The organism is Paenibacillus sp. J31R34, from assembly GCF_059383715.1.
This window is the reverse complement of sequence record NZ_JBXENU010000004.1, coordinates 461,372-519,042: the sequence shown is the minus strand read 5'-3', so window position 1 is coordinate 519,042 and position 57,671 is coordinate 461,372. Positions and strand designations below refer to the sequence as shown.

The 57,671-nt window shown below is 46.1% G+C and carries 43 protein-coding genes; 9 read left to right on the top strand and 34 right to left on the bottom strand.

The window, feature by feature from the left end:
- Nucleotides 1–194 precede the first annotated feature (194 nt).
- Complete coding sequence (locus AC50YG_RS14960; protein WP_494827754.1) at nt 195–1,679, top strand: Lsa family ABC-F type ribosomal protection protein; 1,485 nt, start codon at nt 195–197, stop codon at nt 1,677–1,679.
- A 115-nt stretch (nt 1,680–1,794) separates the two neighbouring features.
- On the opposite strand, the gene AC50YG_RS14955 is transcribed toward AC50YG_RS14960, so the two are convergent.
- The 4 genes from AC50YG_RS14955 to AC50YG_RS14940 form a co-directional block, all read right to left on the bottom strand.
- On the bottom strand, nt 1,795–2,328 hold the full coding sequence (locus tag AC50YG_RS14955; RefSeq protein WP_473757715.1) for a MarR family winged helix-turn-helix transcriptional regulator: 534 nt from the start codon (nt 2,326–2,328) through the stop codon (nt 1,795–1,797).
- 32 nt (nt 2,329–2,360) lie between these two features.
- The gene (locus tag AC50YG_RS14950; RefSeq protein ID WP_494827749.1) at nt 2,361–3,170 is read right to left on the bottom strand and encodes an alpha/beta hydrolase; all 810 of its coding nucleotides are present in this window, start codon (nt 3,168–3,170) and stop codon (nt 2,361–2,363) included.
- 293 nt (nt 3,171–3,463) lie between these two features.
- Entirely contained in the window at nt 3,464–4,186 is a 723-nt protein-coding gene (locus AC50YG_RS14945; protein ID WP_494827748.1) for a metallophosphoesterase, read from the bottom strand.
- A gap of 211 nt (nt 4,187–4,397) precedes the next feature.
- Nucleotides 4,398–5,756, bottom strand: coding sequence for an FAD-binding oxidoreductase (locus tag AC50YG_RS14940; protein WP_494827746.1), 1,359 nt, complete (start codon nt 5,754–5,756; stop codon nt 4,398–4,400).
- 413 nt (nt 5,757–6,169) lie between these two features.
- Between AC50YG_RS14940 and AC50YG_RS14935 the strand changes: the two genes are divergently transcribed.
- Nucleotides 6,170–6,910: a hypothetical protein gene (locus tag AC50YG_RS14935; RefSeq protein ID WP_494827745.1), complete on the top strand. Its 741-nt coding sequence runs from the start codon at nt 6,170–6,172 to the stop codon at nt 6,908–6,910.
- A 155-nt stretch (nt 6,911–7,065) separates the two neighbouring features.
- Here the strand turns inward: AC50YG_RS14935 and AC50YG_RS14930 are convergent, their stop codons facing one another.
- The 9 genes from AC50YG_RS14930 to AC50YG_RS14890 all read right to left on the bottom strand — a co-directional run bounded on the left by AC50YG_RS14930 (nt 7,066) and on the right by AC50YG_RS14890 (nt 19,863).
- Nucleotides 7,066–8,007 carry a carbohydrate ABC transporter permease gene (locus AC50YG_RS14930; RefSeq protein ID WP_494827800.1) on the bottom strand — a complete coding sequence of 314 codons (942 nt, stop codon included), beginning with the start codon at nt 8,005–8,007 and terminating at the stop codon, nt 7,066–7,068.
- A gap of 22 nt (nt 8,008–8,029) precedes the next feature.
- Nucleotides 8,030–8,941 (bottom strand): carbohydrate ABC transporter permease, encoded by a 912-nt coding sequence (locus tag AC50YG_RS14925; RefSeq protein WP_494827744.1) that lies wholly within the window; start codon nt 8,939–8,941, stop codon nt 8,030–8,032.
- The gene (locus AC50YG_RS14920; RefSeq protein ID WP_494827742.1) at nt 8,938–11,490 is read right to left on the bottom strand and encodes a DUF5696 domain-containing protein; all 2,553 of its coding nucleotides are present in this window, start codon (nt 11,488–11,490) and stop codon (nt 8,938–8,940) included. Before AC50YG_RS14920 ends, AC50YG_RS14925 begins: the two co-directional genes overlap by 4 nt.
- Before the next feature lie 16 nt (nt 11,491–11,506).
- Entirely contained in the window at nt 11,507–12,133 is a 627-nt protein-coding gene (locus AC50YG_RS14915; protein WP_494827797.1) for a YIP1 family protein, read from the bottom strand.
- Nucleotides 12,123–13,586, bottom strand: coding sequence for a hypothetical protein (locus AC50YG_RS14910; RefSeq protein ID WP_494827740.1), 1,464 nt, complete (start codon nt 13,584–13,586; stop codon nt 12,123–12,125). Before AC50YG_RS14910 ends, AC50YG_RS14915 begins: the two co-directional genes overlap by 11 nt.
- A 16-nt stretch (nt 13,587–13,602) precedes the next feature.
- Entirely contained in the window at nt 13,603–14,472 is an 870-nt protein-coding gene (locus AC50YG_RS14905; RefSeq protein WP_494827738.1) for a carbohydrate ABC transporter permease, read from the bottom strand.
- Nucleotides 14,473–14,480: 8 nt separating this feature from the next.
- Nucleotides 14,481–15,440, bottom strand: a complete 960-nt coding sequence (locus tag AC50YG_RS14900; RefSeq protein WP_494827736.1) for a carbohydrate ABC transporter permease — start codon at nt 15,438–15,440, stop codon at nt 14,481–14,483.
- A 16-nt stretch (nt 15,441–15,456) separates the two neighbouring features.
- Nucleotides 15,457–18,354, bottom strand: a complete 2,898-nt coding sequence (locus tag AC50YG_RS14895; RefSeq protein WP_494827734.1) for an extracellular solute-binding protein — start codon at nt 18,352–18,354, stop codon at nt 15,457–15,459.
- 96 nt (nt 18,355–18,450) lie between these two features.
- Nucleotides 18,451–19,863, bottom strand: coding sequence for an extracellular solute-binding protein (locus AC50YG_RS14890; RefSeq protein ID WP_494827732.1), 1,413 nt, complete (start codon nt 19,861–19,863; stop codon nt 18,451–18,453).
- 283 nt (nt 19,864–20,146) lie between these two features.
- Between AC50YG_RS14890 and AC50YG_RS14885 the strand changes: the two genes are divergently transcribed.
- Nucleotides 20,147–20,899: a response regulator transcription factor gene (locus tag AC50YG_RS14885; RefSeq protein ID WP_494827730.1), complete on the top strand. Its 753-nt coding sequence runs from the start codon at nt 20,147–20,149 to the stop codon at nt 20,897–20,899.
- 121 nt (nt 20,900–21,020) lie between these two features.
- Here the strand turns inward: AC50YG_RS14885 and AC50YG_RS14880 are convergent, their stop codons facing one another.
- The 8 genes from AC50YG_RS14880 to AC50YG_RS14845 all read right to left on the bottom strand — a co-directional run bounded on the left by AC50YG_RS14880 (nt 21,021) and on the right by AC50YG_RS14845 (nt 38,882).
- A complete protein-coding gene (locus AC50YG_RS14880; protein ID WP_494827795.1) occupies nt 21,021–22,037 on the bottom strand; it encodes an endo-1,4-beta-xylanase in 1,017 nt (338 codons plus the stop codon).
- A 52-nt stretch (nt 22,038–22,089) separates the two neighbouring features.
- On the bottom strand, nt 22,090–24,789 hold the full coding sequence (locus AC50YG_RS14875) for an endo-1,4-beta-xylanase (RefSeq protein ID WP_494827728.1): 2,700 nt from the start codon (nt 24,787–24,789) through the stop codon (nt 22,090–22,092).
- A 527-nt stretch (nt 24,790–25,316) separates the two neighbouring features.
- Nucleotides 25,317–26,306 (bottom strand): glycoside hydrolase family 43 protein, encoded by a 990-nt coding sequence (locus AC50YG_RS14870; protein ID WP_494827725.1) that lies wholly within the window; start codon nt 26,304–26,306, stop codon nt 25,317–25,319.
- A 117-nt stretch (nt 26,307–26,423) separates the two neighbouring features.
- A complete protein-coding gene (locus tag AC50YG_RS14865; RefSeq protein ID WP_494827723.1) occupies nt 26,424–28,085 on the bottom strand; it encodes a response regulator in 1,662 nt (553 codons plus the stop codon).
- A complete protein-coding gene (locus tag AC50YG_RS14860) occupies nt 28,078–29,820 on the bottom strand; it encodes a sensor histidine kinase (protein ID WP_494827720.1) in 1,743 nt (580 codons plus the stop codon). Before AC50YG_RS14860 ends, AC50YG_RS14865 begins: the two co-directional genes overlap by 8 nt.
- Before the next feature lie 81 nt (nt 29,821–29,901).
- Entirely contained in the window at nt 29,902–31,575 is a 1,674-nt protein-coding gene (locus AC50YG_RS14855; RefSeq protein ID WP_473757732.1) for an extracellular solute-binding protein, read from the bottom strand.
- Nucleotides 31,576–31,763: 188 nt separating this feature from the next.
- Nucleotides 31,764–38,021, bottom strand: coding sequence for a family 43 glycosylhydrolase (locus AC50YG_RS14850; RefSeq protein ID WP_494827718.1), 6,258 nt, complete (start codon nt 38,019–38,021; stop codon nt 31,764–31,766).
- A 426-nt stretch (nt 38,022–38,447) separates the two neighbouring features.
- Complete coding sequence (locus AC50YG_RS14845) at nt 38,448–38,882, bottom strand: Hsp20/alpha crystallin family protein (RefSeq protein ID WP_338551915.1); 435 nt, start codon at nt 38,880–38,882, stop codon at nt 38,448–38,450.
- A 210-nt stretch (nt 38,883–39,092) separates the two neighbouring features.
- Here AC50YG_RS14845 and AC50YG_RS14840 point away from each other — a divergent pair, with 210 nt between their 5' ends.
- The 6 genes from AC50YG_RS14840 to AC50YG_RS14815 all read left to right on the top strand — a co-directional run bounded on the left by AC50YG_RS14840 (nt 39,093) and on the right by AC50YG_RS14815 (nt 41,210).
- Nucleotides 39,093–39,332: a spore germination protein gene (locus tag AC50YG_RS14840; protein WP_046229873.1), complete on the top strand. Its 240-nt coding sequence runs from the start codon at nt 39,093–39,095 to the stop codon at nt 39,330–39,332.
- Nucleotides 39,329–39,532, top strand: coding sequence for a spore germination protein GerPB (locus tag AC50YG_RS14835; protein ID WP_046229874.1), 204 nt, complete (start codon nt 39,329–39,331; stop codon nt 39,530–39,532). Before AC50YG_RS14840 ends, AC50YG_RS14835 begins: the two co-directional genes overlap by 4 nt.
- A gap of 17 nt (nt 39,533–39,549) precedes the next feature.
- Complete coding sequence (gene gerPC, locus AC50YG_RS14830; protein ID WP_494827716.1) at nt 39,550–40,209, top strand: spore germination protein GerPC; 660 nt, start codon at nt 39,550–39,552, stop codon at nt 40,207–40,209.
- Nucleotides 40,202–40,417 (top strand): spore germination protein GerPD, encoded by a 216-nt coding sequence (locus AC50YG_RS14825; protein WP_473757735.1) that lies wholly within the window; start codon nt 40,202–40,204, stop codon nt 40,415–40,417. The genes gerPC and AC50YG_RS14825 overlap by 8 nt, the downstream gene beginning before the upstream one ends.
- Nucleotides 40,414–40,872: a spore germination protein GerPE gene (locus tag AC50YG_RS14820; RefSeq protein WP_494827714.1), complete on the top strand. Its 459-nt coding sequence runs from the start codon at nt 40,414–40,416 to the stop codon at nt 40,870–40,872. The genes AC50YG_RS14825 and AC50YG_RS14820 overlap by 4 nt, the downstream gene beginning before the upstream one ends.
- 245 nt (nt 40,873–41,117) lie before the next feature.
- Complete coding sequence (locus tag AC50YG_RS14815) at nt 41,118–41,210, top strand: dihydroorotate dehydrogenase (protein ID WP_099521728.1); 93 nt, start codon at nt 41,118–41,120, stop codon at nt 41,208–41,210.
- Nucleotides 41,211–41,370: 160 nt separating this feature from the next.
- On the opposite strand, the gene AC50YG_RS14810 is transcribed toward AC50YG_RS14815, so the two are convergent.
- From AC50YG_RS14810 to AC50YG_RS14750, 13 genes are all read right to left on the bottom strand, one after another.
- Nucleotides 41,371–43,047, bottom strand: a complete 1,677-nt coding sequence (locus AC50YG_RS14810) for an extracellular solute-binding protein (RefSeq protein ID WP_494827712.1) — start codon at nt 43,045–43,047, stop codon at nt 41,371–41,373.
- Between the two features lie 35 nt (nt 43,048–43,082).
- Complete coding sequence (locus tag AC50YG_RS14805; RefSeq protein ID WP_494827710.1) at nt 43,083–44,498, bottom strand: response regulator; 1,416 nt, start codon at nt 44,496–44,498, stop codon at nt 43,083–43,085.
- Nucleotides 44,491–46,245: a sensor histidine kinase gene (locus AC50YG_RS14800; RefSeq protein WP_473757739.1), complete on the bottom strand. Its 1,755-nt coding sequence runs from the start codon at nt 46,243–46,245 to the stop codon at nt 44,491–44,493. The genes AC50YG_RS14805 and AC50YG_RS14800 overlap by 8 nt, the downstream gene beginning before the upstream one ends.
- Before the next feature lie 261 nt (nt 46,246–46,506).
- A complete protein-coding gene (locus AC50YG_RS14795) occupies nt 46,507–48,294 on the bottom strand; it encodes a type 2 periplasmic-binding domain-containing protein (protein WP_494827708.1) in 1,788 nt (595 codons plus the stop codon).
- Nucleotides 48,295–48,408: 114 nt separating this feature from the next.
- A complete protein-coding gene (locus AC50YG_RS14790; RefSeq protein ID WP_341278376.1) occupies nt 48,409–49,308 on the bottom strand; it encodes a carbohydrate ABC transporter permease in 900 nt (299 codons plus the stop codon).
- Between the two features lie 27 nt (nt 49,309–49,335).
- Complete coding sequence (locus tag AC50YG_RS14785; RefSeq protein ID WP_341278377.1) at nt 49,336–50,289, bottom strand: ABC transporter permease; 954 nt, start codon at nt 50,287–50,289, stop codon at nt 49,336–49,338.
- A 283-nt stretch (nt 50,290–50,572) separates the two neighbouring features.
- Complete coding sequence (locus tag AC50YG_RS14780) at nt 50,573–51,367, bottom strand: Cof-type HAD-IIB family hydrolase (RefSeq protein ID WP_494827706.1); 795 nt, start codon at nt 51,365–51,367, stop codon at nt 50,573–50,575.
- A 132-nt stretch (nt 51,368–51,499) separates the two neighbouring features.
- On the bottom strand, nt 51,500–52,690 hold the full coding sequence (locus tag AC50YG_RS14775; RefSeq protein WP_494827705.1) for an MFS transporter: 1,191 nt from the start codon (nt 52,688–52,690) through the stop codon (nt 51,500–51,502).
- A 185-nt stretch (nt 52,691–52,875) separates the two neighbouring features.
- Nucleotides 52,876–53,532, bottom strand: coding sequence for an orotate phosphoribosyltransferase (gene pyrE, locus AC50YG_RS14770; protein WP_494827703.1), 657 nt, complete (start codon nt 53,530–53,532; stop codon nt 52,876–52,878).
- A gap of 19 nt (nt 53,533–53,551) precedes the next feature.
- Entirely contained in the window at nt 53,552–54,571 is a 1,020-nt protein-coding gene (locus tag AC50YG_RS14765; RefSeq protein ID WP_494827701.1) for a PLP-dependent cysteine synthase family protein, read from the bottom strand.
- A 4-nt stretch (nt 54,572–54,575) separates the two neighbouring features.
- Nucleotides 54,576–55,772, bottom strand: coding sequence for a M24 family metallopeptidase (locus AC50YG_RS14760; RefSeq protein WP_494827793.1), 1,197 nt, complete (start codon nt 55,770–55,772; stop codon nt 54,576–54,578).
- Between the two features lie 15 nt (nt 55,773–55,787).
- The gene (locus tag AC50YG_RS14755; protein ID WP_494827699.1) at nt 55,788–56,168 is read right to left on the bottom strand and encodes an NUDIX hydrolase; all 381 of its coding nucleotides are present in this window, start codon (nt 56,166–56,168) and stop codon (nt 55,788–55,790) included.
- On the bottom strand, nt 56,155–57,600 hold the full coding sequence (locus AC50YG_RS14750; RefSeq protein WP_494827698.1) for a 4-hydroxyphenylacetate 3-hydroxylase family protein: 1,446 nt from the start codon (nt 57,598–57,600) through the stop codon (nt 56,155–56,157). The genes AC50YG_RS14755 and AC50YG_RS14750 overlap by 14 nt, the downstream gene beginning before the upstream one ends.
- Between the last annotated feature and the right edge of the window lie 71 nt (nt 57,601–57,671).

The following is a 57,671-nucleotide window of genomic DNA, read 5'->3' as shown; positions in this document are numbered from 1 at the left end:
GACTTTCTTGTTGAACGTTTGAAGAATAAAACATCGTGTTTTGTTCTTTGCGTGCAAGAAAGTTACTTATTCTTTTCACTCAAATATATAGGCTTATTTGGCCCATGCTGGGCTGAATTTGCTGTATTTTTTGAGCTACAAGAAGGGTAACTTTCTTGTAGCTCTTTTTATTTTTTCAAAAGGGGGAATTTGTCATGTCCTTAATTAAAGTGACGAACCTTACATTTGCCTATGAAGGCAGCTACGACAACATCTTTGATCAGGTCAGCTTCCAAATCGATACCGACTGGAAACTGGGCTTTACGGGAAGGAATGGCCGGGGGAAAACGACGTTTCTTAATCTGCTGCTCGGCAACTATGAATACAATGGCACCATTTCTGCCGATGTCAGCTTTGAATATTTTCCTTTCCCTATCGAAAATAAGGAAAACAATACGCTGGATATCATCGACCATATATATCCGGACTATCAGCATTGGGAGCTTCTGCGTGAGCTTTCCATGCTGAAGGTGTCGGAGGATGTTTTATACAGGCCCTTCGATACTTTATCGAACGGAGAGCAAACGAAAGTGCAGCTTGCTGCCTTGTTTCTAAAAGAAAACAGCTTTCTGCTCATCGATGAGCCGACGAACCATCTGGACATCCATGCCAGGAAGCTGGTCAGCGATTATTTGAAAGCCAAGAGCGGATTTATTCTCGTATCCCATGATCGGGCATTTCTTGACAACTGCGTCGATCATATTCTGACGATTAACAAGGCTGGCATCGAAATTCAGAAAGGTAGCTTTTCCGATTGGTGGGAAAATAAACAACGGCAGGACCACTTCGAAATGGCCGAGAACGAAAAACTGCGCAAGGACGTCAAGCGGCTGAACGAAGCGGCAAAACGAACGAGTAGCTGGTCACATGAAGTAGAGAAAACGAAAAATGGCACCCGAAATTCTGGCTCCAAGGTGGATAAAGGGTACATCGGTCACAAGGCCGCGAAAATGATGAAGCGATCCAAGTCGCTCGAGCATAGACAGCAGTCGGCTATCGACGAAAGATCCCTGCTTCTGAAAAATGTCGAAAGCTCCGATAGCCTCAAAATTTCGCAATTGGCTTATCACAAGTCCCAGCTGATTGAGCTGGATCACGTCTCGATTCAGTATGGCGAGAAGCCGGTTTGCCGCGACGTCAGCTTCACGATCGAGCAAGGGGATCGCATTGCTCTTTCCGGCCCGAATGGCTCTGGAAAATCAAGTCTCCTCAAGCTGATTTATGGTGAGGAAATCCCCTTCTCTGGAACGTTCCGCAAAGGAAGCCAGCTGAAAATTTCCTATGTATCGCAGGACACCGCGCATTTGCGAGGCGATTTGTCAGCTTATGCCGAAAGCCATGGAATCGACGAAAGCTTGTTCAAAGCGATTTTAAGGAAGCTGGATTTTTCTCGTATTCAATTCGAAAAGGACATCGCCTCCTTCAGCGGCGGCCAGAAAAAGAAGGTGCTGATCGCTAAAAGCCTTTGCGAGCCCGCCCATCTGCATATTTGGGATGAGCCGCTCAATTTTATCGATGTCATCTCCCGGATGCAAATCGAAGAGCTGCTGCTGGAGCATGCGCCAACGATACTTTTTGTAGAGCATGACAGCGAGTTTTGCAAGCATGTGGCGACCAAGGTCGTGGAATTGAAAGGCTAGCATTGTTCATTTTTTCTATAAAAAAGGAATTTCCCTTCAAGCCATTTTACAGCCTGAGGGGAAATTCCATTTAAATAGGGCATGAGTAACTCGACTGTCACAGGTAGTAGCGAATTTACTCATTTATTTCATCCATTACTGCATCCATTTTTATTAGCTTGCGCGGCACTTGTTCTTTTTCACCATACCATAGCAGCACATCAGCAAATAAATCTAAAATACGAATGAAGTTATCCTTGTCCGCCTCTGATACTTTGTCAGCATACTGAAAAATATCATCAAAGCAAATTTGGCGGACAAATTCCGTGTATTTTGCATACACCTCGCGCCCTTCGGCAGAAGGCTTTACATATATATCTTTGCGATTGCCGCTTAAATGATATTTCTCCAATAGGCCTTTTTCCTCTAAATTTTTAACGTTTTTGGAAAAGGTGCTGCGACTAACCCCAAGACGTGCTGCCATTTCCGACATTTTCTCATCTTTGTCCTCAGCTTCCAGAATATATTCCAGCGTTTGAATTTGCGAGGCAGAGAACATCACATCTGTTCCATAGCTTCGCTGCAGCTTATAGGTGTTTGAGTAAGCATTCCCGTACTTAATGATCTTCTCAATAAGTGCTCGATGGTTGCCCATCCATTCTAATTTCATTGGCGATACCTTTCATCTTGCAGGTACAAAAATCAGATTCGTTGTTCCATCCAAGAAACGGCTTCTTCAATGACCTCGTCGCGACTTGGTTCGTTAAATATTTCATGCATGAGATGCGCATAAATTTTCAACGTTTTATCAGTAGAAGCAATATCTCCGTAAAAATCACGAGAATCCTGTTCGCTTACGAGCCCGTCATTCGCTCCGTGCAGCACTAAAACCGGATCAACAAATGTTTTCGCATGTTGTTTCAGCCACTCTACTCCATACCCTAGGCTATTGAATAGATCTACAGAAATTTGCTTTTCTACTAGCGGATCATTCGCGTAAGCGGATACAACCTCTGGATCACTGCAAACTCCGCTGCCAAGCTCATTTGGAAAATACGTGCCCAAAGGAAGCACTAGCGGCAGTTCTCCGGCAACCTTCGTATGATAACGCGTAAGCGCTCCAGATAAAACAATTCCTTTTACTTTGCCTGGGTATTTAGTTCCAAAAGAAGAGGATGCAAAGCCTCCCATACTATGTCCGATTACAAAAAGAGGGGTATCGCCGCTCTCTTGCAATGCCGCCTCAACAATGACATTCACATCGTCAATCATTTGATGAAAATCGTTGTAGAAGGTGCGCGGACCTTCTGACCTGGCATGGCCACGATGGTCAAAACGATATACATTAAAACCACGCTTGTTTAATTTTTCCGTTAAATAATCGTAGCGTCCAGCATGCTCGCATAAACCATGAACGATTACAACTGCAGCCTTTGCATCACTGACCACATTTTTACTGAAATAAAGCTTTGTACCGTCAAAGGAGGCAATAGTTGTTTCAATAATGCTCATAATAACTCCCATTCCTTTCGCTACGCTCAAGCACAAAACAGATTGAATTCCACCAGCCCTGAGCGTTTGTTAGTGTGCTTAATGTTTGATTGCCCAGAAAATTATATTCTTTTAAAATAATATTGTTTCTTGTAGAAACAATATTATCACCATCACAACTTTTTGTCCACGCAAAATTTAAGCGCTTTCAAAAAATGGCCGTCACATGATAAGTGACGATCGTCATAAATGTCGTTCATGCTTTATCCAACCAACCACTCACAATCCGCCCGCGATCAAGCACATGGATAACATTAGCATTTTGAAGCGTTTACGTAAAACCGACTTACTTTGCCATGGACCAGCTCTAGGCAATTGAGTTGTCCTCCTAAGGAACAACCACCGTCAATACCTATTTTGTCTCCGCCAAGCCAGATCTCACAGGAACCGTGAATATCCTTTGTAATCGTATGACCAAAGACAATAACCTTTTCCATACGAGTTTTGTTCCTGTAAAACTCCTCCTTGATATACAGCAAGTCATGAACATTCTGCTCAGATAATCGGGACACTAAAGGATTTAAACCTGCATGCACATAGATGTAATCGTTATCTTCGTAAAAGAAAGGAAGATTTTTCAAAAAGTCCATATGAGAAGAAAGCTCCCCCATAATCACATCTCGCACTTCCTTCAAATGATCTAAACCATTACTCTTGGTAGTCTTACAGTAACTATGTAAAGTTTCGCTGCCGCCATGCTCAAAAAATTTAATTATTTCTCGTTCACTCGCCCGATTCTCTATCACCCTAACAAAACGATGGTCATGGTTGCCTTGGATTGCAATTGCCCCCTGCTCTTGGACTAAATGCATGACTAAGTCAACGACCTCTTTGCTTTCCGGCCCTCTACTTACATAATCCCCCAGAAGAATCAGTCTATCTTGTACTGAACGATATTCGACTTTTTCCAAGAGTTCTATAAACTCGCGGTAACAGCCGTGAATATCGCTAATTACCAATGTTCGTTCCACATTCATAAGTTTTCTCCCTTTATATTTGGATATATTATCCCTGTATAGGATAACACGCAAAACCTTCCTTAAAAACATCACTAACTATAGTATTTACTTTGAAAATTCTATGTACCACATATATGGGGTCTCCTTCGTTACATGCATGCCTACATGCCTACAACGAAGGAGTTTTTAATCTTAGCAAAATCACAAAGCTAGTTACCTGGAAAAATGGTTACTTTGTCGTTGCTCTGCGAGCAGGAGTAATACTTTGGGGATTTCTAAACACATTTTGAGGGTCATATTTAGCTTTTATTCTCCGAAGCCTAGGATAGTTCGCTCCATAGTATACCGGTCCGGAATTTTTAATTCCTTGGTCTGGAACGTTTATATAGGACCCTACGATAAAGGGCTGCAGCTTCCGGCGTGTTTTGCGAACGATGGCGATATTTTTAGCGGCTTCGGATTTCTTAAGCCATGAGCTGTTCCACTCCACATAAAATTTCGCTTTACGCCAGTAAAATGCCGTTGATCGAGGAGCTTTACGGCTTACGGCCCCACCCCAGTTGAGGAAAAAGAATCCCGCGAACTCTCCTTCTACATTTTCTAAAAATTTGCGCATGGACTTTATCGCCTGATTGGGGAACGGCTTCCTTCCGAAACCGGAGGAGAACTGATTGCTGTATCTTTGAGTAAGCACCGGATCGGGAGGCAATAAAAATTTCACCGCTTCCGTGTACGGCAGCAACCGGATTATGGTGCTCGTTGGCGTTCCGACGCTCGTAACGGGCCTTAATAGGCGGATCGCCTCCGTTTTTGATCCGAGGAACAGCCCTTCCATGGTTACATTGCCGCCCTTTTTCGGACCGATGGATAATTCACTGCCTAGCCTGTTATTGACGAAAGGGGCCCATTTTTGCCAGGCTTTGAGTACCGCTTCGAATTGATTCCAGGGCCAAGTGATGCGATATACGGTAGCCTTGGCTGGAGCGCGATGTACTTTAAATTTGTATTTGGTATATACGCCAAAGTTGCCGCCGCCACCCCCACGGGAGGCCCATAGCAGATCAGAGTTGCACTTTTTGTTGGCACGAATCACCCTTCCCTTCGCATCAACCATTTCGACTTCAAGAAGATTATCGCTGATGAGGCCAATCGACCGTTGGAGCGGCCCGATTCCTCCACCAAGTGTGATACCGCCGATCCCTACAGTAGGACTGTCACCAAAAGGAGCTATAAAACCTTGCCGTGCAAGCGTGTTTGCAATTCTTCCCACTCTATTGCCCGTCTCGACAACAGCCGTTCCGCATCTTTTATTTAATTTGATTTTTTTCATATTACTTACATCGATGACAATTCCGCCATTGACCTGTGAAAGATTGACTTCGAGAGAATGTCTTCCACTTCGCGGTCGAATCGGCACCTTATGCTCACGGGCCCATTTTATAGCGTTGGCTACATCTCGTGTTCTTTGGGCAAAAACAAACACTTTAGGGAATTTGTCCGTATGGGGGTCCCAATTTTTACGTGCTGCTTCATAACCTGGATCGCCTTTGAAAATAACTCGCCCAGTAAGCTTCGTTTTTGATTTCAATAATCGCAACTCCCTTTGAGCAGATGATGACTCGGCAACTCAACATAAGGCACCGTATATCGTATGAAGGACATTCGTTTAGGGAATGGGCTAATGTATTGAAATAAATTTTGTCGAAGCTATGATCTATTTCTTCGGCATGTCTGATTGGATGGCTCGGCGAATTGCAGGCAGGAGGACACTTTTTCATTTCAAAAATTCCAAATTCATAATATGCTAGATATATCCATTTTAAACAGAGACAAGGAACATATTAAACATTCCTATACTAAAGCGAGGGAGTGATTGTTATAAACCCGTTTATTTCTGACGCAAGACCGCTCGCGCTACTATTCATAATGTTAGTCTGGCTAGCCGCTTGCAGCAACAGTTCCAACGATATTCTGCCTTTGGATGAGGATAATGCGGCAAGCATGGACAGCAATATCCAGACAATGGAGGACTGGACGAGTGCTGCCGATCACATTGTTATAGCTGCTAGAGTAGGAGAAAAGAGGCATGAAAATGGAGCACCCCACTATTCCTTGGAGGTGGAGCAAGAGCTTAAAGGGGTGCTCCCCAATAACATAATTGACGTGTATGCTTTACAGGGACTATCCGAGGACTATAAGCGCTACGTTTTGTTTCTCTATGCGAATGATTCGGAATATTACGATGAGGTTACGTACAGCGTGATTCATTCGGTTCATGCATTGGAGGGCGAAAGACTCCAAACCGGTCCTTATAAAGGAATGGAGTTGAATAAGCTCCTGAAAGATATTATTAACTCTCCCGGCTTGCAAAAGATAGACAACGACAAACATAGGGTCATTCAGCAGCCTGAAAGCATGGAAAAGCTTATTGAAGAGTCGGACTATATCATTCATATTGTTCCTCATGAGCTGCGGTTCGAGAACAGCGTCATTCGCGAGTATACGGTTGATTTCGTTCACGTCTATAAAGGCGATGAGCGGATTCAGAGAAAAGAAAGCTTAACGCTGCCAAGCGAGGTGGAAGCCGCGGAAGAGTATCTCGTATTTTATCAACTCCGAGACAAGGATGAGGAGAGCGAAAGTCCATCCATTACGCTAACAACTCGTAGAGGCAGCATCATTCCAAAGAGCGATGAACAAGCCTGGAAAGCGGTGATTGCCTTACTTGAGGGGATAAAATAGCGTCCATTATTTCGCACGCAAAGCGAAGCTATCCTAGTGGCCACCCGTTCTTCTCTGCAAACAATTGGCACTATTTTACAAAAAAAAGCACCTAGCGGGCTATCCAGCAATTAGCTGCTCCCACTAGATGCTTGCCTTTCATTTGGATGTATCTCTTATCCAACAAGTCCTGTCCGCTCGATACTTTCGACAAAGTAGCGCTGCACAAACAAATAAAGAATAATTAGCGGCAAAATCGCGAGCAGTATTCCCGTATCCTGTACCATGCTCAAGTAAAATGGGTCTGCTTTGGAGGACGCGCCGTCTGTGAGAAAGATGGATAAATTATAGGGCAAGGAAGCCAATTGGGTAGACATCACTTTGCTCGACGTTAGGTAGGTTGTCGTAAAGAAGCTGTCGTTCCACTGCCATACGAACGAGAACAGCAACACAGTTACGATTGCCGGCATCGCATTTGGCAGCATAATGCGTAAAAACGTCTGCCCGACACCCGCACCGTCCATATAAGCGGCCTCCTCAACCTCCTTGGGCACACCTCTAAAAAATTGGCGAAAAATAAAAATATACAGCCCTGCTCGCAAGGAATTGGCAGTTATGGAGGTTAAAATAAACGGCCAATACGTGTTCAGCAAATTGACAGATTTCCCAGTCAATAAAGGAATCAAGCCCATCAGGGTAAAGTCCTTCAGGTTTAAATACACGGGAATAAGTATAGTCGTAGGCGGAACCATGATCGTTAGAATAACGCCGCCAAAAAGCAGCTTGCTCCCTTTAAACTTAAGTCTTGCAAAAGCATAGCCCGCGAGCGCACAGGAGGCAGCCGTCAGCAGGGTCGTTGTCGACGACAGTGCAAACGTGTTCAGCAGCGTCTGCCAATAATCCATAATGGCTATCGCCTGCTTAATATTATCCAGCGAATAATTTTGTGGAATCCATATTACAATCGGTGAGTATAGATCTGTCTTGGACTTTATCGCTGTAGAAATCTTTTGCAGAATGGGATAAAGGATAACGAAGGATAATCCTGCGATTAAAGTTAAACGGACGAATGACCACAGCCACCGCTTCCAGCTTTCTAGCGATAATAATCGGTCCATTATCAAGGCATTCACGCTCCTTTTAGTCTTGGTAGAACACCCTTTTAGATACAAAATACGAGCTGATCAGCAAAATAATCATGATTGCCAGAAAATAGAGCCATGCCATCGCTGAGCTGAGGCCAAAGTTAAAGGTGGTAAAGCCCGTCTCCCGAATCAATTCCGTCATATTATTCCTTGAGAACGAATCGATAATCGTATAGATCATATTGACGAGAATGAGCGGGCTGACCATCGGAAACGTAATTTTCCAAAATGCTTCATAGCCAGTAGCTCCCTCCATCTTGGACGCCTCATACAGCTGAGGAGATATCGTCTGGATACCTGCTAGGAAGATCAAGAGCTGCACGCCCGACTGACTAACAATCTGATAAATACGGTCGACTGCCCCCGTAAGATATAAGACAATGTCTTCATTAACTCCCGCATCAAGCATTAATCCGGCCAACTCATAAGCGCCAAAAGCATTGATGATGCTGGAGCCCGCATTTTGGTCATTGACAGCTTGGATCAAGCTTGTGCTCTCAAGCGTCATAATAACCCCCGAGGCCAAAATGACAGGCAGAAAAAAGATCGACCTTGCAATAGCTCTGCCGAAAAATTTCTGATTCAGCAATACAGCTAAAAACAAACTGAATATAACGATCAACGGTACGTTTACGACCATGTCCACTATCGCTTCTGTCAATATGCGATTAAAGCTCGTATTGATCGTCAAAGCCTCCACAAAGTTTGAAAATCCGATAAATTGGATGCTCAGGCCCTCCGAGTTAGCCGAAATAGAACTAAAGCTGTAGCGTAAGGAGGAGAGCATCGGAATAAAAAAGAAAAAAACAAATCCAAGCAGCCAGGGCAGTACAAAAATAAAACCTAAAAAAGCCTTCTGCTGCGCATATGTCCGCTGCTTCAACCCGAGCTTCATTATAAGCTTCAAGAGCGTTCACCACCCGTAATATAGCTCTCGGCTTCTACCGTTCTGCCTTCAACCGTCACTTGAGTCTGGTTATAGTTCACAATCACATATATTCCATTCTCGTAAACCGTCTTAAATACGCCTTCATCCAGCTTTTCATGCGCGGTAATCCGCTCGTTTCGAACGCTCCTCAGAACGGCGTTCACTTCTTGATAGATCTCGGAGGCTTTATCGAGCCATAGCTTGTAATTGACAGCGTAGAGATGATTGTATTCACTATCCTTTACCTTATAGTTCGGCTCGTAAATCCATTCGAAGTAAACACCCGCTCCATATTCCAAATTTTTCAGCACATATTGCTTTTCATTCGTATAAGTAGAAAGATTATATGGTGCCCCCGCGTATTCAATAAACCCACGAATGACCATCTGATAGAAAGGAATTTCTTCATCCTCAAGTTTAAATCCGCTGCCGGACAACGGCGCATTCGTAATATGGGATAAATAAGGCAGCGCATAGGCATTTCCGCCGTTAGCCATCACCTTCAACTTTTCATCCCGAATTTTGTCCAATGCTTCACCCGATATGGATTCAGACATCGTTCGATCAATTTGCTTGTTTTTACGGAAATCGCTATTCAATTGATCAGCCAAATCCTGCAGCGAGAGGCCTCCAGGCTGAAAATCACGAATGCCTTGGAGCATGGAATCCGTATAGCCCACTACGAGCCGTGGGGATATGACATAGGACGGCGATTTGGTTATATCCCGTCGATTCAATGCCAGATCAAGCGGATAAAGCATGGCAGGAACCTCTCTTAGCGTTCTTGAAGCTTCATCGGACTCATCGAACCCTCCTCCTGTAAGCGCAGTCAAAACGGCAACCTCCGGGAACAGAGAAATCCCTTTGCTCTGGGCAAACGCAATAAATTCCTGCATGCCCTTGCTCCCCCCGATTTCCTTATCGACCCTAACATGGTTCGGGACTTTATGATCGAGACCTTCATTGAACCAGCCCGAATACTTGAGCTTAATATCGCTTATCTCACGCTGCTGCAGCTGCTCGACAATGGTCTGCGCTTGCTCGAATGTCGTAAGCGGTTCAAGTGCCTGATAGGGAATGCCCACGAAGTGCTTCTGCTTGGATATGCTTCCAACTAGCTGCAAATAGAAGGGCGTATCCACTCTCGTATCGTTTATTTCGTGCTTCAGCAATCCATTATTTTTCTCCAAATATTTCTGATAATAACGAGCCATTCCTTCGTAAGAAGCTTGCTTGCCACTTAGAAAAGCATAACGGATCGTATAGTCGCTTTTCATCGGGTTTTCTTGAAATCTTGGGAGTGAACGCTGCTGCCCATTCCCATCTAGGTATACTGTTCCCTTATTGATTACATAAAAATTCGGATAAACATAGTTGTAGCTGTTCAATCTGCCTCCAATGTCCGCATGGATGGTAGCAACAGATGCGCCCTCCTCAATGATTCCGAGAAAAGCTCCGCCCTCCCGAATAATCCCAAACACAGGGAGTCTCACCTTTTGTTCTCTAGCTGCATTCTCGGTTCTGTCTATCGCTTGATCCGCCCCATAGACAAGCTGCTGATAGGCCGGATATTTGGTTTTTCCGTTGTTAAAGTGGATAAGAGCACCTGAGCCATCCGGAACGAACATCGAACCGTCCTCATCCTTCCCTCCTGCACCAAAAAAACTGAGGAGCGAAATCGTGTTAACGGGATATTCATCGGGATAGCGGATGCTGGAAACGGGAATTTTGGCGACTAGGCTATCCGCATCCAGCGTATATTCAATCGATGCTTGAAAAATGCGCGCGGCGGGCTTCTCCTGCGTAAATTGAAGCTCGGCCATGTCCTCCTGCAGCTCCGCTTCTGTATAACCCGATTCCTCCAACGCAGCGAGCGCACGCTCCAATTGAAGCCCATTCAATGCGCTGTCATTTCTTGTATATACCGCTTTTTCCGTATCCTCTTTATAAGCGATGAGCAAGGCTCTTTTTCCTGCTTTCTCCAGCTTGCCTGACAATTCCTCGAAACGGGCCTTGCTTAGCATTTTAGGTAAATCTTCTGCTGTTTTTGCGCTCGTACCAAATTGATAAGACACGCTGATTCCACTCGGAATCTCTGTGACATTAATCTGTTTATGGACAACACTGTCTGTGTATGAATTAATAGAGTTGAGTTGGCCAAAGCTGTTATAAAAATCAATTTTTATTTGAGAGGACAATAAATCCTTGTTTACTCCCGTAGCAAGCGAATCCGAGCCTCGATCAAGCGGGTTGCTGTTCCATATTTCACCCGTTTGTTTGATAAGAACCGCTATCGCCCCATTCTGATCATCTACGAATAGCCGCAGTTGGTCATTTTCAGCTACTCCCTTCATACCGGCGACACGAGAATCCGTGAAAGCAGCGCTCAAGGACTTCCCTTGCGCAAATACCGACAAAGCCTGATTATCGTCCTTTCTATGATTACCAGATGGCGTATCGGAGCAGCCTGCAATGATAATCCCGACTAGGAAGCATGCGACCAACAGGGCATTTTTGGCTATATTCATCTCTATGCCTCCTCCCTTAGCTTCTCAAAACCAATTCTTGATAAATAACCGATATAAAAGCCAGCATCTGCTGGATTAAACTAAAGAACAATAAGCTTAAGAAGGCCATGAATCCCATAGCTGCAATCGTCAAAATGATAGTCCCGATCGTCTTGGACGGCGTATATTGATGAACCGTCATATTGCCGACAAAGAGCAGAAATACGCACCATATCATGGCGATGCTGCTGGAAAAATGATAAAACGCCGTCTCCTGCAGCGAAATGAAATTGCTCAACAAAATCCAAGGTAGATGAATAATAACGAACGGGATTAATGCAAAGCATGTAGAAGTAAAGATGTCGACAAACTTCCCTTCCCCATCCATTAAGGTCGTCAGCGACCAATTGGCCACACACCAAAACAATACGGGAACAACGACATACAAAATCTCCATCAAGCTGTTCATTCCATTTGGATTAACGAGATTGACCACAAACCCGCTGTACTGGCTCTGCATTATATTGGTCACGGCCAGCAAAAACAGAATCACAAAAGAAATGACGATGCTCGCCTTTTGATTGCGGTCATATTTCAGCTCCCAATAGCCATTAAAGGGATGCATAATGAGATAGAAAGGGTATTTATACAGCTCACTGTTCAATGGAGGCAATCTGACGTCCCCCTTTCTTTTTCCGATACTTTTTAATAAGCAAGGCAACGATCACAAGTCCAAGCATGCCCGTCATCATCGCAGTAAAATGTTCCCGCAGCACTTGCTTGCGATAAAGCAGGAACGCCTTCGAATAGCCTTTCTGATCCATGCTTTGTTTAAAATATTTCATCGCCTCGCCATAATCCCCTTGCCGGATCAGTGCTTTGCCAATGCCCGCATAGGCGAATTCTAGATTTGCATTCATGTTAATCGTCTGTTGAAACAACGTGTGGGCCTGCTCTTCATCGCCTTTATAATAACTCCTGACCGCTTCATTCAAGGTGCGGCCATATTCCGTCGATTGAAATACCGTGATTTCACCAAGCGCCTTATCCAATATGAGGTAATCATCACCAACGCGCTCAAGCGCCACCGGTGTATGGAATTCACCCAATTGATTGCCTAGCCCTCCGAAAACATACATGAAGTGTCCGTCACCATTGTAAGTGAAAATTCGGCCTCTATTGGCATCCAAAATGGCGTATATCTCACTGTCCGTGACATCGATATCAACCAATCGGGTTGGACCATCAGCCGTCATGAAACGAATATCTCCTTCCGGAGGAAAATAGCCTTCCTCCCTTAAAATATCGCCCCCCCGTGCATTCAATTTTCTGACGTTGTTTTGCATTTGACTATTTGTCGCGTAAAGGAAGCCTTCATCATTAATATCCAAATTCGAAAATTCCGTCGGCGTGAACATTACCATCTGGCTGCGCTGCGCTTGAGTGGACAGCATTTTCCAAAAATACTCGACTGGGCTGAAAAACACACGGTTTGCGCCGATAAACGATGTGAATTCGCCATTCGAATTAAATTCCATAAATCCGTCAAAAACCCCGGCTGCCATCACATAGATTCGCTGCGCCTTATCCACGACAACCCTTACCGGCTCAAATTTAAATGGGGCCTGCAGCAGCTCGGACTCGGGCGACTCGATAACCTTCACCAGCTTGTCGTCCTGATCGAGATGAACCACTCTTTGATTTCCTGTATCAGCAACGAACAACTGCTTCTCATCCGTTACGAATAAACCTTGAGGGTTCTGGAACGTTTCCTCTTTGCCCTCATGGACGTATGAAGTAATCATTCGCACCAGCTCAAATTGCTGATTCAGAATGACGACACGATTATTGCCTGTGTCGAGCAAATAAATCTGCTTATCAGCCGTAACGTGCAAATCGCTCGGTTCCTTTAATGGCCCAATTCCCATGCTCTCGCCGTTCCATAAGCTTGTTGCTTTGTAAGCTGCAGGAGCGGCTACCGTGTTCCCCCAAAATGAATAATTGTAAGAACCCGCATCCTCCGCCGCCTTGGCAATCGTTCCTCCCATGCCCATGCTTATCAGGCAACAAAGCGCAATGAAAAGGTATATCTTTGTCTGTAATCTGCCTTTCAACATCCTGCACGACTCCCTTCTACTCTTTCATTCCGGAAGTTGCCATCGTCTGAATGACGCTGCTCTGGGAAATGATAAAGAGTGTGATCGGAACCACCATCAAGATTAGCGCAACTGCCGCACCGACTCCTGCTCTGGCAATTCCCCCTTGCGTAATTTGACCCAAAGCATAATGCAGCGTCTTTAAATTCTCACTGTAGATAAAGCTGCCCCCATCGGTCCCCCATAACATAGGAAACTGTAAAATCATGAGCGTTAACCATGCTGGCTTCACATTCGGCATGACAATGCTCCAAAAAATCCGGTATTCATTAGCACCATCAATTTTTGCCGCCTCCAGCAAGGCATCCGGTATTTGCTCCATGAATTGCTTCATGAGGAACAGGCCTAACGGAAAAGCAAGTGACGGTACAATAATCGACGCATGCGTGTTAATCCATCCAAGCCAGGACATCACCATATAGTTGGGAATTGCCGTCACATGCCCAGAAAACATCAAGGATAGCACTACAATGGAGAACAGCGTTTTAGATCCCAAAAATCGGTATTTCGCTAGCGGATATGCTGCGGCCGAGGCAAGCAAAATATGGCCGGCCGTACCGATAATGGTAATGATCACCGTATTTGCAATATATCGCGTGAGCGGGACCCACGAATTGCCCATTATCGCCACCAGGTCAAAAAAGTTATCCAGCGTCGGGTTGTGCACAAATATGCGTGGCGGGAAAATAAACAGCTCATCAAGCGGCTTAAACGCATTGTTCACTGCATAAATCAAGGGCATTGCCATAAAAGCGCCAAATAAGGCCAGGAGCGCGAATAGCAAAAAGCTGACTAGAAAGGAACGATTGAGCCTTTTGGGCATCCGAAGGACCGCGAGCATTTTCATGGCCAACGTCACTCACCGACCTTTCGCAGCATTTTCTGTGTCAGCATATTCGTTCCAATCATAATGACAAAAAGAACTGTCGCAATGGCTGACGCGTAGCCCATCTCAAAGCGAATCGAGCCATAGTCCATCAGGTGCGTAACCACCGTATGCGCAGCATAGTTGACACTTGGAAAGCCAGCCAGCGCAATGGAGATGTCCGCAACCGCGAAGGCTCCAGTAATCTGCAGGACGGCCCCGAATAACAGCTGCGGCCTCATGGAAGGCAGCGTAATGAACCACAATTCCTGCCAACGATTGTTAATGCCATCAACGGCGCCCGCTTCAATCAACGTCTGATCAATCGTTTGCAGGCCCGCGATAAAGGCGAGAAAGCTCGTGCCCAGGCTAAGCCATAGCTGGACGAGAATCACGATCGGCAAAATATATTTCTCATTGGTCAGCCATAAAATCGGTTCCAGCATAAAACCATATTTGATCAGAAACCCATTTAAATAGCCGTAGCTATCTCCGGAAAATACGATCAGCCAGATAAAGAACACATTTCCAGAAATCGATGGCGCATAGAAAATCAAGGTCATGACCGCACGGATCTTCGGTGACAGCTCATTGATGATCCATGCAAATAGAAAACAAGCGATATAGCTGACCGGGCCAGTAATGACCGCAAACATAAAGGTGTTTTTTAAGGCAATCATGAATACATCGTCGTTAAGAAACAGCCTTGAATAGTTTTGCCAGCCAACAAAACGCGGAAATTCGAGCATATTAAAATAAAAGAAGCTTAGACATAAAGAAAATACGACTGGAATGACCGTAAATAAGAAGAAAATAAGCATATACGGACTCATCAAAATATAGTGATGCTTGTTTCTTTTCAACTCCTTTATCGTATGTGTCCATTTGGATGTCTTCGTTGGCTGGACAAGTTTACGAACGGTTTTACCTGTTGCTGTTTCAGCTTGCATCGGCTTTCACCCCAATCTAGTACGGTAAGTTGAATTCCTTTCGTTTGATCGCAATTTCATCATTAATGTACAAAATATAATCGGATAATGCCTCGCGAGGATTCTCATTTCCATTGACGACTTTTCGGAAAGCATTATCCAGATGCCTGCCCGTGAAATAGCCGCCTGGAACCTGCGGGATTCCTCGCACCCACTGCCACTGGCTCTCTAAATTTTGATAGTCCTTGATCGGCCAAGGCAATTGCCCAAGCGCCTCCATATTAGCTGTCGGATAACGTGCGGCTTCACCCATCAGCCCTTCCATCTCGCGTCCGTATGCCACTTGGGTTTCCTTGTCCGTCCACCATTTCATAAATTCCCATGCCGAGTCCTTGTCATTCGCATTCTCAAGCATCATCACTGCGGTTGTATGGCTGGCAACTTCATGATTGATCGAGCCGTTCTGCTGCTCCATGCCGGGCACGATTGTAAAGTCCCATAGGCCTTTAATTTCCGGTGCCATGACCGTCAGTGCATTGTAGGTCGTATAGTCCGCAATGCCGACTGGCATCTCACCCGTCCGAAAGCGATTAGGAAAGTCCGCCTGCAGCGGAAACTTGTAGTTCGTATAGAACTGCGACCATCTCTTGAAGGCTTCCATCGATATCTCGGAATCCAAAGCGCTTTTTTTGTCCTCATCCCGATAGAACGCTCCGCCATTTTGGTACAGCAGCATCGCGAATGTCGCATTCGGAACGAGGTTCGCGTTATTGGTTGCCGCCTCAATAGGCAAATAAAACTCCATATTATGCTTTTGAAGAACGGAAATCATGTTGTATACTTCATGCCAGGTTTTAGGCGGCGTCAATTCCAGTTCCTCCAAAATATCCTTGCGATAAAACAGCATCGGGAACGTCTGCTGCTCCGGAAGGGCATACACCCCGTTGCTGTACACATACGGTTCCAGTGCGCTGTCGCGGAAACGGGAAGCCACCTCCTTGAAATCAGCAAAGCTCGATAAATCCGCAGAGGCGTTCCGCATCGCATAGTTGACGGGTACATCTTCGCCAATCTGCATAGCAACGTCAGGCCCCTCCTCGGCTAAAGTAGCCGGTAGAAGGATGTTGCCCGGGACGAGCCTAAGCTTCACCGAAATATTCGATGCCGATGTAAACGAATCGTCAATCAAGCTTTTCAGCACTTGCGCCTGATCCCGTCCTGTTGTAATCCAGACGGTTATGGAACGCTGATTTTCTCCTGTATTGCCAATGCTGTCATAGTCTTCGGTATAAGAGGCTATATAGCCGCCAAGCTCGTGCTTTATTCGACCCAATGCCGTTGCCTCCGCCTGAGGGAGCTCCCGATCTGGTGAGGAGACAACCAAATAATCAAGTGTAAGCGGTTGTTCACGTACGGTCAGAATCCATGTTCCAAGACCGCCGACATTGATTTTGAATGCATTCAAGCGCCTTGCGATGGTTTCCGGTTTGTCCACCATTTCTTCCAATTGACGAACCATCGTATGCAGAACAGCTACTTTGTCGCTGCGCTCCCCCGTTGCTTGCTCCAAGTAATCGGCCACACGTTGAATCGTTGCCGCTTGCTCCTTGAACACCTTCGTCATCTCCGGTATCCGCTTCTCCAATTGATAATCGCGGTAAGGGTCCGGCGTATTCGAGGTAATCATCAATATTTTCCTAAACATTTCATTAAGCTGCAAAACGCTGGACTCAACCGTTCGCAGCAGCGGCGCAATTTCGCCGAGAGAAACCTCCATCCGAATTCGATGCGTGCCTTTCGTCAGATGGAATAAATACGGCTCCGCTCCTCCGAGTACATTCATCTGCCAGTTCATATCGAATTTAAACGGGATTCGCTTCATTTCCGTAAACGGGTACTGGCCGTCAATCATCAGGCTGCGTGTGCTGTAAACGCCCCGGAGCTGATCCTGCTTGCGCTTAAGGGCAATTTGATACAGGCCGTCTTCCTTCACCTCTACTTCCCACTCTATCCACTGCCCGGGCAGCTTCCAATTCAGTCCGCCAATCGTATTGATTCTGAGCTTGGAAACATCATACGGTACAACCGACGAACTTGATCTGTCGATAAGCGGGCTTAAGGTTGGAGACGACTTCAGCACGGCCTCTTCCGCCTGAATCGTCACGTATTGATCTTTAACAGGTGCTAAACCTGCGGCTTCATATTCTTTTTTGATTTCCGCATAAGATTTTGCGACTTTCTCCTGATACAGCTCGATATAATCGATAGCCATTGGCTCCCGTGATGACGTCAGCGACAAGGTTTGCTGCCCTTGGTCAAAATAGAATAAATACGGCTCGTCATAATAACCGCCGCTATCCGTTAAAGTCTTGAGCTGCCATGACGGCTTCTCGACCTGTCTCGGGCGCAGATCGTTTCCTCTATCGTCCCTTCTTATAGCATCTTCCAGATTACCCCATAGCCGGTTGAACAACAGCATTTCCGCACCCTTGAATGGCACTTTCTCATTAATAGCAAGCTGCCTTTCGATCGCAGAGCTTTTTCCCTCTATTGGGTAATAATGAATTCTGATGTTGTAAAGTCCCGGCTCTGCCATCTCCAGATTCCAGCTAATGGTTCCAGCCTCCGGCGTAATCACCGCTTTTCCATCCAAGCCTTCAAACCGATCTGCCATTTCAAAGCCGTCTCCAACCGTTTTTGAAAAGCTTTCCCCTTCGATTCGGATAACCTCAGCCGGACGCTCGGCATTCGAATAGCTGTTCAAATAGTCGTCATAGCCGCCCTTAGCATAGGAATGCTCTCCCATCTCAAAAGCACTCTTGGCTTGAACTCTCCCCATGTCAGATTGATTCTGAGGGTTATAGCTCCAAATGGACAAAAAAAATAAAACTAGAGCTAGTATGGCGATTGCGTATTTCTTCACTTTGCTGTTCAATTCTTCTCCCCTCCTGCTGCTAGAGATAAAATATTCCAAACAGCCCCTATGAATAGAATGGCTCAATAGGGACTGTTCGACATTCGTAAGGAATCGCTATTTTTTATACACTTCGTCAATTGCAGCTTGAACATTCGCTTTAAATTTGCTTATAACGGTAGATACCGAGTTTCCAGAAGTAAGGTCGCCTATAATATCGTAATAAGGCAATTTCGGGAATGTATTGTGATCGAGAACAAGCATGCCTTCTCCGGAAATGATAGCGTTCTCAATATCATCCTCATTCGTAAAGTTGCTCTCCAGCGTAGCTTGGTCTGGATAATCATAAATCGAATCGACATCGTTCATTTTTTCCCAAATGTACATGAGCTGCTCTGGATTCTCGACTTTTTTTGGAATCGCCAGAGACTGGAAGAGAGCTTCGCCAGCATGATAAGCGGAAGCACTCGGGCCTTTAGGGAAGGGAACAAAGCCGATGTCAAAATCCTTCATATCCGTCTTGAGTCCTCCGATCTCCCAAATGGCGCCTGCATACATCAGCGTGTTGCCTTGACGGAAAAACTGGCCAGGCTCTGTCCAATCTCCGCCTTCCGTAGCTCTTGCAACCTTCTCAGTTGCCACACGGGAAATGAAATTAAAGGCTTCAACCGTTTTGGGATCTTCTAAATTTTGCTTATTTCCTAGGGTAAGGCTGGCTTCATTGGAGTACAGCGCCTGATCCATCAGCGAGCCTTGTGAAAGTCCCCATCTATCCAGCTTACCATCGTTATTCGTATCCTTGTTGGCCTCTTTGGCAACTTGAATGAACGTGTCCCAATTCCAATTATCTTCATCTACATAATCCTGAAGCGGCTTAAGTCCTAGCTGATTCAGAAGAGTACGATTATAGAAAACGCCACCCATAAAATCAGACTGATTATCCGTAAAACCATAGCCTCTGCCCTCATACTGCATAAACTCATTGGTAACCTTCTGGTTGAATACCTTCGTATTTTTCGTATACTCATCAATCGGCCAAATTAAATCTTGTTGAACCAATGACGGAATCATATAGGCTTTACCCAGTCTGACGATATCGCCGAGTGGCTCGCCTGCTACCAAAGATGCGACAACTTTCTGCTGATACTCGCCGTAGTCAACAGCGACGTATTCCACTTTAAAATTATGCTTCTTCATTAGATCATCCAGATTTTTCTTGCGCTGAATGTTGTCTGGATTGTCCTCGGGTATCGTCATATCCCACCACGATACGATTTTGATCACCCGTCCGCCCATGTCAAAATCCATATCTGGCGTCGATTGTTCATCTCCAGTTGCCTCACCGGCATTATTAGCCTCAGCAGGATCAGTCGTTTCCGAGCCTTCGTTAACGCTTGCCTCTGCCGGTTCCTTATTGCTGTTACCATTACTGCTTCCACTTGCATTACTGCCTGCGTTACCGCTGCATGCTGCTAGTGTAAATATCAACATTAAACTTAATAAAAAGACTGACAGTTTTCTCACTTGCATATGGATCCCCCCTGAAAATGGATTACATAAAAAGTGTAGCGCTTACATTTCTGAGTAACAACCTGCCTGTATTTAGATGAATCACCCTATAAGTTATAGATTTCAATGAAATCGCTTACTTGCTGTGCTACTCCCGTTTACAAATGGTAAACAAATGGTTGAGGGATAAAGAAATGCACGTTGTGGAGAAGCCGTACGTTGAACATAATGGAAACATAATTACTTCATTCGTACGGAAATTCATCCGAAGCCTATTATCAAAAATGAAAGTGAGGTTCTAACCGTGTATAAGGTATTACTTGTTGATCCAATGATTCATTCGAGGGAAAAGACGCAGAACATGCTTGACTGGAGACATTTAGGTTTTATCATACAAGCGTATGCGGGCAATTCCTCAGACGCCCTGGCTTTAATGGATAGGGAGCCCTTTTCCCTTGTTCTAATTAATATTAAAAACGCTCAAGCAGATGGCATGCTGCTTTGCGAGCATATCCGCCAGCAAAGCCGCGTTTCGATCATCCTCTTGGAAGGGGGCGATGATTTTCAGTTGGCTAGGAAAGCTTTGTCCTTTCAAGTAAGCGATTACATTGCGCAGCCTGTTCAAGCAAGCGATTTAACGGCAAGCTTACTTGCTGTAAAAAAAGAACTGGAATCCATCGCTGATGATCAACAGCCGTTACATGCATCGCCTGTCTCCTTTAAGCGTAGCAAGCAGGGCAAGTCGATTATTGATATCGTAAAAAAATACGTGGAGGAAGAATTGCACCTTAACATTACGCTGAAAAAAATATCCGCCCTATTGCACTTCAACTGCGCTTATCTGGGTCAAAAGTTCAAGGATCACGAAAACATGTCGTTTAATGAATACCTCCTTCAGCAACGGATGGAAAAAGCAAAGCTGCTGCTCGAAAAAACGGATATGCGCATCTATGAAATTGCTAATGAGGTTGGTTACACTGAAATCGATTGGTTCTACAAAAAATTTAAAGCGTATACAGGAGCCAGTGCGAACGAGTATAGAAAGCAAATCTCTTAAATTCATAGCTGTAATTGCGGGCACAAACGTACAGGCCAGCTTCCCTTGGATGAGGAAGCTGGCCTGCTGCATGTCTATCAACCTTATAAATCCATTCCCTGTAAAATTTACTGATGCCGCTCTACTGCTCTGTTGCTCTACTGGCAGATAAATTGACAACCTCGTAATAGGCACCTTTCGGCTGCTGCTCCGTATCAAACAATAGCGGCCAATTTTTGCGGCCTCTTACCGGGAAATAATCCAGCCAAGTATAGTCGTCTGCCGCTCCCCAAAACGTAACACCTGTCAGCACATCCTTATATTCGCGAAACAGCTCAAAAAACTGCCGGTAACGTTGTTCCTGCTGACGCAGCATCTCAGCTGTCGGTACCGCTATATCCGTACGTCGGTCTTCAAAGGCGAAGACTGACACATCCATCTCGGTAATTTGCAGCTTCAAGCCAAGCGATGCATAACGCTCGATTGCTGCGCGGATGTCATCCAGAGATGGTTCTGTTAAATTCCAGTGTCCCTGCAGCCCAATACCGTGTACCGGAGCTCCCTGTTCAAGAAGCGTCTTGACGAGCCGATAAATTTTCTCGCGCTTCGCAGGATTGCACTCATTGTAATCGTTGTAGAACAACAGCGCCGCTGGATCAGCTTCATGGGCAAATTGGAAGGCTTGCACCATATAATCTTCGCCAATGCCCTCCAGCCACCTCGAGGGCCGCAGCCATTCATCCCCTTCGTCGCTGATCGCTTCGTTGACGACATCCCAGCAGTAGGTGGTTTCTTGGTAACGCTGCATAACCGCCATGATATGCGCCTTCATCCGGGCAAGCAGCGTTTCCCGAGCTGCTGTACTGCCGTTCCCATCGTCGAATACCCAATCTGGTGTCTGATTATGCCACACGAGCGTATGTCCGCGCAGCTTCATGCCATGCTCTCTGGCAAACTGGGCAATCCGATCAGCCGCCTCGAATGTATACGTGTCCTCTGCAGGGTGAAGGCTCTCAAATTTCATTTCGTTTTCCGCCGTCAAGCTGTTGTAGTGCTTGACCAGCAATTCACGTTGACTAACGATGGTGTGATCATTAACCGCAGCACCGATCAGAAAATCATTTTTGAAGCTTCCCGCCAGACTATCCGCTGAATTCATATGCTTCTTCTCTGTCATTCTTCTTCCGCCTCTCGCTTTTTCTATGACGATGCTACTTTCCCTTCGCGCCCGTCAGCTGCAATACCCCAAAGCCGAATGCGTTCTGGTACGACTGTCCGGACCGATCATTCCACATGGCCACACTATCGCGGCTTCCGTCGCCATCCTCGTCATTATTGATTTGCACGTCAAAGCCGATCAGATCCCCGGCTTTTGGCGCCTTTCCAATCCATGCGATAGATGCTTCCACTACATAACCATTCGCCGTCCGCTTCGTAGCTGAGATTAGATTCTCGCCTAGTGAAACCGGACTGACACTCTGCTCATTATCAAAGTTGATCCGATACTGTCCGTCATCGGAATCATAGCTGCTGCTCGCTGCATTATTCTGGTCGATGAAAATTTCTACCGAATCCTGCTCCCACGCATTCGCGCTCTTTTTCGACAGCAGCGAGTCAGTCACCTCGGCCAGCACATACAAACGTTGGCCGTCCCATAACGTTCTGACCTTGGCCTTCGATCCGCTTGTTCCATTGACCCAGCGGTCGGTCACGATTGATTTTGCATTTGCCCATACCGCATCAATACTGCCATCAATGACTGGCGTACCTTTTACAGCTTTAGCGTATTGAGGTCCTTCAACCAGCTTCAAAACACCGAATTTGGACGTATCGGTATCCTGTGAATTCGTCTTGTCATTCCAGGATGTCTTCGTCACTGTGCTGCCAGACTTATCGACCATTCGCACATCGAACCCAAGCTCTTTTCCTAGCAGCCCTTTAATTGGAACCGCAGCTTCAATGCGGTAGCCGCCTTCCGTCTTGACCGCTTTATAATTCACGGCTTTATCCTTATTCGCTCCACTGCGCTGGAATGTATATTTTTTATCGTCCGCCTCGTAAGACGTTGTCTTGCCATTGTTGCCGTCCATATAAAGCTCAACCGCATCGCTGCTATTCGCCGTTTTATCCAACACATCTACCGTTATATAAAGATGTTTCTTATCCCAAAGCGTCTTCACCTTGGCAATTGCACTGCCATCCTTCGAGATGGATACGAGCGGTGCTCTATTCCAAGCCTCCTCCAGCTTGCCATCGATCTTCGCACTTCCCTCCGCTGCCGTTGCTTGCATCGTTTCGACTGGCACCTTGCTCGGATCGACGAGCGCCCAGTACGCGAATTTCGCCTGCAGCCGTTCATCGAACAATAGCGGCCAATTATTGCGCGTGACAGGGAAAGTACGGAGCCATGTATTAAGATCGTCCTTGCCCCAAAAGATTACTGCATTGAGCTGGTCCTTATGCTTTTTAAACACTTCGAAAACTTCCTTGTACCGATTTGCCTGCTTAATTTGCAATTCAAGCGGAAACGCATCATAGGAATCGGCGTCATTCGTATAGACACTCATATCAAGCTCCGTGATCTGCTGCTCAATGCCAAGACCCCGGAACGCCTGAAGCATATCATCAAGTGACTGAACGGACGGGGCCGCAATGCCAATATGTGTTTGATGGCCGACGCCGTCCACAGGGATACCCTTACCTTGTAGGCGCTTGATTAAATCATGCAAATCTTGTCGTTTTTCAGGAATATCCGTGTTGTAGTCGTTAATAAACAGCTTGGCCTGTGGATCTGCAGCATGTGCATATTCGAACGCCTTCTCAATAAATTCCTCGCCTGCTATTTGGTACCATAGGCTGTTGCGCAAACCATTCGGCTTCTGGTCACCGGAATCAAGAACCTCATTCACAACGTCCCAAGCGTAGATTTTGCCTTTGTATCGGCCGACAACCGTCTCAATATGCCGCTTCATCCTTGCATACAGCAATTCCTTGCTGGCAAGATTGCCGTTCTCATCGTAGAACACCCAATTTGGCGTTTGGGAATGCCAGACGAGCGTATGGCCGCGTACAGCCATGTCATTGTCTACAGCAAAATCAACGATTTTATCCGCGCGTGTAAAATCAAATTGGCCTTCCTTCGGCTCGGTAGCATCCCACTTCAGCTCATTGCCTGCGGTCAGACTGTTGAAATGCTTCTGTAGCAGCTGTGCATCTGGGCCGGTGGCATCTTCAATTTCACTTACGAGCAAGGAAGTGCCCAGTAAAAAATCATCGGCAAATACATCTTTTAGAGATGGAATATCCTTTTGAATTTCAATAGGTACCGAATCTGGAATGCGCGCAATAACAACATCGTCCACATTAAATTCCAGTTTCGCATTATCTATGGATTCAAAATAAACACCTAGGGTCTCAAACGGATGGAGCAAGCTGTACGCGCCAGTTAGCTTCACCCAGCCGCTTTCCGTTACTGTTTTGGCAGCAACTGACTCATAAAACATATCCCCATTCGTTTTCCGCTCGATCAGCATCGAGACGGACGAATCAGGCGTTCCCGCAGGCAGGCGAACCCAGGCTGAGAGCTCATAGGATTTGCCGACCTCCATAAACGAGGCTAGATTGAGCATTGGGCCGTTCCAGCCTTCCGTTCTTCCTGTAACCTGAAGACCAAATTTACCCGAATGGGCAGCCGAAGCAGCAGCCGTCAGGCTTTCGTTGCCGCCGCGTCCATACCAGCCTTGTGTAGTGCCGTCTTCGAAATCCGTTGTGATTTGTTCAGCTTCGCTTGGCGGCGCTGTGCTAGCTTCCGCATTCGTCTGCTTTGGCAGCACGCTAAGCGATAAGGACGTTACCATCAAAATAGCAACCAGTAACAACGAAATAGAGCGTTTCAGTCGATTCTTCTTCATTTAAAACACCTTGCCTTTCAACTTATATTCCATAAAGCTCCCTTTTGGGGCGTGTCATGGCATCATTTGCTTTCTAGTAAAATGAACTCGGCGCATACCGCTGCATCTTGGTTCATTTATACCTAATCTTGCATTCCTTGCAAGTATAGCGTTTTCATTTTGAGCCAACTACCCGTTGATCTTTGTGAATTCACCCGATAAATCATAGATCCTTTTACGAAATCGGGCCAAACGTTGAGAAATTCAATCCAGCTCCTTCAGGCTGCCAGGCTGCATTCCTCGTCCATGAACCGCAGATCATTACTACACTTAAAAGTTTAGCGCTTACATTTTTGGACAACAACCTGTCTATCTTGTGTTCAATTACCCGTCATATTATAGGTTTATGCTTGTCCATCTGCTTTCAAAGCAGCTGTCTAAATAACAAAAAGACCGCAATTCCCAACCAAGTGGCAGGGGCTGCGATCTTTGTGCTTTATTATCCATATTTACTATTTGTTATTTGTTATTTAATCATTGCGGTCTAGCTAGCTTTCCATCGCATAAGGATCGATAATTTGTATCGTTCCATCATCATTGTAATGCAATTCCGTGAATTTAACACAGCGCTTATGATTGACGCCTTCGGAGAGGGAGCTGTCGTGATAGAACAAATACCATTTGTCTTCAAACTGAACGATAGAATGATGGGTCGTCCAGCCGATTACCGGTGTAAGAATGGTCCCTTTGAACGTATAGGGACCCATCGGGTTACGGCTAACCGCGTAAACCAGCTTATGCGTAGTCCCTGTTGAGTACGACAAATAGTACCAGCCGTTATATTTATGCACCCAAGGTCCCTCGAAATATCTTCGATCCTCATCACCAGCTAGAATCGGGCTTCCGTTTTCGTCGAGAATCGAAATCTCCTGTAGCTCACCTTGAAAAGACAGCATATCCTCGCTCAGCAATGCGACCCGCGGACCCAGCGCTGCCTCCCCCGCATTCGGACCTTCTGCGCCCGGCTCAAAGACACCGTTCTGCCATTTTTCCAGTTGTCCTCCCCAAAGACCTCCGAAGTAAATGTAGGACTTATCGTCTTCATCCACGAATACAGCCGGATCAATACTGAAGCTGCCCGGAATGTAGTCAGGCTCTGGGGTAAAGGTACCCGCTGGTGTCGTGCTTGTGGCTACGCCAATCCGAAATATTCCTTCATGATCCCGAGCGGGGAAAAACAAATAATACGTATTGTTCTTATAGGCAGCATCCGGCGCCCATAGCTGCTTAGAAGCCCAACGGACATCCTTTAGATGCAATACCTCGCCATGATCTACAACAGCAGCTTCAAAACTGTCTATAGACAGCACATGATAATCCTCCATCGCGTATTGATCCCCATTATCGTTGTCAGGACCATCGTGGTCAAGGTCATGAGATGGGTAAATATAAATTTTGCCTTCAAATACATGTGCAGAAGGATCTGCCGTAAAAAGATGGGTAACAAGCGGTTGATTAGGTACTGGTGCATTAGACATATGAAATCTCCTCCAATTCAGGGTCATTTCTAACTTACGTATCGCTTATTCGCTAAACTGCCACTCGTGAAATTTAATCCCTTTCGTGCCATCCGGGCGGGCAGTTGGTCATTCATTTCATATCTTCCTTGTACGTTCGTTTTCGTTTATAACGGTAGGAAAGGTATCCCGATATTCTTGCGGCGTTATTCCCGTCGCCTTCTTAAAAAAGCGCGTAAATGAATGTGCCGCTTCGTAGCCGACGGCGGATGATACTTCTCGAATTTTAAGCTCCCCGTTTCTTAGCAGCTCTCTAGCTTTTTTCAAGCGGCAGCTATCTATATATTCGGATAAATTCACCCCTCGCTCCTGCTTAAAAAACCGGGATAAGTAGGATGGATTAAAATAATTAATTTCCGCCAGCCGCACTAAGGATAAGTCCTCGCTTAAATGCTCTTCAATATATCGGCATATACGGTCGATTACACTGGTTGTCCGCTCTAGCTCGCCGTTATGCTTAACTTTGAATAGGCGGTCGGCAATGACATGCAAATAGGCAATCCCCTCCTTCATGGATGAATGCTCATCAAGACGCATAAGTTTTCCATAATCACCAATCTGGTGGTAAAGCCCCCAGCGATTAATGGAAGCAAGCAGCACAAGCGCGATAGAATAATAGCTCTCTATCGTTCGGTGAACATTGCCCGTTGGATGCAGCATGCCAGTCGTCATTTCCTCCACTACCTCATAAAACTTCTCTCTTCTCCCAGCTTCAAGATAGGCTTCCATTAACTCCGTTCTTTGAGCAATCATACTGTCTTCTTTCCTGTTTGAAGGCTCAAGCGGCTCCTTGCGATCCGTTAAAATAATGGATAACCCGTCGGCAATGGTCATTTGATGCAGCTGACGCAGTCTTTCATATTGCTGCGATACCGCTTCCCATTCACAAGAAGCACCACTTATAGTGAAGGCAATCGTTAAGCCTAGCGATTCCAAACATGTCTCCTGAATGAGCTCGAGCGTTCCTTCCAAATAGCGAATTAAATGACTATAAAACCTTTCCTCGACATGTTCAGATGGCTGAAGCAGCCATAACAAATTGCCGTGCTTATCAACAATTCCAATATGCCGCGTCTGCTCTGACAAATAGGAATGCCCAATCATTCTGGCGGAATTAACAATCTCACTTCTATCGGAGTAAGGGGTCTCAGCTGGATATGACAAATGACCAACTACCATCACAACCGGAATCAAAGGACTCAGATCGATGTTCAGTTTGCCAAATTCCTTAACCAACACCTCTTGATCATGGCAAAGAAGATGGCTTTTTTGCAAAAGATGTCTGATATACTCTCCTTGTGCCATAAATTCAAGCGCATACATCTGTTCACGGGATCGCTCGACTAATGCGCTCAATTGATTGTTTTGATGGATCTCTTGCATCACTTCTTGTACGATTTCCGTAACTTTCGTATAACCTTCCGTCTTCAATAAATACCGGACATTCGACATTTGAATCGCCTTATAGGCATACTGAAACTCGCTATAGCCCGTTAGGAAGATGATTTTGCACCGCGGCCAATACATCTGGATTTCATCAGACAATTCCAAGCCGCTCATGCCTGGCATGCTAATGTCAGTGATAACGATGTCAATTCGGGTACGTTGCAGCCAATTGAGCGCTTCTTTACCAGAATATGCTTTACAGACATCCAGCTTATCTGGCATCCATCGCTGAAATACTTCATATAACCCATCCGTAATGATGTCTTCATCATCCACGACTAACAGTCTAAGCAATCTCATTCTCCTCCTTCAGCTTGATGCGAATGACGACCTTGAGACTATTCAGCTCGCCTCTAGACAGAAGCAAACCGCTATTTCTTCCATAGGTTAAAATAATGCGCCTATGAATGTTCATCATGCCCGTCATTTCATAAGATTCTGTCGTACTGTCTAGGCGATTCTGCAAGGCTTCGATCTCGGTATCGCTCAATCGATTCCCGTTATTTTCCACTATAATCCGGGCCTCAGTCTGATCCAGCTCAAAAGCAACGCGAAGCAGTCCATCTTCCGTCATTTTCTCCAGACTATGCTCATATGCGTTTTCGATAATAGGCTGAATAATGAGCCTAGGCACACGGATATTCTCCATTTCCTTTGGCAAGTCATCAAACTCCACGCGAATCCGTCTTGAAAACCGGAGCTTCTGAATTTCGGTGTACATGCGAGAGTGCCTCGTTTCCTCAGCCAGCAGCACATTATCCTCCCCATTACGGGTAATGAATCTAAAATATTCCCCTAGCATATTCGTAAATTCTTCAATACGCTCCGTATCTCCCGTTCTGGCCAATGAATTGAGGATGAAAAAGCTGTTATAAAGAAAATGGGGATTTATTTGAGATTGAAGCTGCTTGAGCTCCGCCCGCTGCATCATCAGCTTTTGCTTAAAATCCTGATCAATAAGTGCCTGCAATTTATTCAGCATTTGGTTGAACCGATTATACAAATAGCCGAACTCATCCTTCTCCTCGTGCTCAATATGAATATCCAATGCACCTCCTTCCATTCTCCTAAAGCTCTGAACGAGAAGCAGCAATGGTTTATGAACGAATTTATAAGTGGAATAAGAATAGATAGCGATGGCAATGAAGGTCATGATCGCGAATAGCCACGCCCAGATTACGAATTTGCCCAGCGGTTTGCGTACCGTTTCCTCGGGCAAATACGAAGCAACGGTAACACCCAATTTATCGGAATGCGCTTTATCCATATGATACCTTTTGCCATCAATAACCAGCTTGGTCGTGCTGGCCTCTTCTACTTCTCTTATATCGCCTTGAAGCCTTCCACTTAATTCCTCGTCGCTCATCAATACAAATCCCGTCGTATCCGAAATAAGAAAAGATCCGCTTTCTGGATAAATATTGACTTGGTCCAACGCGTATCTCAGCTTTTCCCTATCCAATTCAATTTGTATGACGAATAGCGGCTCTTCTCCCTTCTTACCGCTATACTTGGAGGTGCTAAGATGAAGGGTGTTCTCCCACTTTACAAGTCGCTGCTCGCTCCTTCCAATACTGAAGCGAAAGAAATTGTACTTATTAACGTCAAGATCAGAGATCGCATTGCTAAACGAGATGGTTTTGTTAACAGGACGGATATGCACATAAACATCCTTAATATATACACTGCTATTTTTAAAGGAAGTTAAGCGACGGATCAAGTAATTTAAGCTCGCTCTTTTTTCAACATTGTCCATCATCTCCCAAGTGACAACGAGCCTATTTAATTCAGTATCCTCCAACAAGTCGAACTCCTGCAGCTCCATCCATTCGATTTCCCGATTAAGGGCTTCCAAATAATTGGTCAATTGCGCTTCAGAAGTTCTCGACAGGCCTTCGCTGGCATTTTTATAGCTCCAATTATACAAATATACGCCTAGCAGGATAATAGGAAGAATGACGATGAGATAAATAATGACCTGTCGCATGAATATCGTATTACGCCAAGAATGAGCGGGAAATTTAAGCAAACAAATTCCTCCGATGCTGCTTTTATAAGTCGTGAGCAAGTATTGTGTCTTCTAGCAGACAAAAGTCGAAGAAACCTCTCCCTACTTCAGATTACTGCCTCTTTCCGCATACCACTGGTTTACCTCCGCTGTTGTGCTGCTCCCGCCCAGCTTATTCCAATCGTCAACAAACCGGTCGAATTCGTCGATGGAACTGCCAAGTATAATATTAACGAAGGTGTCGATTTGAAGATTATACAAAATCGCTTGCTTAACAAGCATCGTTTCCGTTGGTGGTCCTACAAAGCTTTCGTATAATAGCTGATCTTTTTTCATATATTGGTCAAGGACGGAAAAAGCACCAGATGGCCCATAGGTCCGCTCCCAGCCCCAGCCTGACTCTTTATTCGCATTTCCGGAACGGGAGATTTCGATATTTTTATAGATGAAACTGGCTTCATCCTTTAAGACCGAATGATCGCCGTTTCCGCCAGCCTCAGCTATTTGGCGATACGCCTCCAGATTCTTCATTGCCGGGAACGGCGTCACTGGAGAAAGCTTCCAGACCGGAAACGGGGAGCTGTAATAGGTTTCATATTCCGCTGTCCCACCCCAGTTCTTCTCCAGATGCAAATTAAAAAGCTTAACGATGGCTTCAGGATGCGGATACCCTTTTCTGACAGCAAAAAAATGGCTGGTGTTGAACCGCAGCGGAACCTTGGGCGCTTCTCCTAATACAGAAACGATCGGAAAGGCCTGCCACTCCGCATTTGGTTCATTAGCACGGCTTGATTGAACCGTAAAAGACCCCCATTGCTCTCCATAAAGCATGCCAACTTTCCCCTCAGCAATTAGCTTTTCTTCTTTCAAGCCATCCTTAAGAGCAAATTCGCTATCAATTTGACCATCCCGATACATATTTTGAAGAACCTTTAACGCCTCTTTCACTTCTGGTTGAATCCCGCCATATAAGAGTTTTCCCGACCCGTCCTTCATCCATATATTAGGATAAGCCTTATAGCCAGCCATAAAACCCGTCAATCCCATAACGGGATCAAATAAATACTGAGTCACCGCTAGGCCAAACGTATCATTAATGCCATTTTGGTCAGGGTCATTTTCTGTAAACGCTTTCGAAATAGCTAGCACGTCGTCCATGGTTTTCGGCGGTTCTAATCCCACATTGTTTAACCAATCTGTACGCAGCCATATAAACATCGCCCCTTCAATAGAAGAGCTGGTCTCTGGTATTCCCATCAGCTTCCCTTCAACCGTTGCTGCTTCAAAAGGCCCCGTTCCCTCTTGGCTTAAAATGTTTTTGGTAAACGATGAGCCATATTGCTCATAAGCTTCAGACAGATCCTGAATCAGTCCAGCATTGCTGAGCATCCTAAGCTGCTGCGCATTGACTTTGACGACATCGGGAATATTTCCTGAAGCAAAGGCCCCGCTTAGCTTCTGATGATAAAGGTCACCCTTGGCGATCCATTCATAATTGATTTTAATGCCAAGCACCTGTTCATATAGACGAATCCACCTATTATTCTCGAATGTTTCTCCCGGCAATTGGCTGATTAAATCCTCTAAGCTATCGTCGCTTTCTCTTGCAAAGGTTAGTTCAATAGCTGGATTATATGGGCTTAGCGCGGGCTCTTCATAGATCGTCCCTCCTTCAAGCCTGTTCGAGCTTTCTTTATTAGTGCCGCTGCTATAATCGCATGACGTTAGGAGTTGAACAGACAATAATGCAGCAAGCAGAAGCTTGACCTTGTTCATTATTGGTATCCTCAACAGGTGTGCCCCATTTCACATTAGAAAATATCGACCCAGTCTATGACTCTAATTATCCAAATTACGAGAAGAAACACAATACACATCTCTTTATATTGTTACCCATCCTTTACTTTAAAAGCAAATAAAAAATCCGCCCATCCCCTGCTTTGGATGATGGACGGATATATTTGTTAGATTAAATCTGACTTCTGCAGCAGCAGCTGAATCATCTTGGCCACCTCGGCCCTTGTCACCTGTGCTTTCGGAGCTAGCGTGCCTGCGCCTCTCCCGCTTACGATGCCTCCTTGAATCGTGTCTGCTATTCCGTCTTTCGCCCAGTCAGCCGCCTCCGATGCATCGATGTAAGGCTGTAACAGCTCGCTTGCGGATTGGTTCGGGAGCTTCGCCTTCTGACCAGTAACAACCATCGCCTTGGCTAAAATCGTCATTGCCTGTTCGCGATTAATCTTTTCTTTCGGCCGGAATGTACCATCCTCGAACCCTTGGATAAGTCCGTAGGCCTCGGCCGTCTTGACCGCGCTGCTGTACCAATCCCCCACCAGCACATCCGAGTATGCCGGTGTCCCGCTTTCCAGCTTCAAGCCTAGTCCCCGCACCAAGATCGCCGCAAATTCGGCACGTGTAATGGCTGCACTCGGGTTAAATAAATTTTTGCCGATACCATTGATGACCATTCTTGCCCCCATGTCGTTCACGGCATCCTTTGCCCAATGATTTTCGACATCCTTGAACGCTGTCGGATGGTAGATAATCGAATAGGTGCTGTTAGACAAGCTGTTCAGCAACGCAAAATACTTGCCGTCCAACTGAACGATTTTAGTTGGCACATGACGAACCTCTCCATCCGGCTCAACGACAACACCTGTTGTTATTTTGCTAGGAACAACACCTTCTGGAAGAGCAATTGTCCGTTCTACATAAGCGTTGAACTTCGTTAGCTGAATGACTGAATCTTTATTCATAACCCTAATTGCAAAATCGATTGGCGGTACTACCAAGGTGAATGCCTCTAATTCAGCCGCACGCTCTACCACCTTTGTCATTTCCTCAGACGTTGCAGCGATCTCAAATTGAATCGTAATATCTTGCAAGTTGACCGAGTCTCCTAGCTGGCTGATCACCGCATTCATATCGATTTTCTGCACAGGCACCGTATAGGCTGCCCGATCCGTTTGGAGCTCGATTACAGCTTTCTTCTCTCCTAAAACTTTAAGCATTTGGGCATTCAACTGTCCGATGACAATGTCGGAGCCGTTAAGAACGGGAATGGTAACGACGGCACTATCCCCTTGCACGGCAAGCAGTTGACCCAGCTTCTGCTCGTCAAACACAACCGTTGTAACGGTTTTTCCATTCTTTTCAATCGTTATTGCCTCTCCCGTACTTACCGCCTTGCCGTTGATTAGGATGTCGATGCGGCTGCTGCCTGTCCCTGGTGCAGTTGTCGATGCACCCCCACCAATGCTTCCGCCATTGTCGCCAGGATTGCTGCCTCCATTGTTTTCACCAGCTACCGTAATTTGCGTTACAGCCTTCTTCTCTGTGCCTCCGGCAGCGACTGTCAATGTCAGCGTGCCTGCTCCAGCGGATAAGCCTTTGACTGTAACGGCAGCTTTGTTGCTGTCTCCTACGATGCTGATATGACCGCCTGCCTCCCATTGATAAACAGGGTTAGTTGCATCAATTGGATTGAGCGCCGAGCTGAAAGTTAATTGCTCATTTACCTTAAGCAGCTGTGCCCCATCTGAAATGCTAACGGATTGCAAGGGAATGTTTTCCTCCGCTTCAAGAGCGGTGAATTTCCAATAATCCATATTGAATAGATTGCTCTCGCCTTCTCCATTAAATATAAAGAAAACATTGTGGACCCCTTTAACAGGGCTTACATCGGTTTTCATCAGCTTCCAAGCTTGCTCCCCGCCTGTAGAAGCCGCATCAAGCGTACCTATAACCTCACCAATAGGGCTATCTACACGAATCTCGATTCTTCCGCCTACATCTGAGGCAATATTGGCTTCGAATGACCCGGCCCCATCATTGCCGAAATCAACATTCGCAACCGCCAGCCAATCTCCGTTATGAATATTCGTGACATTCAGATTAAACGCTGATTTTGTACTACCTGGAGCAACAGATATTTCTGTCAAAATACCTGCATTCCACGCAATGGTTTCCGCTTCAGTCCTTTGATAGGGATTGAGCGTTTTCAGTTGAGCGATACCCTCCATATCAGCTTGAATCTCTTTCATTAATCCATTCTCATAAAATTCAACCTTGTTAATATGAGTGGAACGATAGCCTTTTCCATCGCCAATAGCCGCTTTGCTGACGGTCTGCGCATGGTAGGTAACATACCACTCTCCATTAAACTCGAAAATAGCATGATGGTTATTGCCGCCAACTCCGAAGAACGTATACGGATTTTTCAAAATGGGCGCAACATAAGTAAACGGCCCCATTGGACTGTCACTCATCATGTAGGCAATTTCACCTGGAGGCGGTGTGCCTTCCGGATGGGTACCCGAGAAATTTGAGCAATAGGTGTAATAATATTTTCCATTATATTTATGAATGCCGGAATCCTCAAAAATGTAAGGCGCATCGATCATAACCGCCGCCCCTACTGTACTGATCAAATCCTCGCCCAGCTCAATCACTCTGGCGGTTTTGGGGTTAGCGATTTGTTCAGCAGTCGAGTTAGGTTCCCCAGGAATGCCTCCGCCAAAGTACAAATAACCTTTGCCGTCGTCATCAACCAATACCGCCGGGTCAAACAGCCAGATTACGCCGGGAACGCCGGGCGTATTTCCGGTAATTAAAGCTTTTCCGAGCGGATCGACCCACGGTCCGAGCGGGCTGTCCGCAGTTAGCACGCCAATTCCTCCTGCACCGTTAGCAAAATAAAGAAAGAACTTATCCTCGCCATTAATTTGCTTATGTGCAGCTGCCGGCGCCCACGAGAATGTCGCCCAGCCAGCGATGCCACCCGAGCCCGCCACTGGAATTGCGCCATGGTCCGTCCAGTTCACCATATCTGCTGAGGAGATTACATGTACTTGATTTAAATTAGCGAATGAATTGTCTTTAATATTCCCGTTGCTGTCATATTCGAAGGAATCACTCGACATATAGATGTAGACTCTTCCATCGTAAGCTAACGCATACGGATCAGCCCCCAGCTTGTGGCTCATCAAGGGATTGGAGTAGCCCGGGATTTTCGCAAGCGCTTTCGTATCCAGCAGCTTTAATCCAATGCTCGCTACGGCATCATGCACGTTGTAAACGACATCGCCGCCTTCAACATCAATGTAATCCGTTCGAATGGTAACGGTGCGATCAGATGGCACAAATCCATCGACCTTCAGTTTTATCGTCGCTAAAAGGTCGGAGGATGCATGCGTAAACTTCACATTTTCCCCAGATACATGCAGCTGAAGACGATGGTTCTCATACGTATAAGTCCCCTTTCCAACTAGATTGTCAGCATTAAACTCTACACCGGTTACTGTTAAATATTCGGGTATGCTATAGGACGCTGAAATCGACGTATAATTCCCACTCGGGAGCGCCTCCATTTTTACGGGTACGGTAAGCTCCATATTCTGAACGCCAATCACATCGGGCACATCTCCCAGATCTGCTTGCAGGACGGTTGCGGATGAATCGGTTCCCGTCATCTTGTCAGCTATTCTAAAGTAATCAAAATCTACATATCCGCCTGTAGTCTTGGTAGCAAAATTAAACAATGCAAATCGATAGCCCATAAAATGATCCAGCTTATAGCTCATTTGAAGGGGATTGCCTATCGCATGCCATTCAACTCCATTAAGACTATAATAGAAATAGGCTTTATCGGTTAAATTCCGATAATCAAATTCGACTTTTAAATAGACTCTGTCCTGAATTAGCGGAACGCTTGCAAGCTCTTCTGCTGTCCCTGAGCTTGCATTTACCATAATGAGGGATTTCGTATTCCCCTCCATTTTCACACCTACGAATCCATAGTCCTTCTGGAAAGCAGCGAGACCCGCAACATCTCCATTTTTCATTTGGCTGATATCCACGGCCACTTTTCCTGAGCTTTCTGGTCCAAACGTTCGTTGGGTAAGCGTATTTCTAGCATTTTCAATACTTGTGCTCTTTCTTCCGTTCGTAAGTCGCAAATAACCAGGACGCTGCGTCAAAGACCAATTATTATGGTCCGGGTTATGATTCCACTGCCAAGCCAAGGCAAGGTTAGAGCCATTGTAGTCATATTCCCCGTTGTTTGTTTTGTCCAACCCTCCGGGCGGTGTAACGTCAATAAGAGAAAGGTCATCCACATAGAAATCCATCAAATCCTTAACCGGGTCCTGCTCAGCTGTCCAGGAAGTCTCGATGAAAATAATCGGTTCATGGAGCGCGGCATCTGCCGGGATGGTGTAAGTCCCTTCAATCGTTCCCCATTCCCCTTTATTTGCCACAGCCGATCCAATTACCTTGATCGTTGTCCAATCTCCATCCTGCATTGCAAAGTTAAATTGCCTTCTAGCAGGCAGTGTGTCGTCACCTTCATACTTTACTTTTGCAGAAAATTTATAAATGCCGCCAGCCTTTACTTTACCGGCAATCCGTTGCTGAACGCCTGCCCCTGTAGCCTGTCTGTCCGTAATCTGCAGGCTATGTGTTCCTCTGAATGCTTCATCCGTTGTTACTGTAACCGTTGCCTGATCATGGGCCATCCATGGGGCTTGTCCTTTTTCGAACCCGCCGTTGATGAGAAGATTAGGATCCAGCGAAACATCAAGAAGAGAAACGTCATCTACATAAAAATCCATCAAATCCTTAATCGGATCCTGCTCAGCTGTCCAGGAAGTCTCAATGAAAATAATCGGTTCATGGAGCACAGCGTCTGCCGGGATGGTGTAGGTTCCTTCAATGGTTCCCCATTCCCCTTTATTGACCGCAGCCGTTCCAATTACCTTGATTGTTGTCCAATCTCCATCCTGAATCGCGAAATTAAATGGCCTAACGGCAGGCAGTGTATCATCGCCTTCATATTTTACTTTTGCAGAAAATTTATAGGTGCCGCCTGCTTTTACTTTACCGGCAAGCCGTTGCTGAACACCTGCCCCTGTAGCCTGTCTGCTGCTGACGTGCATGCTGCTTTCGCCGCTGTTATATACGCTGTCTGTAACTGCAACAATGGCTTGATCATGAGCTGTCCATGGGTCTTGACCTTCTTCAAAGCTGCCGTTGACCAGAAGCTCTTGTCCTTCCTCCGCAAGCTCCGTTTGCCCAACACTAGCAGCCGTGTATAGCGTTTCGGTAGAAGCTTCGTAAAGCTCTGCATCTGGGCCTGAAATTTGCTGCCTAGCAGCCGCATTCGCTGATGAATGACCTGATGCGTTGAATGATGAAGCGCCCACTCTCTCTGTGTTCTGATAGAACTCGTCAGAAGCTGCAAAATAGCTGTTGGCGCTTACTCCACTTACGGGAATTTTGATGTTTTCCGGAATTGTACCGTTGACGCCGAACACCGGCCAATTATTTTCCCAAGCAACCGGTACAAGAAACGGTATGCGGCCAACCGCTCCATGATCTTTGAACAGCAAGCCATACCACTTGCCGTCTTGTGTATCAATAATGCCACCTTGTGCAGCACCTTCACTTAAAACGAGTTTCCCCTCGTATGTGCCGTCGATAGTAGACGCGCGATGTACAATCTGAACACGAGGTGAATTTTTAGGCCATGCGATATTGAATATATAATAGTAGCCGTTTATTTTTTGAATGTGAGAGCCCTCGGCAGGCAAGCCAACATTCTCTATTGTGCTTGCTGCTAAACTTGCGTCGGGGATAACTATTTTGTCAAGGCCGCCTGCTTTAATCGCAGTCGCATCTGCGGTAAGCTCAATGATTTTTATATCACCTCCGCCGTACACCATGTATACCCGTCCATCTTCATCAAACAGCAAGGACATGTCGTGATAAACCCCATCAAGCTCGGAACGCGTCCAAGGCCCTTTTTCAATATTAGCTGTTTGATAGATATAGGTTTTACCGGTACTGTATGAAGCAAAGGCCACGTAATATTTGCCATCATGATACCTTAAGCTGCTGGCCCACGAGCCTTTGCTATAATCGTTTTTTTCGTTTCGAAACGTCTGCTCGTCATTGTCAGCCAAAATATCATACACATAATTGACGATTTCCCAGTGTACAAGATCATATGATTTCATAATCGGCACACCTGGATTCATATGCATAGTCGTGCTGGTCATATAGTAGACGTCGTTTACCCGAATCACATCGGGGTCCGGAACGTCTGCCCATATGATTGGATTCTGAAACTCAGCCTCCTCCTGTTTAGCGAATATGAAGGTGCTGGGTACGAGACTCATTAACAATGTAAACGCTATCAACAATACAAATGACTTTCTATACATTTTTTCTTCTCCTCCTTAAAATGATTATTTCTTTGTATATCTTAAAATAATTACGATCATTAATCGATGTATTTTTTTATTCGAAAGGTTAAAATTATTATTGTAAAATTATTTATTTACCATTATTTAATAAAAATAAATGCGAAATAAAGAGCAGCTCAATAGCTAATCCGCTCTCCAATCTTTTAACCTATCTAATAGAAAAATGTATGACACATATGTAATCGCTTTCATTTACTCCTCTTATTATGGGATATCCATAAAACAAAAAACAACGTTCATATTTTTACATCACCTGCATTCCTTCTCTTCTTGAGCTTCAGGACCCCCACAAGGAAGCCTCGGCAAGAAGTAAACAGGCTCTCCTTATTTCTTTTTAAGTTTGTTGTTCTCTAAGGTCGCATCGTCTTATACCCTGCTTCTACACTATTCCCGCCACCGAATATCCGCCTCATAATACTTCCGGCTCACCGGCCGCTTGCGCAGCTTCACACGCAGCTCGCCATCCTTCACAATTGCTCTGCACACACGGGCGCGCACGCCAACAGGCAGCTTTATGATTTCTTTCCGATTGCCGGGCAGCCCTTCCACACGCAGGCGGTCTTCCTTTACCCATAAACGAAGCTCTTCCGAGCGCACATGTGCGGGAAGCGGGTATTTGACGATGATAAATTGCTCACTCTGGGAAAAAGAGTACGGCGAAGCCTGCTCCGCAATTGCTCCGGCAGCTTCAGGCAGCGCTTTGGTCATCATTTTGCGCACGAATTGCTCCACCCAATCTGGCTCACGCAGCACATCAAACCCTTTAGGCAGCTTCTGCCCCTCTACCCAGCGTTCGAGCTCATCCCATTTAGAATCCATCGTTTACCTCCCGCCTCCCAGCCTCTCTCCACTATATGCGTCACCCAGCTAGGCGGATACTTCTTAGCTGCTTCTGCCGCAAAACAAAAGTAAGAAGACATGGCTTTTCCGTTTGCGCAAGGTTTCAACACCATATCTAGCAGGGAACCTCTGGGCGAATGCCGCATACGATATTATAACCATACGCTTAGCAGCAAGGAGGTCTTTGCTATGCCCGCTATAGTCGGCTTTGTGAAAATCGTTAGCGTCGGCTCCAGCTCCATCGTCCAGTTTGGCGACGCCGTGCAAATGTCGCCCTCCAGCACTTCCAAAACCTATGCTGGCTCGGGCTCCTTCCTTACCGGAAGCCTGACGAATTCCAACAACGCCGTAAGCGCCACAAATACGCTTGATCCAGACGTACAGGACGGCACGCAAAATGAAGTAGCAAACGGGGTCAATATCGTATGAATTGGACCGTTCATCAGACGATTACGATTCATCAGCTCCGCGTGGACAGCGTCTCGAACAGCTCTGTCCTGCAAATTGGCAGCGCAGGCTCCATTCGCTCCTTGTCCCAGCTGTATAATACGGGCGGCTTCACCGGTCCAGCTGCCCAGCTGGGTGGAGAAAATCCGCTCTCCTTCGTTCCGCTGCCTAATCCGACCTAAGACAGGAGGTTTCAACGATGCAGCAGCAGCCGAATCAGCTGTCTCCATGGCAAGCCTGGTCGCTTGACGTCGCAAGGCAGCTCCAATCCCAGCAGGAAAGCATCACTTCGCTCGAGCAACAGCTTGCGGCCATCTGCGAGCAGCTCAAAAAGCTTGAAGCGAAGCCTACTTATAATGTGGAAAATTTGCAGTACCATTTTGACCAATTGAAGGTAGAAAAGCTTGAAGGCACGCTCAATATCGGCATGACGCCACAGGGATCGCCGGATATGAATGGCGACATTGAGCAGATGGCCGTATCCAAGCCGCTCGTCTATCCTGCTCCGCCTAATGGCGCAGCTCAGCCATCGGATCCCTATGCCCCGATACAAAATGATTTGAATCAGTATATTGATAACGAAGGCGCGCAGAAGCTGATGCAGATGGAAAAGCAATTTTGCATGCCGCTCGATCCCCATCATCGCAGACTCATTCTGTCCGATATCCGCAGCCAAATGCCCGCTCGCATCCAATATTATGCAAGGTCGCTGCCGCGCCAGGATGGGGTTAGCGAGGAAACCGCTGCCCAGCAGAACAGAGCCGAGGTATTCGCCAAAACAGCTCGCGATGCTGACGCGGCCATGCTTCAATATATGCAGCAATTACAGAAGGGAGGCGTAAGAGAAACTCATGATTAAATTTATTGTTCACAATGATTGCCTGAGCGTTGGTAAAGTTGACATACTCGGCGTATCCAGCGCATCGCATTTCCAGATCGGCGATAGCGATTATGTTACGTTGTATTCCATTTTTGATACGCCGCCCGAATCCGTAATCGTTGGCCCACTCGCGCCTTTTCCCGAGCCGGGCGGCGCCAGCAGCGCTGAGGGAGAAGGAGCGGAATGACCTTTCCACTCGATTATCCTATTCGCACAGCTGAGGTCGGCATTTTGACGATTGTAAGTGCCTCAGGAGCCGCCATCGTCCAGCTTGGAGATCGCGGGCAATCGACGCCAAAGCTTCGCGCGCTTGCCCTTCAGCGGGAAATAGGCCATGACCAGGCAGGCGATGTTTATTTTGAATCGTATGATCTATACACCCAGTCGTTTCCGAGCTTTGATGATTTCGACGGCCCGGCTAAAGACATCATCCATACAAAGCGCACCAATCATTGCCCGCGCATTGTGGTTGGCTGCGTATATATTATTGCCATTGGCTCATCAGCGAGCGTGCAAGCGGGGAATGCGATGGAAACGATCGCCGAATCGCGGATTAAACATATTCGCCAGTTTAAGCGTCCCCTTCCAGTTCCAGGCATCGGCTGCCCGCTTCCTCCGGTCAAGCCTGCGCTATATAGGTGAATGGCAGCATAGACAACAGCTGTGCGGTACGAATTACCCGCAAGGCAAAATGCCCTTGCCAAGCTTATGTTCTCTCAACTAGGCATTAGCTGAAAAGCAGATGTGACGGTACAAACGTCCAATTTTCCCACACACCTCCGGCATATATTAACCTTGTGAACGAAAGCTTCACACTAACAAAAACATTCAGGAGGTTGTTAATAGTGGGATACCCTGTAGCAGGCGCTAACGTAGGTTGCGGTCCAATCGCGGGTGCCAACAGCTGTTGGACAAATACGGGCACAATTCTCGTTCTCTTCATTTTGCTTGTTATCATCTTGCGTACCTTCTGCTTCTAAGCCTAGTCACACCATTGCACGTTAGCGCATAATGAAACAGCTTGCTTTTAATCCAGCTTCATCTCAGCAGCATTCGCTAGTAAAAGGGTAGGCGGATACAGACACGGCAATAACCGGCGGGGGGCATGGGGCCCTGCCGGTTATTGCTGTGCGTGCCTAACTATTGCTCGGAAGCAAGCTCTGCTATTTCCTTCGTAATCTCATCCCCGCCCTGCATGCGCCACTGCTTGACGAATTCATCAAAGCTGTCCAAGCTTTGGTCGCCAACAATTATTTTCAAATAGGTCTCATTCTCCAGCTGCTCAAGTGTCGCCCATTTCGCGCCCATTGCCGGGGTGGAGCCGTAGAAAACACTGTTCACTTTAATCATGGGCGTTTTTCGGATGACACCGACACCATATTCATAAGCTGCTGCGGGCTTCCATGCATCCAAATTTTTCTTCGGGTTTTGATGCTCAGTCTCCGTCATTTCATACAGCTGGTAAGTGTCAGGATCAAGCGTCGCGGGATCATGCCGGCCTTCCAGCACGCTCTGCAGATTGTCATACCGCTTGTCTACCGCATCCGAATAATCAAGCAGCAGATCGAACGGATAATAATGGCGCAGCTGCACACCGGACTGAGACGCATATTCATCCAGCCACTGGGTTTCCTGAATGTTCGGGTCCAGCCGCCGCTCCAGTCGGGTAAATACATTGAGCAGCTTTACGACCGCCTCAGGATATTCGTAGCCTTTACGCACCACGAGATAACGATCCGTTACCGGTGCGGTATGTGTTACATACTCCCCATTCGCATCCAGCGGAGCCGCATAAGCGCGCCACTCTGCTTTCGTATCCTGTGCTACTGCTTCTGAGAGCGGCCAATAAGGCATCCACCACGGCCCAAAAAACATCCCTGCCCTGCCGTTCACGATGGGCTCCTCCGACTGCTTGTACAGCACAAACTGATTATCTATCAGTCCCTGCTTGTACCAATCTGCCAGCTGGCCGAGCGCAGCTTTGCTCTCGGGCGTAATTGAACCGTATACGACATTGCCGCCTGAATCCCGCGTCCAATTTTTCGGGAAGGCATGGAACGCATGAAAAATAGAATCAAAACCGCTTGGGTTCGGCTTCTGTCCAAATACGACAATTTTGTCACCGGCTATACCAACGGTATTCGCCTTGCCGTCGCCATCAGGATCACGCTCTACGAAGGCACGGGCGATCTCCTCAATATCACGCAGCGTCTTCGGCGGCTCCAGCCCCAGACGATCGAGCCAATCCTGGCGGACCCAGAGAAGGGTAACTGCGTCCATCTCAATCGCCACATTAGGCAGACCGTAAAGCTTACCATCACGCGAAGCTTCCTCCAGCGCCTTGCCGCCCGAAGAGGCGTAAATATCGCGTACCAGCTTGGAGCTGTAGGCCGCGTACGTACCCGTTAAATCCTGAATCATATCATTGTCGATAAGCTTCCGCAGCTGGGCGCGGTCAACGACCATCGCATCAGGCATATCATTGCTCCCAATAGCAAAGCTGATTTTTTGCTCAAAAGCCTCTTCGCCCTTCGCTTCCCAAGCATGAACCACCTTTATATTCGTCAATTGATCCAAGTAGCGGGAAATGGGGTTGTTGTCATTGGTGTCGCTGCCGGACAAGCGGGATTCGGGAATTTTAAACCCTACCCGAACGCTGATCCGCTCTGGCATGCTCCCATAAGCGAGCGGCTCTGCGCTGCTGTCCGCCAGTGCTTCTCCCTGCAAGCCAGCCGTCTGCGCTGGGCTATTATTGCCTGTACAAGCTCCCGTCAGCAGCAGCACAGCCATTATAAGCAAAGCTACTCTCGCTCTCATTAATCACCCTCCATTCCCCTTGGATTGCCGCTTGCTTAACCGCCCGTACGCACTCGCTCGGCGCGAAACTCGCTAGGCAAGCTGCCCACCAGCTCCCGAAACAGCTTGCTAAAATATTTATCATCCTCAAAGCCTACCGCGCAAGCAATTTCGTAGACTGGCATTTCTGTCGTGAGCAGCAGTTCCTTCGCGCGCTCCATTCTTATGCCGCGAAGCATGACGCCAAAGGGCATCCCAGCAAAACGGGCAAAGCAGCCGCTAAAGTAGCTCCGGCTCATTTTCACATAATCCGCCACATCCACCTGATTAAGCTTGCCGGCCGCTTCACGGCGAATGTAGACCGTTGCCCGCAGCATGCACTGAAACACCTCTTTGGAAAGCGACAGTTCCAGCATTCTGCGCTGGGCATAATCCGAGAAGCGGCGCAGCCAGCTTTTAAAGTCCTGCCAGCAGCGCGAACGAATGAGCTCTGCGCGAAGCCCTTCCGCCTCACTTGGCTGCATCAGCAGCGCGGACCAGGTCTGGCATAGGTTTTGGCCAAATTGCATGAGCTGCTCCTTGCTCGCCCGCAGCTGCTCCAAGCGGCATATGAGCGTTTCCCAAGCAGTAGGGTAAAGCGCCCAGCGCAGATCAGCCATGTCAGCATCAAGCAGTTGAAGCTGCACCTCTTGATCAGTTGCTGCCGTAATCCGCTGCAGCTCGGCAAAACTCAATTGAATTCTGTCATGCTGGCCGGTCGCCATATAAAACATCACGGCAGCAAAGCGCTCCTCCAGCAAACGCTTCACATCTGCCAGCTCCTTCTCTTGAAGCCCCGTAACGATAGCATAATGAAACCTGCCCTTTAACAGCTGAGCCAGCTCCCGCTGCCAGTCCGGCTCTGGGGTCAGATGCAGCAGCGGGATCAGACATAGTCCATTCAGCTCAACCAGCGAAAAATTCTTCAAGGCTGGATGCCGACACAGCTCGTCTTTCCCTGCACCTTCCGTTAAGGGATAGCACACCAGCGCAGCATCCGCCTTCAACCGTTCCGATGCGCCGCTCAGCTCCGCTCCTGCTCGAAAGCTGCTTTCCCACCGAAAGCGCTGGGCAATTCTGTGCATCACTTCATCCGCTTTATCGGGCTCCAGCAGCGTCTTCACAATATAATCAATCGCTCCAAGCCGCAGCGCCTCCTGGACATAATCAAACTCATGATGGCAGGTCAGCACGACGCTGCGAATAGCGGGAAAACGCTGCTTGATTTGCTCAATAAGCTCAAAGCCGGATAGCTGCGGCATCGTTATATCGGTGAATACAAGATCGACCTCCGTATGCGTGAGTAGCTCCAGCGCTGCTTTTCCATCCGCCGCCTCGCCAACGATTGAAATGCCAAACATCGACCAGTCAAATAACGATATAAAGCCTTTACGCACCAGCCGCTCATCATCGACTACAATCGCTTTAATCATCGAACTCCTCCTTCGCTTTACGTGGAATCACGATGGTTACTACCGTTCCTTGACCCAGCTCGCTCTCAATGCAAAACTGCATCTGCCCATTATAAAATTGCCGCAGCATCCGGTTCACATAGGACAGTCCGATGCCAAGACCTCGCTTCTCCTTGCTGTCATCACCGGACAGCAGCTTTGCAATCGTCTCCGGCTTAATACCCGAGCCATTGTCCTCTACCCGCAGCAGCATCTCCGCAATGCCGACAGGCTCTATCGTAATAACGATGCGCCCTGTACGGTCGCTCATCCCATGGTAAATAGCATTTTCGACGAGCGGCTGCAGCAGAAAACGCGGAACCGCAACCTGCAGCACCTCATCAGCAACGTTAAGCTGAAATTCGAATTCATAATCATAACGAATGCGCTGCAGCTCCATATAATTCGTCATCGCTTCTATCTCTTCATTAACGGTTACGATCAGGCTTTGCTTGCCCAAATTATAATGCAGCACCTTGACGAGCAGCGTGACCAGCTTATCAATTTCCTTCTGCCCATTCATCCGGGCCAGCCACTGCACGGTATTGAGCGTATTATGCAAAAAATGCGGATTGATTTGGCTCAGCAGCTTTTCAATTTCAAATTGCCCTTTTTGCTTTTCCTTGTAGGCGACCTCGGCAATCAAATCATTAACCGTCGTTTTCATATTTTGAAAATTGTTAAGCACGAAGTCAAACTCCTCGACATTGGTAAAAGAAACCGGGCTTGTGCGGTTTTCCGCCATGCGCACAATTTCTACATTGACCTTGCGCAGCGGGCGATAAATTTGCTTCCAAATGAACAGCGCCAGCAGCAGCGCGAAGACGAGCGTGGAACAACCCAGCACAAGCATTTTGCTAAGCCAGGCATACATTTCGCTGTTGAAAGCTGATTTGCTGACAACAGCGATAAGCTGCCAGCCTTGGGCGCTCGGATAACGGAACAAATGATAATCCGCTACCTCCTTATGCAGCTCGGGAAACCCGGCATCTACCGCCTCCCGCACCTGCACCGGCATGCTTTCATCCTCCATATACGTCATGCTGCCCTGCTCATTGACGAGCACATGTGTAACCTTCATACCGTAGGTCTGCTGCTGCAAAATACTGCGAAATAAATTGTAATTCGTTTCCAAATAAATATACAGCTTCTGCCCGCCGTCTACGCGAACGATCCGCTGCTCAGAAAACACCATATTGCTGCTGGAGCTGTACTGCGTTTGATGCGGCCCATAATAATCCGCGCCATTATAATGAATAAACAAGGGCAGCACATTGCTGTCAAAGTTCGGGTTCATTGCCAGATTGGAAAACAGCACCGGATTTTCTTCTCCTGGCATAATGTAAGCAGTCAAGCCCAAATAGGGATTCGTAAAATTAAAGAGATTGATTTTCTGATCGATAGCGGTCATCATTTGTGATTTTCGAGAAATTTGCCGCTCCTGCAAAAAATCGGAAACCTCGTCTACAATTTGACCATCGAGCGCAAATTGCTTGGAGGCAAAATCAAGATTGTTGATAGCGTTTTCAAGATTAACCGCCTCTTGGCCCAGGCTGGCGCTAATTCCGCTTTGAATTTTGTTGGAGAAAATCGCATAGATGGAGGAATACGTCAGAAAGCCGACCAGAACGAGCGGCAGCAGGCAGCCCAGCATCACATAAAATATTAATGTGCGCCGCAAGGAACGGGCCGCAAAGCGGTTGTGAAGCACAGGATGTTGTGCTGACATCGCGGGCTGATCCCTCTCTTTCAGGCCTATCACTGACAGACTTGTATGATTGACGATCTTTTACTAGAGTTAGAAAATCTTGTTATTATCTTACGATTGGCTTGCCATTAATGCAAGGGGGGAATGGACGCTTTTCGCGATTTCCCTTGCCTCAGGACGTAATTAGCCCCGCCAGTTGGCGGGGCTATAAACGATGCAACGATTAGATTCTAAAACCTTTAGATCCTATGCTGCTATTACCTACTGCCTACTACCTGCTGACTACTGCTTGCGGTAGCCGAAGACTTTCTTATTTTGCTCGACGTTCCACGCCAGCACCTCATCATAGCCAAGGCCCTTCGCCTTGTCGAGCATTTCCTGGCGCAGCTTATTGAACTCGGCTTCATTTTTCGCATAAACCATTTTCCACGAAAACTGCTTGATTACCTGTGCCACTTGGCCGCGCTTCTGCTCCAGCTCATCGCTGATGACAGAAGGTGGCGTGCCAGTGAACAGCGGACGCATAATGGCCAGCTGATTATTTTTCTCCAAATAATCCTTAGCCGTCAGAGCGCCGCCCATCGCAGCTCTCCAGTCTTGATCAAGCTTCGATGGCGATTTTTCAAGCGTCGACTGCCATAGATTATAATCATACGGCTCGCCGTTGTCGGGGTTAATATTCGTGTTTTTGAAGGTAGAATTGTTCAGCTGGCTCATGCCGTCCTTCCACGTGCCTCCGCCAAACTCCTCCGGTACCTCTGTATCATTTGCTGGAAGCGCCTGCTCGCCGAATGCAGTCAGAACCGGCTTGCCATCCTTCAGCTCCCAGTTAAGACCTTCTGGTCCATTGGAGGAAATCATATTGCCTTCTGGGCTGTACAGCCAGTCAATGAGCTCCAGCACGCGATCAGGGTGCTTTGTTTTTGAACCAATCGCCCAAACGCGGTTGCCTCCGTAAGGGTCATAGCCATAAGAGAACGTCCGCTCTTCCTTGAACGGAACGAGCGCAAAACCTTTTCCTTCTGCCATATGCTCAGCCGTATTGTACGTATCATCGAGCCACGGGAAGAACGTGAACAGCAGCTGGCCGTCCTTCATTTTATTTACTACATCCTCAAACTTCTGCGTCATGGAATCTGGATCGACAAGCCCCATTTGATTCGCGTCAAAATAAAGCTTGAGTCCGCGCATGTAATAGCCGTCTTCATCCAGCACGCCTTGATATTCATCCTTGTCGGCCGAAACGAGCGAGAAGCCGCCTGGGTTAAAGCCGTCTCCTTCGTCAAAGCCGTGAATGCCTGCCCATGCTTTCGTCAGCACCATCATATTGCCATCCCAATCTGCCCACATTGAGAACGCATAGGTCGGACGGCCTGATTCGCTCTTCGGCTCCAGCTCCTGCATTTGCTTGAGCACCGGCAAATAATCCTCCATCGTATTGATTTCCGGTCTGCCCAGCTTCTCATACAAGTCCCAGCGCAAATTCGGGTTGTAGGTCAAATCCTTCGCTTCGGACGGGCCAGTCTTGTCATCGCCAACATCGAAGCCGATGCCGTATACGCTTGAACCGCCGCCAAAGTTTGCTTTATTTTTCTCAATCGCCTTCGATGCATATTTCAAAATATTTTGGCCTTTGCTGTCCAGCAGGCCGTCCTTCGTCCAGTCCACAAGCATTCCTGCTTTAATCGAATCCAAATACTTCTGGCCGTCATCGCCGAAAATAACTAAATCGCCGAGGTTGCCTGCTGCCATCATCGTAGCAAATTTGACGTCGCCTCCGCCTTCGAGGTTCGAAGCAATAATATTCAAATTAATATTGAATTTATCTTTAATGACTTTGGCAAACCAGCCTGTCTGCTCCCCCGAGAAATTGGACAGCATCGAGAACACATCTAGTGTAATTTCTTCTCGCTGGCTGCTGCCTGCTGTTTCGGTTGCTCCACCCGCAGCTGGAGCTGTGCTAGCCGTGCTGGCCGGCCCGTTGTTTGTGTTCGATGTACAGGCTGCTGTCGATACGATCAGCATCGTAGTCGCTAACAGCAAGGAAAATGTTTTACGAAATGATTTCAATGCAGTTGCCTCCCTTTTTTATTCATGCTTATGCTCGACCTCCGACTTCGGCAGGCCACCCCCTTTCAATGCATGCACATAACGGATGACTGATAGCTCAGAGCTATCTCGCCCTTACCCTTTAACAGCGCCAATCATAATGCCTTTGACAAAATACCGCTGGAAAAACGGATAAACGAACAAAATCGGAAGGATGACAATCATCGAAACCGTCGTTCGTATGGAGGTCGCGGTCTGCTTGTTCGTCAGGTCGATATTGCCTACCGCTCCTTGGGAATTGCGAATAATCGCGGCAAGCGATGTCGACTCGTTCAAATACTTGTAGAGCACAAATTGCAGCGTAAACAGCTTGCTGTTTGTCATTAGGAACACGGTGTCGATAAAGGAGTTCCACTGGCTGACTGCCGAAAAAATCGCGATTGTCGCCGCAATCGGCGTAATGAGCGGCATAATGATTTTGCTGAAAATAACGAAGTAGCCCGCCCCGTCCATTTCCGCCGACTCCTCCAGCACATCCGGTATGGATTCCACGAACGTTTTGACGAGAATGACATAAAACGGTGAGACGACTGCTGGCAAAATATACGCCCAAAAGTTGTTCGTCATATTCAGCTTCATCATAATGATGTACCACGGAATGATGCCCGCATTAAAATACATCGTAATGATGACAAAACGGTACCAGAAGCTTCTGGCCCACATTTTGCGCTTCGTAAATAAATAACCGAGAAAAGCCGAAGCCGCGACGGTGAGCAGCGTGCCAATAATCGTTCTGCCGCCCGAGACAAGCGCTGCCTGCGCCAATCCCTTTAATTGCAGCACCTGAATGTAGTTGTCAAAATGAATCATTTTCGGGTACAAGGTAACAAGTCCCCTGGCGCTGAGATCATTGCTGCTGATCGTATTAATAAACAGATAATAAAAGGGAAACAGGCAAAGCAGCGTAAACAAAGTGAAAAATCCGTAATTGCAAATATGGAACAGCCAGTCCCCAAGCCGGCGTTGCGTGTGCATGCGCCTCCTCCTTTCCTCTCGCTTAAGTTAGATGATCGATTCCCCGCGGACGATTTTGGACAGCTGATTAGCAAAGAACAGCAAGACGATGCTTATAATCGATTTGAGCATGCTGATCGCCGTTGCAAACGAGAAATTGAAGCCGAGCATTCCCGTGTTGTACACATACAGGTCAAGCACCTCGATATGATCTTTGTTAATCGCATTTTGGAAGACGAAAAATTGCTCCATGCCGTTGTTAATGAAATTAGCGATGGAAAGCAGCAGCAGGACAAAATACGTCGGCATCAGCCCCGGAACGGTAATATGCCAGATCATTCGGAAACGGCCCGCGCCATCTACCTTTGCCGCATCGTATTGCTCCTGGTCAATGGAGGAAATGGCCGCGATATACATAATGGCGCCCCAGCCCAGCCCTTTCCACAAGCCCCACAGCGTCATCGCCAGCCAAGTATGGTCGTCCTGAGCCAAATAGTTAACGCCCATCTCCTGAAATCCGAGGGCAATCATCCATTTATTGACGACGCCGCTATCTACCGAAAACATCATGAAGGCTATCGAATAAACAAGCACCCAGCTGATGAAATTGGGCAGCGTCGTGAGCACCTGTACCGTTTTCTTATACCAGGTCGTGCGAATTTCAGTGAGCATGATGGCAAAAATAACGGGGAACACCGATGTTAAAATGCCGAGTGTACTCATCGCAAGCGTATTGCGCATCACCCGCATGACCTCTTGCGTCTGAGTCGGATTGGAGAAAATCGCCTTAAACCACTGCAGGCCGACGAATGGCGTCTCCGATAGCGGGAACCCTGGCCGATAATTGTAGAAGGAATATAACCAGCCGTACAGCGGAAAGTAGCTAAACAATAAAATCAGCACGAGGAACGGAGAAGCAAATAAAAACAAACGGAATTTGTCCGGTATTAAGCTGCCGCTGCGCCGAGACATCGAGCTTTGCGGACGGATAGCCGCCTTCATGTAATCCCTCCTGTAAAGATGTCGCAACCGCCTGCCAGGCTTTTCGTTTTCAGTAAGCGCTTACTAAAAATGAGTTCACCAGCACCCAGCGGTTGATCTTGCCTTTAGTTTAGCCTGAATAGCCCTTCAGCAGAGAGTGACAGCTGTTTCAGCTCGAAAGAATGTCGTTTGGTATATTTGAACGAAATTCTCCCATTAGCGAACCAAATTCCTACCTTCTCCTTCTTGCCTATTGACAAAATAAAAGCCACATGGCGTTTACACCCCATGCGGCTTGGAAATTTTAAAAACAATATTTTTGCAAGGCGTGGTACACACCATCCTCATTATTTGACAATGTAATATCGTCTGCCAAACGCTTTAACTCCTCCGGAGAATTATCCATCGCGATGCCAAGCCCAGCAGACTCCAGCATCGTTATATCATTATAGTAGTTTCCAATCGCTAAAATTTCCGCTTTCTTTACGCCTCTCTGCTCGGCTAGGCTTTTCAAGGCATTTCCCTTATCAGCTTGAATATTCAACACATCAATAAAGGTATCCGCCGACCTTGTAATATTCAGCTCCTGGCTCAAGAGGCTTAAATCGATTTGCAATTGATTTAATTGTTCACTTGTACCAATACAGGTAAATTTAATTAAAGGATCTGCCAGACTATCAAATTGCGGGAGCGATCTAGGATGAATATAAAAACTGGCGTATATATCACCTATTTCTTTACTCATCTGCTCCACCTTATCCACATAAAGATCAAACGGCGTGTTAATATCAAAATGAATCTGGTGTTTTCGACAATAGCTCATAAAGCTTTCAAGCTGAGGAGCGTTTATCGCATATTGATTCATAATCTGGTTATTTTCAAAATCGATCGTAATCGCTCCATTGAACGTTATGCCCACACCATTTATGCCAATGATATCCGTATAAAATTTTGTGCTTGTCGGCCCTCTGCCGGTACATAATACGACTTCAGAGCCTAATGAGGAAAGTTCCTTAATAATTTCTATACTTTTATCAGAAATAATATGATTATCATTTAATAAGGTACCGTCCATATCAATTGCGATCAACTTATACATTGCTGAAAAATTCCCTCCAGTTAGTCCTTATTTCTAGTATGTGCATATTCGCCTTCCAAAAGTGGCTGCAAATTTCCATTTATGCTTGAACCATTATATATAAAAGTTGCATAAATTTCCACTCCTATTAAATCAACCTGCAAATTTCTTCTTTTCCTCTACTTCTGAGGTTATGACAGCCGAATCCGCTTGTTTTCTTAAAGCGAAAAACCCTACCAAAGCGATAAACACGGACAATGCAGCAAATACATACATATAACTTCCGCCATAATTTTGCTGAACCGCACCGCCTATGGACCCTCCCAAAATGCCCGATACGCCTAAAAATATCATAGCCAGCAGCGATTGGGACGTTGTCCTAAACTGCTTTGGCACCACTAATACCATATAATTTACGGCTGATGCCCAAAACAGACTGTAGGTTATCGCTTGAAACAGCTGTAAAACTAAAATGATATAAGGCTCGCTCGTATACACATAACAAGCCCATCGAATGATATAAAACAAAGACGCTGCAATAATCAGCTTTAAGGGATGGAACCATTTCAATAATTTAGCCGACATATAAAAACCAATAATTTCACTCAAACCAATAATGGCCCATGCCCATGAAATCATAGAATCGTTTGCGCCCATTTCTTTAAAATATATGGAGAATAAAGCATCATTCATGCGATGGGGAACCGCTAAAAATAATAAAAAAATCAAAAATATAAATATTCTTTTATTCCCTATTAACTGTACAAGGTCTCTCCAATTAAAGCGGCTATTCTCCTGTCCATCCACTTCATTTAAATTAAATAAGATAAGGATGGCGGCAAGCCAAATCGGAAAATAGATTTTTATTAGGGCATCTAATCCTCCAATACGCTCAAAATAGGCGCCAAGAAAGACAGCTACTATACAAAAGCCAATAGAGCCCCACAATCGGATCGTACTGTATGTACTTTTAAAATTTTCGGCCATTTTTACAGTCAGCGTGTCTACCAATGGTATGGCGGAAAGGAAAAACATAAACAAAGAAACGACAAAAACAACCGAAAACAGCTTGCTGCTTATATAAAACAAGCCAACTGCACTAATTCCTGTCAAGCACCATAGAAGCAATAAAATCCTCTTTACTGCATGCCATTTATCGCTTATAAAACCTACAATTGGTTGAAGAAAAATCGCAAAGAAGGGGCCTACCATAAGCAGCAGCCCAATTTGAGCTATGCTGAAGCCTCTCTCTGAAAGCAGTAATGGAAGGTAGGGAAGCAGAATGGCAAATGTCGAAAACACTAAAAAATTTAAAGCTTTAATTTGAATCATTACTTTACCCATAGTCATCCTCTATCCTATGCTAGTTTGTTGTACTGCACAAGCGTAAATAGCTTTGCCGTCCTCTAGCGGCAAAGCTTTCGTTTCGAAGGTGGAATATAGAGAAAGGATAGCGAAATGATATACTTTCCTATATTTAAAAAAAGAAGCCAATCTTATGCTGAAAGGACTTCTTTTCATTTGATTCCTTATTTCCCATACACCTTTAGGTATTCCTTGATTTTTTCCACATTTTGCTCTTTATCGGCAGCATCGGACATGTAGGCTACAACATCGGTTATACGAGCTACGACGTATATTTTCACACTGTAGGCTTTACTCGCCTCCTCCAATGCGGATAATGCCGTTTCAGAGCCTTTTTCTTCTCTATCTAATGCCACTAGAAAAGCAGTTAATATCCCACCCTCATTTTCAACTAACTGCTTCGTCTCTTTAATGGTTCTGCCTGATGTAAGCACATCATCTACCGCAAGTATCTTTTTGCCGGCAAGCGTTGCGCCGATTATATTTCCGCCCTCTCCGTATTGCTTCTGCAGCTTGCGGTTGAAGGCAAAACCTATATTGCCCGCATCATTGTTATGCAAGGCCAATGCCGTAGTTAACGCTATCGGTATCCCTTTATAGGCAGGCCCAAAAATGATATCGAATTCAATCTTTTCCTTCACAATCGTGTCTGCATAAAAGCTTCCCAGACGCGCTAGCATCGCAGAGTCATGGAAGGAGCCAAAATTAAAAAAATAGGGACTAACTCTTCCTGATTTCAATGTGAACTCACCAAATTTAATGATGCCATCATCGACTATAAATTTTGCAAAGTCTTCACTAATATTTCGAATTTCATTCACCTTCCATTCGTATAAACGTTTAGGATAAAACATTCGATTTCATTTGCAAGGAGTCAAACGCTTTATTTTGAATCGTGTTTTGCAGCTCGGAACGGTCAAGCAGGGTTATATTTTTGTCAATAAGCCATTTGTCATCGTAAAACTGATCCAAATAATTGATTCCTGTATCCGGTATAATCGCAACAGCCGACTTCGAATCACTTTGATTCAGCCAAGCTAGAGCCGCTACTACCGTCAAGCCACCAGACCCCCCCATTAAAATGCCATGATGTCGGGCTAATAAACGACACATCGAAATCGCTTCCTGGTCACTGGCAATGCACACCTGATCCAGCACTGAAATATCTGTATTATCGCTTCTCCAGCTTAGCCCTACACCATTAATCAAATAAGGAGTAAATTTTTCTCGAAACACAGCCGAACCCGCTACATCGCAAGCAACGATTTTCACATCCGGCCTCTGCTCCTTCACGTATTTCCCAATTCCACAAAGATGCCCGCCTGTGCTGACTGCGCCAATAATAGCATCTACCGGCAAGTCTACGATTTCCAAGGCTGTTGTTTGCGAATGGTATTGCGGATTTTGTGGATTATCATATTGATTTGTCCAGTACGCATTGGGAAACTTTTGGAGCAGCTCCTGAACGCGGTTTAGCCGGGCCCGTTGAAAGCCTCCGTCCGCTGCCGGTGAAGTCACCATGCTGATTTCTGCCCCATAAGCCTGATACCACTTCAGCAAGCTTTCACTTACTTTAGGATCAACCACAATAATGACGCGAAATCCATAAACGGCTCCTAGCATAGCGAGGGATTTCCCAAGATTGCCTGAGGTTGATTCTACCAATATACTGTCATGATTTAATTGCCCTGAAGCAAGCGCCGCTTTTACTAAACCAAGAGCCGTTCGATCCTTGATGCTAAAGTTAGGATTAAAGTAATCCAGCTTTAAATATAGGCTTTTGCCCTTAGGAACTAAATCGTCATTTAGAGCTAAAACCGGCGTATTTCCAATACATTCCGTAATATTGTTGTATATCATTGCCTCACCCCACAATTTTAATTAAGCTATCGCCCGTGGTCAGTACTTTATTGCCGCTCTGCAAAACGACGATAGGATCTTCTACATGCAATGCTCCAAGACCAAATTCATAATAAGGGGTCTCTATGGAAAGGACCATTCCTTCTTCAATCACATCTTCGCTCGCTGGAGATAAAATAGGCAATTCATAAGGCTCTAAACCAATTCCATGTCCAACATGATGCCTTCTATAATTTTCAAAGCCTGCTTCATGAACAGCATTCATCGTCAGATGAAACACATCCTTGCCCTTCATGCCCGGCTTAACCCTTTTTATCGCCTCTTGTTGGCCTTTATGCAGCGCATTATATTTCAAGTATTCGGCTTTAAGCTCCTTGTAGGCGAAAACTCTGGCAATATCCGCCCAATAACCATCACATACAATGTCGCAATCAAACCAGAGAATATCCCCTGCCATTAAGCGGTTATCTGCACTTGGCCTTCTTTGGCCGCCAACCGCATGTCTGCCCACTTTAATCATCGGCAACGTAGCTATAGCGCCTTGCTCGGCAATGGAACAAGCGAAAATTTTGACAATTTCCTGTTCGTTTATGCCCTCATATAGCTGATCTATCACGGTTTTTATCGCTTTCTCGATACAAATGGAAGAATGAGCAAGCGCATCGATTTCAAAGCTTGTTTTGACCGCCCTAACACTGCGGATAACCGCCGAGCTTTCAACAAACTCAACATGCGGGAGCCTGCTTTTAATCATCGATAAGCGGCTCCCTCTCATGCCATCCTCATCCATTCCCACTCGTTCATTAGCGAGATTAAGCTTATTTAATAACGCCACAAGACCTTCCTCGGCATTTGAATTTCCATTATCATTATTAGATAAATCATTCAAACGCTGCTCTTCTTCCGTTAAGGGGGTGCTCGCTGCATATTCCCGATAAAAGGTTCCATAGGTTACGACATGTCCAATTGGCGAGCGGGCATCCAAAATCTGATCAATTTCTCCTACGGAATGCACAACATGAACCTTATCAGGAGAACAGCTTGTAATGACTGCAAAGCATTGTCCAAAATAAGGATTCAACGTTTTGACTACAGGCTCAAATCCGGTAAAATATTTTATATTTTCTTTCGTAGCCGCAACAATGGCCGACAGATTATGTTCTTTCATTTTTGATATTAAGCGCTTCGTATTAAACAGCATCATTCACCTCGTGTTTTATTCGAACTCCAATTGCTCAACTAGCTTGATAACAGCAGGGGCGAGCAAGCTGTAATTACTTGAATCCACCCAATCAACTTCGCTAATTTCGGAACATGGCACTATATCTCCGGCCCAGGCTGCCGTATAACAGATTAATTCAACGCTGGCATTCTCTTTATAGGCTGGCCCTATTACCGTTCTCAAATGTTGAATGCTATCCCTCTGAACGTCTATGTTCAGCTCTTCCTTCAATTCCCTTACTAAAGCTTCTTGCGGTTCCTCGCCTGGCTCTATCTTCCCCCCTGGCAAATACCAAAGCTCATTATCCCTAACCCTTACCAGAAGCAGCTTATTGTTATCCTGTTTTACAAGGCAGGCACAGCTAATCATTGTCATGTAACAACACCCTATCTACCATATTTATCATATTGCGCTTGTCATAATTCAAAAAATGTCCAGCGGCAATTCTCATCGGGTCTCCGGCATGAAAAAATTCATACACTAACTGTCTTTGGCCAAAGCCATCGCCCGATGCATCCCAAGCGAGATTTAATAATTTTGTGCGGGATAAAGCGTCCGTTTCACCTGTAGAAAGAGAACTCGCCAAGTCGCTTAAATCCGAATTAAGAAAATCCTGATAATGCGGGGTAGACAGCATGGAACCCGCGGCAAGCGATTGCAGTGTTTTAACCATCGCTTCATACATTTTCGGAAAATTATATCGAATCGCTTGAATAGCGCTAATGCTTGGGGTCATAACCCCTTCCTCGCTTATCGTTGCATCTGCCTCACTCCATGCAATACTCGCTTTTACAAGCTCGACATAGGAGGTCAGCTCTCCTAATTTTTCCTGGACATTTATAAACCCATCAAGCTTCAGCATTTTCGCCAGTTGAATGGAAATGCCTGTGAGGAGCTCCGCTTTAGATAATCCTCTTACAATACCCTGATGCCCCGTGTGATTTCGAGCAAAGGTTTTATCGTAGAACAAATTCGATTTATCAACATCTCTGAAAACGAATACCTTTTCCCAAGGAATAAAAACTTCATTTAAAATCAAATAAGCATCGATTTCATCAAAAGCATTAGCTAGGGGATGATCAAATGAATGATACACTGGCTTCACCATCGGTTTTCTGCAAATCATTTTCACGCCTGGATAATCGACAGGCAAAGCAAAAGAAACCGCGTAGTCCTCGTCACCCGGTTTTAACCCTGGCATATTAAAAATGAGCAATTCATCTGCAATTGGCGCTAATGTTACAATCATTTTGGCCCCTGTAACAACTATTCCTTTTTGATCATGGCTTACGATTCTCACTGCTGCATATTCATTAACTTGGGAGCCTAGAGGCAAAGATCGATCAATTTGCGGATTAATCGCTCCGTGGCCTACAAATAAGTTATTCTCTTTCACATATTGATAGTAAGCTCTCATATTTTCAGAGAAATTAGCATATGGATTGCTGCCTAGCTGCTTGGAATGAGCATATAACGTAGCTAAAGCGGCATTGATAAAATCTGGCGTTCTGCCCAGCATGCCGAAAGAAATATCCGCTACAGCCTTATAGGATTCCCTTTTCCGCTGCAAATCCTCGACTGTTAAAGGGACTAGCAGACTCATTGCGGCATTATGATTGCCATCTTTAAAACAATGAATATCTGGTTGTTCTTCCTGCAAATCATAGTATTTTTCAATACATTCAATGGCTCCTGAAAATGCCGGGCTAGTCGCTACGTCAACTTGAACTCCGTTTAAATAAACAGAATTTCTGCCTTTCATTCTTTTCAAATAGGCACTTTTAGCTGAAAATTCATAGGTTTGCACGTTGTTCAACACCTCTTACATTATTTTTTACCATAAAATCCTTGATAATCAAATTTCAATACATTTAAATT

Bases quoted from the DNA above. Each gene is read 5' to 3' on its own strand.
- AC50YG_RS14790 (WP_341278376.1), bottom strand. From the start codon at position 49,308: ATGCACACGCAACGCCGGCTTGGGGACTGGCTGTTCCATATTTGCAAT.
- AC50YG_RS14910 (WP_494827740.1), bottom strand. From the start codon at position 13,586: ATGTTGAAAGGCAGATTACAGACAAAGATATACCTTTTCATTGCGCTT.
- AC50YG_RS14900 (WP_494827736.1), bottom strand. From the start codon at position 15,440: ATGCAAGCTGAAACAGCAACAGGTAAAACCGTTCGTAAACTTGTCCAG.
- AC50YG_RS14955 (WP_473757715.1), bottom strand. From the start codon at position 2,328: ATGAAATTAGAATGGATGGGCAACCATCGAGCACTTATTGAGAAGATC.
- AC50YG_RS14765 (WP_494827701.1), bottom strand. From the start codon at position 54,571: ATGATATACAACAATATTACGGAATGTATTGGAAATACGCCGGTTTTA.
- AC50YG_RS14780 (WP_494827706.1), bottom strand. From the start codon at position 51,367: ATGTATAAGTTGATCGCAATTGATATGGACGGTACCTTATTAAATGAT.
- AC50YG_RS14945 (WP_494827748.1), bottom strand. From the start codon at position 4,186: ATGAATGTGGAACGAACATTGGTAATTAGCGATATTCACGGCTGTTAC.
- AC50YG_RS14785 (WP_341278377.1), bottom strand. From the start codon at position 50,289: ATGAAGGCGGCTATCCGTCCGCAAAGCTCGATGTCTCGGCGCAGCGGC.
- AC50YG_RS14890 (WP_494827732.1), bottom strand. From the start codon at position 19,863: ATGCAAGTGAGAAAACTGTCAGTCTTTTTATTAAGTTTAATGTTGATA.
- AC50YG_RS14820 (WP_494827714.1), top strand. From the start codon at position 40,414: ATGACCTTTCCACTCGATTATCCTATTCGCACAGCTGAGGTCGGCATT.
- AC50YG_RS14870 (WP_494827725.1), bottom strand. From the start codon at position 26,306: ATGTCTAATGCACCAGTACCTAATCAACCGCTTGTTACCCATCTTTTT.
- AC50YG_RS14920 (WP_494827742.1), bottom strand. From the start codon at position 11,490: ATGAATATAGCCAAAAATGCCCTGTTGGTCGCATGCTTCCTAGTCGGG.
- AC50YG_RS14845 (WP_338551915.1), bottom strand. From the start codon at position 38,882: ATGGATTCTAAATGGGATGAGCTCGAACGCTGGGTAGAGGGGCAGAAG.
- AC50YG_RS14775 (WP_494827705.1), bottom strand. From the start codon at position 52,690: ATGGGTAAAGTAATGATTCAAATTAAAGCTTTAAATTTTTTAGTGTTT.
- gerPC (WP_494827716.1), top strand. From the start codon at position 39,550: ATGCAGCAGCAGCCGAATCAGCTGTCTCCATGGCAAGCCTGGTCGCTT.
- AC50YG_RS14760 (WP_494827793.1), bottom strand. From the start codon at position 55,772: ATGCTGTTTAATACGAAGCGCTTAATATCAAAAATGAAAGAACATAAT.
- AC50YG_RS14855 (WP_473757732.1), bottom strand. From the start codon at position 31,575: ATGAACAAGGTCAAGCTTCTGCTTGCTGCATTATTGTCTGTTCAACTC.
- AC50YG_RS14810 (WP_494827712.1), bottom strand. From the start codon at position 43,047: ATGAGAGCGAGAGTAGCTTTGCTTATAATGGCTGTGCTGCTGCTGACG.
- AC50YG_RS14800 (WP_473757739.1), bottom strand. From the start codon at position 46,245: ATGTCAGCACAACATCCTGTGCTTCACAACCGCTTTGCGGCCCGTTCC.
- AC50YG_RS14950 (WP_494827749.1), bottom strand. From the start codon at position 3,170: ATGAGCATTATTGAAACAACTATTGCCTCCTTTGACGGTACAAAGCTT.
- AC50YG_RS14930 (WP_494827800.1), bottom strand. From the start codon at position 8,007: ATGGACCGATTATTATCGCTAGAAAGCTGGAAGCGGTGGCTGTGGTCA.
- AC50YG_RS14875 (WP_494827728.1), bottom strand. From the start codon at position 24,789: ATGAAGAAGAATCGACTGAAACGCTCTATTTCGTTGTTACTGGTTGCT.
- AC50YG_RS14905 (WP_494827738.1), bottom strand. From the start codon at position 14,472: ATGAAAATGCTCGCGGTCCTTCGGATGCCCAAAAGGCTCAATCGTTCC.
- AC50YG_RS14805 (WP_494827710.1), bottom strand. From the start codon at position 44,498: ATGATTAAAGCGATTGTAGTCGATGATGAGCGGCTGGTGCGTAAAGGC.
- AC50YG_RS14935 (WP_494827745.1), top strand. From the start codon at position 6,170: ATGGACAGCAATATCCAGACAATGGAGGACTGGACGAGTGCTGCCGAT.
- AC50YG_RS14755 (WP_494827699.1), bottom strand. From the start codon at position 56,168: ATGACAATGATTAGCTGTGCCTGCCTTGTAAAACAGGATAACAATAAG.
- AC50YG_RS14835 (WP_046229874.1), top strand. From the start codon at position 39,329: ATGAATTGGACCGTTCATCAGACGATTACGATTCATCAGCTCCGCGTG.
- AC50YG_RS14840 (WP_046229873.1), top strand. From the start codon at position 39,093: ATGCCCGCTATAGTCGGCTTTGTGAAAATCGTTAGCGTCGGCTCCAGC.
- AC50YG_RS14960 (WP_494827754.1), top strand. From the start codon at position 195: ATGTCCTTAATTAAAGTGACGAACCTTACATTTGCCTATGAAGGCAGC.
- AC50YG_RS14825 (WP_473757735.1), top strand. From the start codon at position 40,202: ATGATTAAATTTATTGTTCACAATGATTGCCTGAGCGTTGGTAAAGTT.
- AC50YG_RS14880 (WP_494827795.1), bottom strand. From the start codon at position 22,037: ATGAATTCAGCGGATAGTCTGGCGGGAAGCTTCAAAAATGATTTTCTG.
- AC50YG_RS14850 (WP_494827718.1), bottom strand. From the start codon at position 38,021: ATGTATAGAAAGTCATTTGTATTGTTGATAGCGTTTACATTGTTAATG.